A 56352-nucleotide genomic window follows, 5' to 3' on the forward strand; every position below is an offset into this window, starting at 1 on the left:
TCGGCCTTGAGGACCCGGCACGCCTGGGTGCCGGAGTAGTCGAACTCGGCGGCCTGGCCGATGACGATCGGGCCGGAGCCGATGACCAGGACGGACTGGATATCGGTGCGCTTAGGCACGCTGGCCCTCCATCAGGGAAACGAAGCGGTCGAACAGGTAGGCGGCGTCGTGCGGGCCGGCGGCCGCTTCGGGGTGGTACTGGACGGAGAAGGCCGGCTGGTCGAGCAGCTGCAGCCCCTCCACGACGTTGTCGTTCAGGCAGACGTGCGAGACCTCGACCCGGCCGAACGTGGTCTCGCTGACCTTGTCGAGCGGCGCGTCCACGGCGAAGCCGTGGTTGTGCGCGGTGACCTCGACCTTGCCGGTCGTGCGGTCCTGGACCGGCTGGTTGATGCCCCGGTGGCCGTACTTCAGCTTGTAGGTGCCGAAGCCGAGGGCGCGGCCGAGGATCTGGTTGCCGAAGCAGATGCCGAACAACGGCGTCTTGCGCTCCAGGACGGCCGTCATGAGGGCGACGGGGCCGTCGGCGGTGGCCGGGTCGCCGGGGCCGTTGGAGAAGAACACGCCGTCCGGGTCGACCGCGTAGACGTCCTCGACGGTCGCCGTCGCGGGCAGGACGTGCACCTCGATGCCGCGCTCGGCCATGCGGTGCGGGGTCATGCCCTTGATGCCGAGGTCGATCGCGGCGACGGTGAACCTCTTCCTCCCGGCCGCGGGGACGACGTAGGCCTCCTTGGTCGCGACCTCCTCGTACAGGCTCGCGCCCTTCATGTGCGGCTGCGCCCGCACGCGCGCGAGGAGGTCAGACTCGGCCGCGATCGCCTCGCCGGAGAAGACGCCGGCGCGCATCGAGCCGCGCTCGCGCAGGTGACGGGTCAGCGCCCGGGTGTCGATCCCGCAGATGCCGACCACGTCCTGCCGCTGCAGCTCCTCGTCCAGGGAGCGCTTGGCGCGCCAGCTGGACGGCACGCGCGCGGGGTCGCGCACGACATAGCCGGAGACCCAGATCCGGCCCGACTCGTCGTCCTCGTCGTTCCAGCCCGTGTTGCCGATCTGCGGCGCGGTCGCCACGACGATCTGGCGGTCGTACGACGGGTCGGTCAGGGTCTCCTGGTAGCCGGTCATACCGGTGGAGAACACGGCCTCGCCGAAGGTCTCCCCCACGGCCCCGTAGGCGCGGCCGCGGAAGATGCGGCCGTCCTCCAGGACGAGTACGGCGGGAACCCTGGCGGCTCCCCTGGTGGAGGTCGTCATCGCGCGCCTTCCGTGTCGTTGGTCATGTGGTTCAGGGTGTCGACCCACTCGGTGTGCTCGGCCACCTGGTCCGAGCGGAAGCCCGAGTCGATCAGCTTGTCGCCGAGTGCCCAGGTCACCACCAGCAGGCCGCCCTCGGGGAGGACCTTGCCGGCGATGGCCTTGTCCAGCCGGGCCCCGCGCAGTGCGGCGACGGGGACGAAGAAGTCGGACGCCCCGGGACGCTCGACCTCCAGCCCCGCCTCGGTCAGGGTCAGCTCGGCCCGGCTGCGGGTGCCCAGGCCGTGGGCCACGATGCGGTCCAGCCACTGCCCGGCGGTGGTGGAGCCGTGGTAACGGCCGCTCAGCCTCAGTTTCACCGGGCCGGTCTCCTCCGGCGCGCCGGGCGGCTCCGGAAGGTCGCTCTGGAGCGTGCCGCGCCACTTCCAGCCCTCGCGCATCAGCCAGTAGACGAGCGCGACGAACAGCAGGAGTCCGACGAGCCAGCCGATGCGGGCCGGCCAGTCGGTGACGTCGGCCGACCTCTTGGCCTCGGCCAGCAGGATTACAGGTGTCACGTGAGCTTCCCGTCGACGAGCGTGGCCTTGCCCCGCAGCCACGTGTGCGTCACACGGCCCGGCAGCTCACGCCCCTCGTAGGGGGTGTTGCGGCTGCGCGAGGCGAAGCCCGCGGGGTCCACCTGGCCACGGTATTCCGTGTCGACGAGGGTGAGGTTGGCGGGCTCACCAGCCGAGACGGGACGGCCGTGCCCGGTGGCCTGTCCGATCTGCGCGGGCTTGACGGACATCCGGTCGGCGACGCCGGCCCAGTCCAGCAGGCCCGTGTCGACCATGGTCTCCTGGACCACTGACAACGCGGTCTCCAGGCCGACCATGCCCATGGCGGCGGCGGCCCACTCGCAGTCCTTGTCCTCGTGCGGGTGCGGGGCGTGGTCGGTGGCGACGATGTCGATGGTGCCGTCGGCCAGGGCCTCGCGCAGGGCCATGACGTCGCGCTCGGTGCGCAGCGGCGGGTTGACCTTGTAGACGGGGTTGTAGGTGCGCACCAGTTCGTCGGTGAGGAGCAGGTGGTGCGGGGTGACCTCGGCGGTCACCTGGATGCCCCGGGACTTGGCCCAGCGGACGATCTCGACGCTGCCTGCGGTCGACAGGTGGCAGATGTGCACGCGGGAGCCGACGTGCTCGGCGAGCAGCACGTCCCGCGCGATGACCGACTCCTCGGCGACGGCCGGCCAGCCGCCGAGGCCCAGCTCGGCGGAGACGACGCCCTCGTTCATCTGGGCGCCCTCGGTCAGCCGCGGCTCCTGCGCGTGCTGGGCGACGACACCGCCGAAGGCCTTCACGTACTCCAGGGCGCGCCGCATGATCACGGCGTCGTCCACGCACTTGCCGTCGTCGGAGAAGACGGTGACCCCGGCGGCCGACTCGTGCATGGCGCCCAGTTCGGCGAGCTTCCTGCCCTCCAGGCCGACGGTGACGGCGCCGATGGGCTGGACGTCGCAGTAGCCGTGCTCCCGGCCGAGCCGGTAGACCTGCTCGACCACGCCGGCGGTGTCGGCGACCGGAAAGGTGTTGGCCATGGCGAAGACGGCCGTGTAGCCGCCGGACGCCGCCGCGCGCGTCCCGGTCAGCACGGTCTCGGAGTCCTCCCGGCCGGGCTCGCGCAGGTGGGTGTGCAGGTCGACCAGGCCCGGCAGCAGCACCTTGCCGGCGGCCTCGACGACCTCGGCTCCCTCGGCGCTCAGACCGGTCCCCACCTCGGCGATGGTCTCGCCGTCGATCAGCACGTCCTGCGGCTCGCCGCCGAGCACCTTCGCACCACGGATCAGGATCTTGCTCATGGGTCTCACTTCTCCTCGTCGGTGCGGGCGTGGGTGACGGCGGGCACGTTCTTCGAATCGAACACGGCGCCGCCGAGCAGCAGGTACAGGACGGCCATCCGGATGGAGACGCCGTTGGCGACCTGCTCGACGACCGTGCAGCGGTCGGAGTCGGCGACCTCGGCGGTGATCTCCATGCCGCGGACCATCGGGCCGGGGTGCATCACGATGGCGTGCCCGGGCATCTTCGCCATGCGGTCGCCGTCGAGGCCGTAGCGCCGCGAGTACTCGCGCTCGGTCGGGAAGAAGGCGGCGTTCATGCGCTCGCGCTGGACGCGGAGCATCATCACCGCGTCGGCCTTCGGCAGGGCGCTGTCGAGGTCGTACGACACGGCGCAGGGCCACGTCTCGACGCCGACCGGCACCAGGGTGGGCGGGGCGACCAGGGTGACCTCGGCGCCGAGGGTGTGCAGCAGGTCGACGTTGGAGCGGGCGACCCGGCTGTGCAGGACGTCGCCGACGACGGTGATGCGCTTGCCGGACAGGTCCTTGCCGAGGCCGGCGTCGCGGCCGATCAGCCGGCGGCGCATGGTGAAGGCGTCCAGCAGGGCCTGGGTGGGGTGCTGGTGGGTGCCGTCGCCGGCGTTGATGACGGCCGCGTCGATCCAGCCGGAGTTGGCGAGACGGTAGGGGGCTCCGGAGGCGCTGTGCCGGATGACGACGGCGTCGACGCCCATGGCCTCCAGGGTCTGGGCGGTGTCCTTCAGGGACTCGCCCTTGGAGACGCTGGAGCCCTTGGCGGAGAAGTTGATCACGTCGGCGGACAGGCGCTTCTCGGCGGCTTCGAAGGAGATGCGCGTGCGCGTGGAGTCCTCGAAGAACAGGTTGACGACGGTACGGCCGCGCAGGGTCGGCAGTTTCTTGATCGGCCGGTCGGCGACCCGGGCCATCTCCTCGGCGGTGTCGAGGATCAGGACGGCGTCGTCGCGGGTGAGGTCGGCGGCCGAGATGAGATGACGCTGCATCTGTCAGGCTCCGTAAGGCAGTTAAATCGGGAGAATCGGGGCAGACGGGCGCGTGCGCGGGTACGCCGAAGCGGACCCTCGCGCCTGACGTGCTACTGGCCGGTCGGCTTCACACCGAGCAGCACGGTGTCGCGACCGTCCTCCTCGGCGAGCTGGACCTTGACCGTCTCCCGCAACGACGTGGGGAGGTTCTTGCCGACGTAGTCGGCGCGGATCGGCAGCTCACGGTGGCCCCGGTCGACCAGGACCGCGAGCTGCACCGCGCGCGGGCGCCCGATGTCGTTCAGGGCGTCGAGGGCGGCGCGGATGGTGCGGCCGGAGAAGAGCACGTCGTCGACGAGGACCACCAGCTTGCCGTCGACGCCGTCGCCGGGGATCTCGGTGCGGGCCAGCGCGCGCGGCGGGTGCATGCGCAGGTCGTCGCGGTACATGGTGATGTCGAGCGAGCCGACGGGGACGGCGCGCTCGGTGATCTGCCGGAGCTTGACGGCGAGCCGCTGGGCGAGGAAGACGCCACGGGTGGGAATGCCGAGGAGGACCACGTCGTCGGCGCCCTTGGCGCGCTCGACGATCTCGTGGGCGATGCGGGTCAGCACCCGCGCGATGTCGGGGCCTTCGAGAACGGGCCGCGCATCGGATGCCTGCGCGATGGCGGGCGAGTCATGCTTGTCCATACGAAACGGACCTCCTTCTCCGCCTCACGGGACGGACCTTAAAGGACGTCGGATTTGCGCCATCCACCGTAGCAGGTCATCGGGAGAGCCTCACCCACCCCCTCCTTCACCCGCTCGGCCCAATCGACCGCCACTACCACGGAAGAGTCGGTGTGGACCATTCGGCTTGACGCAGAAGAGTCACGCTGCGTAACCTCACAGTGAGTTACCAGCCGCGCGGTGGGCAACCCAGCCGACCGCGTCGACACAGTGTCCGGGGAGCTATATGTCCAGCGAATACGCCAAACAGCTCGGGGCCAAGCTCCGGGCCATCCGCACCCAGCAGGGCCTTTCCCTCCACGGTGTCGAGGAGAAGTCCCAGGGTCGCTGGAAGGCCGTGGTGGTCGGGTCCTACGAGCGTGGCGACCGTGCGGTGACCGTGCAGCGGCTCGCCGAGCTGGCCGATTTCTATGGTGTTCCGGTGCAGGAGCTCCTGCCGGGCACGACGCCGGGCGGCGCCGCCGAGCCCCCGCCGAAGCTGGTCCTGGACCTGGAGCGGCTGGCCACCGTGCCGGCCGAGAAGGCGGGCCCGCTCCAGCGCTACGCGGCGACGATCCAGTCCCAGCGTGGTGACTACAACGGCAAGGTGCTCTCCATCCGCCAGGACGACCTGCGCACACTCGCCGTCATCTACGACCAGTCGCCCTCGGTCCTGACCGAGCAGCTGATCAGCTGGGGCGTGCTGGACGCGGACGCCCGTCGCGCCGTGGCCACCCACGAAGAGGGCTGAGCCGCTTCACACCTGCGCAGAAACGTGCCGTCGGGGTGGCCGGAACCGCATGGTTCCGGCCACCCCGACGGCCTCTCCACGGCGCGGCTTTGGTGCTCCCGGCCCGCCCGGTCCGTCCGCCCGTGAGGGGAGGCGGGGGTCCGCTCCGGAGCTGACGTCAGGCACCGTGCGCGCGCCCTAGTGCCCCGGCAGGCAACGTTTGCCCGTCAAGGAGCGGCGTCCGGTGCGTGCTGTCGGCGTGCCGGCCGGAAGTCCTCGTACTGGGCGTGCTTGGGCTTTCGGCCGGTGCCGCGAGTGGGGGCACCTCCCGCGCAGCGGGGGAGCGTGCCGGGCGTCGCGACGGGGCGAACGTTGCCTGCCCGGGCACTAGCGTCCTCGCATGAACAGAGTCCGACGCACGGCCGCGACCGCCGCGCTCACGCTCCTGCTGCCGCTGCCCCTCACCCCGACAGCCTTCGCCGCCGCGGAACCCGCCGCCCACACCACCCCCGCCGTCCGGCTCGCGCTCCCGCGTCCCACCGGCCCGTACGCGGTCGGCCGCACGGTGTTGCACCTGGTCGACAAGCACCGCACGGACCCGTGGGTGCCGTCGGCGGGCGCCCGCCAGCTGATGGTGTCGATGTAGGCACCGGCACGGGAAGCCCGGCCCCCTACATGACCGTGGCGGAGGCCCGGTTGCTGGCGGCCAAGGCTCCTGGCCGTTCCATCCCGCCGCAGGTGCTCAGCTCGACCCGTACCTGGGCGCGTACGGACGCCCGCCCGGTCTCCGGCAGACATCCCCTGGTGGTGCTCTCCCCCGGCCTCGACCTCCAGCGCTCCAGCCTGACCGGTCTCGCCGAGGACCTGGCCGGCCGCGGCTACGTGGTCGCGCTGGTCGACCACACCTATGAGGCGCTCGGCGTCACCTTCCCCGACGGCCGCACGCTCGCCTGCGCCATCTGCGACCGCCGGGACATCACCCCCGAGGCGGTGGGCGAGAGCAGGGTCAGGGATCTGACCTTCGTCATCGATCAGCTGACGTCCCGGCACCCTGCCTGGCGCTACGCGCGTCTGATCGACCCCCCGGCGCATCGGTATGGCCGGCCGACTCCTGGCTGATCCGGAAGGCGGCCAGGTCGATCTCGGGCGGGCAGCGGTCGCCGCCGTCCCCGCCACTCGACCTCGACCGCGAGTCCTGCCTCGGCGGCCCTCTCGACCAGCCGACCGACGCCCTCCAGGCCCTCCGCCGGGGCTTCGGCACCGGTCTGACGGAGCGAGACGAGCATCCGCCGCAGCCCGGCCAGGGCCTCCCGGCTGGTGCTCTCGATGGCGGCGAGCGACTGCCGCACCCGTTCGGGCTGGGTGCCGAGCACGAGACCGGCCGCCCCGGACTGGATGGCGATCACGCCGATGCCGTGGGCGACCATGTCGTGCAGCTCCCGCGCGATGCGCAGGCGTTCCTCCGTCACCGCCCGGGCGGCGGCATGGTCGCGCAGGGCCTGGCCGTACAGGCGCTGCCGGCGCACCGAGTCACCGACACCATCCACGGGACGGCGACGGTCGCCACCATGCCCAGAACGGTGCCGGCGGCGTCGCCCAGCGTGTCGCCCCGGTGGTCGCCCGCCGCCCACTGGGCGACCCCCAGGGCGACGGTGACGCCGACCGCCGGCACGGAGGTCCGGTGGGTCCGGCCTGCCGCGAGGCAGCCGGCCAGGCAGGCCATGGCCAGGAACAGCGGCCAGGTGTGCTCGCCGAGCGCGAACGTCAGGACCGACTCGGCGGCGACGCAGGCGGACACGGCCACCGGCCGACGCCGGGCCCAGCCGACGGGGAGCGCCAGCAGGACGGCCATGGCCCCGCGGAGCCAGAGACCCTGGACAAGGGCGCCGCGCTGCCCGTGCAATGCGATCTGGTAGGCCGTCGACGCGAACAGCAGCAGCGCGAACAGGGCGGCGGCGCACCAGCACAGCGCCGTCCACACCCCGGAGGGCAGCCGTCTCAGCCACGGAGCACGCGGCAGTGCTTGATCCACCGGTGGATGGTAGCCAGCTCCTGCCCCGCCGGACGTCCGCCCGGAGGACTACCCCCGGCAGCGGACCGGCGCCGAGCACGACGCCGGAGGGCCGCAGCGCAACAAGCGTGTGCTGCGGCCCTCCGGCGTCGACGTACCGTGCGCTACGCCTCGTCCCGGCGCAGGGACGGCTTCAGCTCCTTCAGGCGGCCCAGCAGGCCGTTCACGAACGAGGGCGACTCGTCCGTGGAGAACTCCTTCGCGAGCTGCACCATCTCGTCCAGGACGACGGCGTCCGGGGTCTCGTCGACCCAGATCAGCTCGTACGCGCCCAGCCGCAGGATGTTGCGGTCCACCACCGGCATGCGGTCGAGCGTCCAGCCGACCGCGTACTGGGCGATCAGCTCGTCGATGCGCTTGGCGTGGACCGCGTAGCCCTCGACGAGCTGCATCGTGTACTCGCTGACCGGCGGCTGCCGGGTGTCGGACCGGGAGTGCCGGACCCAGTCGGCGAGGACCGTCAGGACGTCGGCGCCACGCTGGTCGCCCTCGAAGAGGATCTGGAAGGCGCGCTTGCGGGCCGTGTTGCGGGCAGCCACGGTTAGCTGTTCACCCGGCCGAGGTAGTCGCTCGTGCGGGTGTCGACCTTGATCTTCTCACCGGTGGTGATGAAGAGCGGGACCTGGATCTGGTGGCCGGTCTCCAGGGTGGCGGGCTTGGTGCCGCCGGTGGAGCGGTCGCCCTGGACGCCCGGCTCGGTCTCGGCGACGGTCAGCTCGACGGCGGCCGGCAGCTCGACGAAGAGCACCTCGCCCTCGTGACGGGCGACGGTGGCCTCGAAGCCCTCGATCAGGAAGTTCGCGGCGTCGCCGACGGTCTTCCGGTCGATGTGCAGCTGGTCGTACGTCTCCATGTCCATGAAGACGAAGTAGTCGCCGTCCATGTACGAGAACTGCATGTCGCTCTTGTCGACAGTGGCCGTCTCGACCTTGACGCCGGCGTTGAAGGTCTTGTCGACGACCTTGCCGGACAGCACGTTCTTGAGCTTGGTGCGCACGAAGGCCGGGCCCTTGCCGGGCTTGACGTGCTGGAACTCGACGACGGACCAGAGCTGGCCGCCTTCCAGCTTGAGCACCAGGCCGTTCTTGAGGTCGTTCGTGGAAGCCACGGTTGCGGAATCTCCTGGACTGACGTACGACCCCGGGTCACGCGCTACAGCGCGAGCAGCTCCTTGGTCGTGATGGTGAGTAGCTCGGGTCCGCCGTCCGCCTCGGGGCGTACGACGAGCGTGTCATCGATCCGGACACCGCCCCGGCCCGGGAGGTGGACCCCCGGTTCGACGGTGACCGGCACGCAAGCGTCCAGTTTACCCATGGCCGCGGGGGCCAGCTGCGGGTCCTCGTCGATTTCGAGTCCGACGCCGTGTCCGGTCAGCGGCGGCAGCGCCTCCGCATAGCCGGCCGAGTCCAGGACCTGGCGCGCCGCGCGGTCCACGTCGCGGTAGCCGGCGCCGGGCGCCAGGGCCTCGCGTCCGGCGCGCTGGGCGGCGAAGACGAGGTCGTACAGCTCGACCTGCCAGTCGGCGGGCGACGTGCCGATCACGAAGGTACGGCCGATCTCGCAGCGGTAGCCGCGGTAGGTCGCGCCCAGGCACACGGAGAGGAAGTCGCCCTCCTCCACCCGCCGGTCGGTGGGGCGGTGACCGCGCCGGCCGGAGTTGGGGCCGGTGGCCACGGAGGTGGGGAAGGCCGGTCCGTCGGCGCCGTGGTCGACCAGGCGCCGCTCCAGCTCCAGCGCGAGGTGCCGCTCGGTGCGGCCGACGAGGATCGACTCCAGCAGCTCGCCGAGGGCCTGGTCGGCGATCTCGGCGCCGATGCGCAGGCAGGAGATCTCCTCCTCGTCCTTGACGACCCTGAGCTGCTCGACGGCCCCGCCGACGTCGGTGAGGCGCAGCGCGGGGGCGGCACCGGCGATGGCCCGGTGCCGGGCCACCGTGAGGTGATGCTCCTCGACGGCGAGGGAGTCGGCGTCCTGCGCCGCGGCCAGCTCCGCCGCCGCGACCGCCGTGTCGGCGCGGGCGGCCGCACCGGTCCCGGCGGCGCTGCGCGGCACGTACAGGCGCAGGTTCTCGTCGGGCCGGCCCTCGTAGGGACGGTCGTCGGGCGGGCCGGCGCAGACGAGGAGGTCCTCGCGTCTGCCGAGCAGCAGGGCGGAGCCCCGCGGGGCGGCGGCGGCGAGATAGCGCACGTTCGCCGGGCGGGTGACGAGCGCTGCCGCGGTGCCGGCCGCGGTGAAGTGGTCTCTCAACCGGGATCGGCGGTTCGCGTACACCTCTGACATGAGACGAGCGTAGGAGTTCTGGGACGATTGTGCTGATTTGTGGGGGCCGAGTGGGGTTGTCCTTCCCTGGTTACCAGCTCGGGGGGCTTGCAATCGCCCGTGCCAGGACTTCGTCCAGAACCCTCGCCGTGCCGGGGACGTCCAGCTGGGAGTTGTCGATGATCGGCAGGCCCGAGCCGTACCAGCCGGCCATGCGGCCGTGGATCCGGGCCACCTCCTCGTCGGTGAGGCGGCGGTTGCCGGAGCGTTCGGCGTTGCGTTCCAGGACGATGTCCAGGCCCGGCAGGAGGACGACCGGGAGCAGGCCGGGGCCCACGTGGCGCTTCCAGCCGCCGAGGCCCACGACCGGGCGGTCCGGGAAGACGGCGTCGTCCAGGATGCAGGAGATGCCGTTGGCGAGGAAGTTGCGGGCGGCGAAACCGCAGGTGCGGCGGGCGAGGCGGTACTGGGCCTCGGAGTTGTCGTTCCAGCCGGACTGGGGGTCGGCGAAGCCGGAGCGGACCCATTCGCGGACGTCGTCCAGGCTGATGTGCGCGGTGGGCACCCTGCGGTGGTCCGCCCAGTACTTCGCGACGCTGGTCTTGCCCGCGCCCGCCGGCCCGATCAGCAGGACGGCCAGGGTGGTGGTCGTCGGATCGGGCAGTGCGGCCGGGGCCGGGGGCGCCGTGGGCACGCCGACCGGACCGCCGGGCGGCAGGGCCACGTGGCCGGTGGTGTCGGGAGCCGGGGGCGCGGGCTGCGGCCCGGGGGGCTGCGCGACCGGCGGCTGTGGGGCGGGGGGCTGGGCGGGGGCCGGGGGGACGGGGCCGGCCGGGGCCGGGAAGCCCGGCGCGGGAGGCACGGGGACGGGCCCGTGGGCGGCTCCCGAGTGCGGGCCCGGGTGGTGGTGTGCGGCCGACGCCCAGCCGGCGTGCGGCAGCTGCCCCGGCTGGTGGGGCGGCGGCAGCGGAGACCCCACTGCGTGCTGCATCCGTTGCCACTCCGTCTCGTACAGGCAAATGGTGCTGGTAGCGGGGGTGCGCCCCCGTTCTCCACCGAACGGTACCGTCCCCGGCCGTCGTTCGGTGAAACGGCCGGGGGCGGCCCGAAGTGCCCAATGCGCCAAGGAAGTCGAGGCGGGGAAACGGACGGACGGAACAGTCGGGACTTAACTCCCGACCTCGCCGTACGCGGCGAGCAGGACGGCCGGGTCCGGGCCCTCCATGACGGTCGGCTTGGCCAGGCCGTCGAGGACGATGAAGCGCAGGAGGTCGCCGCGGGACTTCTTGTCGACCTTCATCGTCTCCAGGAGCTTCGGCCACTGGTCGTAGCGGTAGTGCAGCGGAAGGCCGACCGCCTCCAGGATCGTACGGTGCCGGTCCGCCGTCGCGTCGTCCAACCGGCCCGCCAGGCGCCCCAGTTCGGCGGCGAAGTGCATGCCGACGGCGACCGCGGCGCCGTGCCGCCACGTGTAGCGCTCGTTCTTCTCGATGGCGTGGCCGAGGGTGTGGCCGTAGTTGAGGATCTCCCGCAGGCCCGCTTCCTTCAGGTCCGAGGAGACGACCTCGGCCTTCACCCGGATCGCGCGCTCGATCAGCTCGGCCGTGTGCGGGCCCGCCGGGCTCCGGGCGCTCTCGGGGTCGGACTCGATCAGATCCAGGATCACCGGGTCCGCGATGAAGCCGGCCTTGATGACCTCCGCGAGCCCGGAGACGTAGTCGTGGACGCCGAGGGAGTCCAGCGCGGCGAGGTCGCACAGCACGCCGGCCGGCGGGTGGAAGGCGCCGACGAGGTTCTTGCCCTCGGCGGTGTTGATGCCGGTCTTGCCGCCGACCGCAGCGTCCACCATGGCGAGCACGGTGGTCGGGACGGCGATCCAGCGCACCCCGCGCAGCCAGGTCGCGGCCACGAATCCGGCGAGGTCCGTGGTCGCGCCGCCGCCCACGCCGACGATCACGTCGGTGCGGGTGAAGTTCGACTGGCCGAGCGCCTTCCAGCAGTAGGCGGCGACCTCGGCGGTCTTCGCCTCCTCCGCGTTCGGCACCTGGATGGCGATGACCTCGAAGCCCTGCCCGGCCAGGTCGGCGCGGAGCGCGTCGCCGGTCTCGGCCAGCGCCTCCGGGTGGATCACCGCGACCCGCTTCGCCTTCGGACCGACCAAGGCGCCCAGCTCACCGAGGAGTTGACGGCCGACCAGCACCTCGTAGGGCTCGGTGCCCGCCGTGCCGGCGACCTGGATCCGGGTGACTGCCTCGCTCATGCCTTCTTCAACTCCAGTGCTTCCAGGGCCGCTTGCGTGACCTCTTCGGGGGTACGCCCGTCCGTCGCCACGACGGCCGAGGCCACCTCCTCGTACAGGTGCCGCCGGGCCTCCATCAGCTCGCGCCACTGCTTGCGGGGGTTGACCGCGAGCAGCGGTCGGGCCGCGTTCAGCCCGGTCCGCTTGACGGCCTCGTCCACGTTCATCGAGAGGTAGACCACCCGGTGCCCGGCGAGCAGCGCGCGGGTGTCCGCGTCGAGGATCGCGCCGCCGCCGAGGGCGAGGACGCCCTCGTGCTCGGCGAGCGCGGCGGCGACCGCCCGCTTCTCGATCGCCCGGAAGGCGGGCTCGCCCTCGTCGACGAAGATCTCGGCGATGGCGCGGCCCTCGGCGGCGACGATGTCGTCGTCGGTGTCCCGGTAGCCCAGGCCGAGGTGCCCGGCCAGCAGCTGTCCGACGGTGGACTTGCCCACGCCCATCGGGCCGACCAGCACGATCGCAGGCACGGTGCTCACCGGATGCGCAGGTTGTCGAGGTACGAGCGCACGTTGCGGCGGGTCTCGGCCACGCTGTCGCCGCCGAACTTCTCCGCGACCGCGTCGGCCAGGACCAGTGCGACCATGGCCTCGGCGACGATGCCGGCGGCCGGCACCGCGGAGACGTCGGAGCGCTGGTGGTGCGCCTGGGCCGGCTCGCCGGTGGTCACGTCGACCGTCTTCAGGGCCCGCGGCACGGTCGCGATCGGCTTCATCGCGGCACGCACCCGCAGCAGCTCGCCGGTGCTCAGACCGCCCTCGGTGCCGCCGGACCGGCCGGAGACCCGCCGGATGCCCTCGTCGGTGCGCACGATCTCGTCGTGCGCCAGGGACCCCGGCACCCGCGCCAGCTCGAAGCCGTCGCCGATCTCCACGCCCTTGATCGCCTGGATGCCCATGAGCGCGCCCGCGAGCCGGGCGTCCAGCTTGCGGTCCCAGTGCACGTGCGAGCCGAGGCCCACCGGGACGTCGTAGGCCAGGATCTCGACCACACCGCCGAGAGTGTCGCCGTCCTTGTGGGCCTGGTCGATCTCGGCGACCATCGCCTTCGACGCGTCCGCGTCCAGGCAGCGCACCGGGTCGGCGTCCAGCTTCTCGACGTCGGCCGGCGTCGGGTAGAGGCCCTGCGGCGCCTTGGCGGCGGCCAGCTCGACCACGTGCGAGACGATCTCGATGCCCGTCGTCTCCTTCAGGTACGACCGGGCCACCGCGCCGAGCGCCACGCGGGCGGCGGTCTCGCGGGCGGAGGCGCGCTCCAGGATCGGGCGAGCCTCGTCGAAGCCGTACTTCTGCATGCCGGCGAGGTCGGCGTGGCCGGGCCGGGGCCGGGTCAGCGGGGCGTTGCGGGCGAGGCCGTCGAGGATCTCGGGGTCGACCGGGTCGGCCGCCATGACCTGCTCCCACTTGGGCCACTCGGTGTTGCCCACCATGATCGCGACGGGGGAACCGAGGGTCAGGCCGTGCCGGACGCCGCCCAGGAAGGTGACCTCGTCCCGCTCGAACTTCATGCGCGCACCGCGGCCGTAACCGAGCCGCCGCCGCGCGAGGTGGTCCGCCACCATCTCCGTGGTGATCGGCACGCCGGCGGGAAGGCCCTCCAGCGTCGCGACAAGTGCGGGACCGTGGGACTCCCCCGCGGTCAGCCAACGCAGCCTGCTCAACGGTCTGCTCCTCAGTGCTCGCGCCCGGTACTGCCCTGCGTACGCGCGTCCTCGCGTACGGCGACGGCGTCACCGGGTGCGCGACCCCGGTACGCCACCTTACGATCCTCCCACGTCCGGGGCGGTTGTCCGGCCGCCGGTCCAGCAGGCGGACGCGACCAGGCGGCTCGCGGCGGCCCGCGGTGCGGTCAGCGGGCGGCGAGCGCCTTCTCGCCGGCGCGGCGCATGGCCACCAGGGGTGCCGGGCGACGGCCGGTGATCTGTTCGACCTGGAGGACGGCCTGGTGGACCAGCAGGTCGAGACCGCTGACCACGGCGCCGCCTGCCATGGACCAGCGGGCCGCCAGCTCGGTGGGCCAGGGGTCGTAGAGCACGTCGAAGAGGGTGGCGGGGCGCTCGGGCACAGCGGCGGCCAGGGCGTCGGTGGTCCCGGCGGGCGTGGTGGCGACCACCAGGGGGGCGCGCAGCGCCTGCCCGGCGCCGGCCCAGTCGACCGTGCGGACGTCCACGTCGAGCCGTGCGCCCCACTGCCGCATCTCGGCGGCGCGGGCCTCGCTGCGGACGTAGACGGTGATCTCGCCGGTGCAGATCCGGGCGAGGGCGGCGAGGGCGGAGGAGGCGGTGGCGCCGGCGCCGAGGATGGCGGCGGAGCCGACCTGTTCGATGCCGTGCTCGCGCAGGGCGGCCACCATGCCCGGGATGTCGGTGTTGTCGCCGAGGCGGCGGCCGTCCTCGGTGAAGACGACCGTGTTGACGGCGTCGACCGAGGCGGCCGTCTCGCTGATCTCGTCCAGCAGCGGGATGACGGCACGCTTGAGCGGCATGGTCAGGGACAGCCCCGCCCACTGCGGCCCGAGTCCGTCGAGGAAACGGGGCAGGCCGGCCTCGTCGACCTCGAAGCGCTCGTACGACCAGTCGGTGAGCCCGAGGTCGTCGTACGCCGCCCGGTGCAGCACCGGGGAGAGCGAGTGGGCGATGGGCTTGCCGAGAACGGCCGCCCGGCGGGCGTCAGTTGCCCGATGTGGCATTGAACTTTTCCTTGAGCTGCTTGAATTCGGCGTAGGTCTTGGCGAATTCGGTGTTGTTCTGACCGTCGGTCGCCACGAAGTAGATCCAGCCGTCGTGCGTCGGATTCAACGCCGCCATGATCGCGTCCTCGCCGGGGTTTCCGATCGGACCGGGCGGCAGGCCCTTGTGGGTGTAGGTGTTGTACGGGTTGTGGTTCCCGTTGATCTCCTTCTCGGAGATGTGGATGTTGCTGGTGCCCTTGAGGTAGTTGTACGTCGAGTCGAACTGGAGCAGCTGGTTCGTCTCGGTGTTGCTGGGCTTGAGACGGTTGTAGACCACCTCCGCCATCTTGCGGAAGTCGTCGTGCGTCTTGCCCTCCGCCTGCACCAGGCTCGCGACGGTGACCAGCTCGAAGGCGTTGTTCAGGCCCAGGGACTGGGCCTTCTCGGTGAGGCCGTAGGCGTCGTACTTGGACTTCGCCTGGGCGACCATCTGCTTCAGGATGCTGTCCGGCTTCATGCCCTTGGCGGCCGGATAGGTGCCCGGGTAGAGGAATCCCTCCAGCGGGTCCTTGATGTCGGCGGCGTACTGCGTGTTCTGCGCCCAGGCCGGCAGGCCGAGAGCCTTGTATTCCTGCTGGGCGGTCTTCTGGGTGGTGCCGGCGGCGAGTTCGAGTTTCTTGTCGATCGCCTGGTAGACGCCCACGTTGCGCTCGCCGGGAGTCACCACGACATTGTTCTGGCTCTTGGGGTCCAGCATCATTTGCACGGCACTGGCGGCGGACATCTCCTTCTTCAGGAGGTACGCGCCGGCCTGGATGCTGTTGCCGCCCTTTATGTCGTTCTGCGCGTGCACGAAGGCCTCGGCGCTCTTGACGACGCCGGCCTCCTTCAGACGGTTGCCGATGTCCCAGCCGCCCGCGCCCTTGGGGATCTCGACGACGACCGTCTCTCCGGTGCCGTCGCCCGTGTAGTCCGGGGCCGGGGCGAAACGGTTCTGGTAGAAGGTGTAGCCGAAGTAGCCGACTCCGCCGAGGCCGCCGCCGAAGACCAGGACGACCACCATGCAGGCGCAGCCGGTGCGCCGCTTCTTGGCCTTGACGGGCTTCTTGCCCTTGCCCTTGCCGCGCCGGCCCGGCCGGTCGGCGAGTTCGTGCTCCTCGTCGTCGTCATCGTCGCCGCCCCCGGTGAAGAAGGGGTGCTGCTCCTCCTCGTCGGGCGCGGACTGCGGCTCCGGCTCCGGTTCGGCACGCCTGCGGCCGGGCGGCTCGGGCGGCGGGTAGGCGTCCTCGGTGCCGTAGAAGTCGGGCTGCTCCCCGCCGTAGGCGACGGGGTGCTGGCCGTAGGGGTCGCCGGGGTCGGCCGGGTACGGGATCTGGCCGTGGGTGCCGGCCGCGTCCCAGCCGCCCTGCTGGTGGTACTGCTGCTGGGGGTGGCCGGCGTGCTGGGGGTGGCCGTGCTCGTCATAGTAGGGGTACTGCTCATGGCCGTATCCGGACTGCTGCCCCTGGCCCCAGTCGTCGTAACTCGGCTGCTGCTGCGGCTGCTGCGGGTAGTGCTGCGGCTGGCCGCCGTAGGACTGCGGGCCGCCGTGCGGCTGCTGTCCTTCCCATCCGCCGTCCCCGTACAACGGGTCCTGCGGATGCCACGGTTCGGGGCCTTGGCCCCGGCCATACTCAGTCATCGATCCCCTAGAGCCGCGAGGCCGAGCGGCCACGCGGCCGGTGGGCCGGCGTCCGTTCCGCCTCTCTTGCTGTGTCCCGGTTGTTCGAACACCGGCACATCGCGCGGAACGTTACCGTATCGCGATCAGATGACCACTTCGACGCCCTCGCCGGGTGCTTTACCTGACACCCGTTCGGATTCCAGGGCCTGCTGCAGGATGATGACGGCGGCGGCCTGGTCGATGACCGAGCGTCCCTTCTTCGACTTCACCCCCGAGGCGCGCAGTCCCTGGCTGGCCGTCACGGTCGTCATCCGCTCGTCCACGAGGCGGACCGGCACCGGTGCGATGCCCTTGGCCAGTTCCTGGGCGAAGGCACGGACCTTGACGGCGGCCGGGCCCTCGCCCCCCGCGAGGGAGCGAGGGAGTCCGACGACGACCTCGATCGGTTCGTACTCCTCCACCAGGTGTCGCAGCCGACGGTGGGCGGCGGGGATGTCCCGGCCGGGGACCGTCTCCACCGGGGTGGCGAGGATTCCGTCGGGGTCGCACGAGGCGACCCCGATCCGGGCGTCCCCGACGTCGATCGCAAGTCGACGTCCTCTGCGCATTTCCGACCGTTTCCTTACTTCGCCGTCGGTTTCGCCGTCACTTGGCGGTGTCGGCGACGAGACGCTCGACGGCCTCGACGGCCTCGCCGACGGCGGCCGGGTTCTGACCGCCGCCCTGGGCGACGTCCGGCTTGCCACCACCGCCGCCGCCGAGGGTCTTGGCGGCGGTGCGGACCAGGTCACCGGCCTTGAGGCCGCGCTCGCGGGCGGCCTCGTTGGTGGCGATCACCGTGAGCGGCTTGCCGTTGTTGACCGTGAAGAGGGCCACGACCGCGGCCCGTCCGCCCTGGATGCGGCCACGCACGTCGAGGACCAGCTTGCGCAGGTCGTCCGGCGTGGTGCCGTCCGGGACCTGACCGGTGACGACGGCCACACCGCGCACGTCCTTGGCGGACTCGGCGAGACCGGCGGCGGCCTGCAGCACCTTCTCGGCGCGGAACTTCTCGATCTCCTTCTCGGCGTCCTTCAGCTTGCCGAGCATCGAGGAGACCTTCTCCGGCAGCTCCTCCGGGCGGCCCTTGAGCAGCTCGGTCAGCTGGTTGACGACCGTGTGCTCCCGGGCCAGGAAGTGGTAGGCGTCCACGCCGACCAGGGCCTCGATACGGCGCACGCCCGAGCCGATGGAGGACTCGCCGAGCAGCTTCACCAGGCCCAGCTGGGCGGTGTTGTGCACGTGGGTGCCGCCGCACAGCTCCTTGGAGAAGTCGCCGATGGTCACGACGCGGACCCGCTCGCCGTACTTCTCGCCGAACTCGGCGATGGCGCCCTGCTTCTTGGCGTCGTCGATGCCCATGACCTCGGCGCGCACCTCGAGATCGCGGGCGAGCACCTCGTTGATCTTCTGCTCGACGTCGGACATCACGGCCGTGGGCACGGCGGACGGGGAGCCGAAGTCGAAGCGGAAACGGCCGGGCTGGTTCTCGGAACCGGCCTGGGCGGCCGTCGGACCGAGGGCGTCGCGCAGGGCCTGGTGGGTCAGGTGCGTGGCCGAGTGGGCGCGGGCGATGGCCTTGCGGCGGCGGGCGTCGATCGAGGCGTGGGCCTTGTCGCCGATGGTCACCTCGCCGACCTGGACGACGCCCTTGTGGACGTACACCCCAGGGACCGGCTTCTGGCAGTCGCGGACCTCGATGACGGCACCGGAGTCGACCTTGATCCGGCCGGTGTCGCCGATCTGGCCGCCGCCCTCGGCGTAGAACGGGGTACGGTCGAGGACGATCTCGACCTCGTCGCCCTCGGTGGCGGCCGGCGAGGAGATGCCGTCGACCAGGATGCCGACGATCGTGGACTCGCCCTCGGTGGAGGTGTACCCGATGAAGTCGGTCTCGCCGGCGTTGTCGGCGATCTCCCGGTAGGCGCCCATGTCGGCGTGCCCGGTCTTCTTGGCCTGGGCGTCGGCCTTGGCGCGCTCCCGCTGCTCCTTCATCAGGCGGCGGAAGCCTTCCTCGTCCACGGAAAGGCCCTGTTCGGCGGCCATTTCGAGGGTGAGGTCGATCGGGAAGCCCCAGGTGTCGTGGAGCAGGAAGGCCTTCTCACCGGAGAGGACCACGCCGCCGGACTGCTTGGTCTCGGTGACGGCGGTGTCGAGGATGTTGGTGCCGGCCTTCAGCGTCTTGAGGAAGGCGTTCTCCTCGGCGAGGGCGACCTTCTCGATGCGCTCGCGGTCGGTGATCAGCTCGGGGTACTGCCGGCCCATCATGCCGATCACGGTGTCGATCAGGTCCTTGACGACCGGACCGGTGGCGCCGAGCAGGCGCATGTTGCGGATGGCGCGGCGCATGATGCGGCGCAGGACGTAGCCGCGGCCCTCGTTGCCGGGGGTGACGCCGTCGCCGATGAGCATCACGGACGTGCGCATGTGGTCGGTGACCACGCGCAGGGAGACGTCCGAGTCGTGGGCGTCGCCGTAGGCCACGCCGGTCAGCTCGGTGGCCTTGTCGATGACGGCCATGGAGGTGTCGATCTCGTACATGTTCTGCACGCCCTGCAGAATCATGGCGAGCCGCTCCAGGCCGAGGCCCGTGTCGATGTTCTTGCTCGGCAGTTCCCCGAGGATCTCGAAGTTGTCCTTGCCGATGCCCTCGCCGCGCTCGTACTGCATGAAGACGAGGTTCCAGATCTCCACGTACCGCTCGTCGTTGACGGCGGGGCCGCCCTCGACGCCGAACTCGGGGCCGCGGTCGTAGTTGATCTCGGAGCAGGGGCCGCACGGGCCGGGCACGCCCATGGACCAGTAGTTGTCCTTCATGCCGAGGCGCTGGATGCGCTCCTTCGGCACGCCGACGACCTCGTGCCAGATGCGCTCGGCCTCGTCGTCGTCCTGGTAGACGGTGATCCACAGGCGCTCCGGCTCCAGGCCGTAACCACCCTTGTCCTGGGGCGTGGTGAGCAGCTCCCAGGCGTAGGTGATGGCGCCTTCCTTGAAGTAGTCGCCGAAGGAGAAGTTGCCGCACATCTGGAAGAACGTGCCGTGGCGCGTGGTCTTGCCGACCTCTTCGATGTCGGGTGTGCGCACGCACTTCTGCACGCTGGTGGCGCGCGGGAACGGCGGCTTGACCTCGCCCAGGAAGTAGGGCTTGAAGGGCACCATGCCGGCGGGGACGAGGAGCAGAGTCGGGTCGTCCGCGATGAGCGACGCCGAAGGCACGACGGTGTGCCCGCGCTCCTCGAAGAAGCTCAGCCAGCGGCGGCGGATCTCAGCCGACTCCATCAGTGGTCCTCATTCCGGTTGTACGAGTGCTTCGACTGCGAAGAAATCACGGTTTCGATGTGCTTCGGTGTGCTGCGGTCGGTGCTCCGGTTCGTCTCGATGGCGGCGAACCGGCGGGGTGCGGGGAGTTCGGGGTTCTCGTGGATCCCCAGGGCCTCCTCCAGCTCGGCCTCCCGTGCGGCCATGTTGTCGCGGACGTCGAGCGCGAAGCCCACCGCGCGGTCCTTCAGGCGCTGACCGGTCTCCACGGCCTTGTTCGCCGCGCTGACGGCGAGGCTCTCGGGGGTCAGCTGCTTCAGCTTGCGGTTGACCTTGGTGGTCGCCCACACACCGGCGGCGACGCCCGTGGTGAACCAGAACGTACGGCGGAACATCGCTCGGTCTCTGTCCTTACTTCCGCTTGCGTCGCGCGGCGGGGACCGTGCGGCCCACGATCACCGTACGCCGGGGCGCCTTCGCGGGCACGTCCTCCTTGCGGCCGCCCAGCGCCCGGCGCACGCCGTAGCCGAAGGCCGCCACCTTCACCAGTGGGCCGCCGAAGGTGGAGGCGACGGTGGTGGACAGCGCGGAGGCGTTCGACGTGACCTCCTGGACGTCCGAGGCGATCGCGTCGACGCGGTCGATCTGGGTCTGCGCGGAGCGCACCGCCTGGGAGGCGTCGGCGAGCAGCGGGACGGCCTGGTCGGTCACGTCCGCCACGAGCTTGGTGGTCGCCTTGAGCGTCTGGGCCAGCCTCGCGAGAGCCACCGCGAGGAAGGAGACCAGGATCGCCCAGAAGACGGCCACCAGGATCCCGGCCACCTCTCCACCGGACACTGTGCGCACCCGCTCCCTGAAACGTGCCTGAGCATCGAAAAAGTCGTGTGCCGAGCCTATCGCGCCGTGGCCGGGGCTCCGTACCGGATTACCCGGCGGCGGGGACGGAGTTGCGGGAAGCGATTGTACGCACTGAACACACTTCAGTACGCTCCGTGTCCCATGCGACGTCCTCAGCGCCCGGTCCCTTTCCCGCACGGCGATCCGCCCCTGGAACTGACGTCCTTCGTCGGGCGCTCGGCCGAGCTGGCCGCGCTCGCGGCGGCGCTCGGCGAGGCGCGGCTGGTGACCGTGACCGGGCTCGGCGGGGTCGGGAAGTCCCGGCTCGCCGCGCGGGCCGCCGCGAGGTGGGGGCCCGGGTCCGCGCGGGTGGAGCTGGCGGCGGTGCGCGATCCGAAGATCGTGGAGTACGCGGTGGTGGAGGCGCTCGGCCTGACCGACCACACCACCCGGCTGCCGCGGGAGACGCTGCTGGAGCAACTCGCGGGCCGCCCGGTGCTGCTGGTGCTGGACGGGTTCGAGCACCTCGTCGAGGCCTGTGCCGAACTGACGGCGGAGCTGCTGCGCCGGCTGCCGGAGCTGAGCGTGCTGGCGGTGGGCCGGCGCCCGCTGGGGCTGGCGGGCGAGCGGCTCTTCCCGCTGGCGCCGCTCGGCGAGGACGACGCGGTGGCGCTGTTCACCGACCGGGCGCGGGAGCAGGGGCTGGCGGTGTCCGACGGGCCCGACGTGCGCGAGCTGTGCCGCCGGCTGGAGGGGATCCCGCTCGCCCTGGAGCTGGCCGCCGGGCGGACGCGGGCGCTGTCCCCGGCGCAGCTGGTGCGACGGCTGGACGACCGGTTCCGGCTGCTGGTCGCGGGCGCCCGGGGCGACGCCGCGCGCCCGGTGCCCGGCGGGCCGCCCGCCCGGCACCAGACGCTGCGCACGGCGATCGGCTGGAGCCACGAGCTGTGCACGCCGGCCGAACGGCTGCTGTGGGCGCGGCTGTCGGTGTTCGCGCAGACCTTCGACCTGGAGGCGGCCGAGTACGTGTGCAGCGGGGACGGACTGCCCGCCGAGGAGGTCCTCGACGTGCTCGCGGAGCTGCTGGCCCAGTCCGTCGTCACCCGCGAGGACACCCCGGCCGGCCCGCGCTACCGGATGCTGGACACCGTGCGTGCCTACGGCGCCGACTGGTTGGAGGCGGCCGGGGACGCGGGCCGGCTGCGCAGGCGGCACCGGGACTGGTACCTGGGCCTGGCGACCTGGTGCGAGCTGGACTGGTTCTCGCCCCGCCAGCACGAGATCGCCGAGCGGGTCGAGGCCGAGCTGCCGAACCTGCGGGCCGCGCTGGAGTTCTCGCTGGCCGAACAGGAGGAGGCGCACCTCGGACAGTGCCTGGCCGGGTCGCTGTGGTTCTGCTGGGTCGGCTGCGGGCGGCTCGCGGAGGGGCGGCGCTGGCTGGAGCGCAGCGTGGAGCTGGAGACGGAGTACGAGCAGTCCCGGCTGAAGGCGCTGTGGGTGCTCGGCTACGTGGCGATCCTGCAGGGTGACACCGTGCCGGCGCTGGCGGCGCTGCGCGAGTGCCGGGAGCAGGCGGAGCGTGCGGCGGACGCGACGGCGGTGGCGTACGCCGAGCACCGCACCGGTTGTCTCGCCCTGGTCAGCGACGACATGGCGCGCGCAGAAACGCTGCTGCGCTCGGCGCTGGAGCGCTACCAGGAGATCGGCGAGCTGAACAGCAATGTCCTGATGGGTCAGGTCGAGCTGGCGATGACCCGGGCCTTCCAGGGAGACCTGCCGGACGCGGTGCGTCTGTGCGAGGACGCGTGGCAGGTGTGCGAGGACCACGGGGAGCGCTGGGCGCGGTCGTACGCGCTGTACGTGCTGGCGTACGCGGCCTGGCAGGACGGCGCGTACGCCCGCGCGCGGGAGCTGCTGTCGGACTGCCTCGGCCATGCGCACGCCTTTCGCGATCTGCTCGCGGAGGTGCTGTCCCTGGAACTGCTGGCGCTGGTCACGGCGGCCGAGGGCGACGCGGCGGAGGCTGCGCTGCTCCAGGGCGCGGCGGCGCGGCTGTGGCCGTCGGTGGGGCTGCCGCTGTTCGGCTCGGCCTACTACAACGCCCCGCACGAGCGCTGCGAGGCGCTGGCCCGGCAGACGCTCGGGGACGCGCGGTACGAGCAGCGCGTGCGGGAAGGGCGCCGGCTGGAGCGCGCGCAGGCCGTGGCCCGGGCACTGGGGCCTGCGCGGTCACGGCCGCTGGACAGGCTGCCGGCTCCGCGGGGGCCGGTGGCGCAGGACGGCGGCGGCGAAGACGGCAGGACCGGGAACCGCGCGGAGGCCGCCGACTCCACGCGTAGCTGACGCGCCCCGGGGGAACGCCGGGGCGCACACGCGAACCCGCCGCCTCGCCCGCCCGGCTGGACCGGGTGGGGAGACGGCGGGCTGAGGTGGTACGCCGGGGCTGGGGTCAGCGGGCGTAGTACTCGACGACGAGCTGCTCGTCGCAGATCACCGGGATCTCCTTGCGGTTCGGCTCGCGGTCCAGGCGGAACGCCAGGGCCTTGAGGTTCACCTGGAGGTAGCGCGGGGTCTCGCCCTCGGGGGCGAAGCCACCCTCACGGGCGATCGTGAAGAGCGTCTTCTCCTTGGAGCGGTCGCGGACCTGCACGACGTCGTCCGGACGGACACGGAAGGACGGCTTGTCGACCTTCTGACCGTTGACCTGGATGTGGCCGTGGACGACCATCTGACGGGCCTGGTAGATGGTGCGGGCGATGCCCGAACGCAGGACCAGGGCGTCGAGGCGGCGCTCCAGCTCGATGATCAGGGCCTCACCGGTCTTGCCCTGGACCTTGGAGGCACGCTCGTAGGCGCGGACGAGCTGGCGCTCGGACACGTCGTACTGCGCGCGCAGACGCTGCTTCTCCAGCAGACGGACCTTGTAGTCCGAGTTCTGCTTGCGGCCGCGGCCGTGCTCACCCGGCGGGTAGGGGCGGGCCTCGAAGTACTTGACGGCCTTCGGGGTCAGCGCGATGCCGAGGGCACGCGACTTCTTGACCTTGGGGCGGGACTGGTTCGCCACTGTCTTTCGTCTCTTTCGTAGTGTTCGGCTCGTCAGGGTTGAGGGAGGTCGCATCCGCAGCCGGGAAAACCCGCCGGACCCCGGGGGGACCTGCCGGGCAGCCGCTTCCCTGGTCTGGGCACATACGTGCAGCACGCGAGTGGCCCACCGACCCGTCCCGGGAATCCGAGGGGTGGTGGGCTGCCCGCGACACCGATCGACGGTGCGCGACGCTCCTGGAGCCGGTCCGCGCGGGACCGGGTCTCCGGCTGGCTGTCCCGCTCTGACAGCGCGGGACTCAGCACTTCGGGGCAGTCTACAGGGTGCTCAGGAGCGCTTGCGACCGAGGTGCTTCCTGGTCCACTCGACCGCGTCGGCGTAGCGGGCCTCGGCGCCGTGCCGGCTCGGGGTGTAGTACTCGCGGTCCTTCAGCGCGTCCGGCGCGTACTGCTGCTCGGCGATGCCCTCGGGCAGGTCGTGGGGGTACACGTAGCCCTGGGCGTGGCCGAGCTTGGCCGCGCCCTTGTAGTGCCCGTCGCGCAGATGCGGCGGGACCGGGCCGGCCAGGCCCCCCCGGACGTCCTCCAGAGCGGCGCCGATCGCGGTGGTCGCCGCGTTCGACTTGGGGGCGAGGGCGAGGGCGATGGTGGCGTGGCTGAGGGTGAGGGCCGCCTCGGGGAAGCCGATCATGGCGACGGCCTGGGCGGCGGCGACCGCGATCGGCAGGGCGTTGGGGTCGGCCAGGCCGATGTCCTCGCTCGCGGAGATCATCAGGCGGCGGGCGATGAAGCGGGGGTCCTCGCCGGCCTCGATCATGCGGGCCAGGTAGTGCAGGGCGGCGTCGACGTCCGAGCCCCGGATGGACTTGATCAGGGCGCTGGCGACGTCGTAGTGCTGGTCGCCGTCGCGGTCGTACTTCACGGCGGCCCGGTCGACCGTCTGCTCCAGGGTCTGGAGGCTGATCTCGCGCTCGCCCTTGTCCAGCGCGGCGCCGGCGGCGGCCTCCAGGGCGGTCAGGGCACGGCGGGCGTCGCCGCCGGCGATGCGCAGCAGGTGCTCCGCGGTGTCGTCGGGCAGGCCGACGGCGTCCTTCAGGCCGCGCTCGTCGCTCAGGGCGCGCTGCAGCAGGCCCCGGATGTCGTGGTCCGTGAGCGGTTCGAGGGTGAGCAGGAGGGAGCGGGAGAGCAGGGGGGAGATCACCGAGAAGTACGGGTTCTCCGTCGTGGCCGCGATCAGCGTCACCCAGCGGTTCTCGACGGCGGGGAGCAGAGAGTCCTGCTGGGCCTTGCTGAAGCGGTGGATCTCGTCCAGGAAGAGGACGGTTTCCTTGCCGAAGCCGCCGGTGGCGCGGCGGGCGCCGTCGATGACCGCGCGGACCTCCTTGACGCCCGCGGTGATGGCGGACAGCTCCACGAACCGCTTGTTCGTCGCCTTGGAGACGACGTAGGCGAGCGTCGTCTTGCCGGTACCGGGCGGGCCCCAGAGGATCACCGAGGAGGGTCCGGCGGGGCCGCCGGAGCCCTCGCCGACCAGCCGGCGCAAGGGTGAGCCGGGCTTCAGCAGATGCTGCTGGCCCACGACCTCGTCGAGGGTGCGCGGGCGCATGCGCACTGCCAAGGGGCTGCCTGCCGGGTCCTTCTCCTGGCGTTCGTCTGCTGCGGCGGTGAAGAGGTCGGGTTCCACGCTGAAACCCTAAGACACCGCACTGACAACGCGGCCCCGTGCGTGGGTCAGGCCCAGAGCTGGCTGCCCCAGCGGGTGAGGATCAGCATCGCGATGACGCCGCAGTGGGTGACCGGGATGACCCAGGTGAACTCGGCGAGGAACCGCTTCAGCCAGCCCGGCGCCGGCAGGAAGCCGCTGCGGACGTTGGCCGAGGTCACGTACCAGAACATGGTGATCGTGGCGACCCAGGCCAGCGAGCACCACAGGCACAGGGCGTTGATCCGGTACAGGGACTGGAACTGCAGCCAGGTGACGAAGCAGACACCGAAGAGCGTGCCGAAGTTGAAGGTGAGCCAGTACCAGCGCGGGAAGCGGGCGCGGACCAGCAGGCTCATGCCGACACAGACGACGATGCCGTAGCAGACCAGGCCGAGCCAGGGGTTCGGGAAGCCGAAGGCCGCCGCCTGCTTGCTCTCCATGACGCTGCCGCAGGACACGATCGGGTTGACGCTGCAGCCCGGTGTGAACGTCTTCCCCGCGATCTTCGCTTCGAGGATCTTGTTCTTGTCGAGCGTGATGACCCAGGACGCCAGCAGTCCGGCCGCGCCGGTGATCATCAGCATGAGAGCGAAGGCGCGGCTGCCGCCCACCACGCGCGGGGCGTCGGCGGCACGCTCGGGACCGGGCTCCGTGGAGACGTCTTTCACTGTCGTCTTGCTCATCTCACGCCGATTCCGTCACTTGAGAATTGGACCATCTTCGGGCACGGGCCATTGTGCCGCACGCGCGCGTGTGTGCACCGTTCGATGGACATAAAGAGGCAGGCACGTTGGTCACGGACCGTTCCGTTCCGGCCGAGGCTCGGGGGCATGACAGCACACGCGAACGAACGGGCGATGGGCCTCGGGGCTGCGCAAGCGGTACGGGGGGCATGACCGCGCTCGACGGTCTCGATCTCGGCATTCAGCGCGGTGAGGGTGTTCGGCCTGCTCGGACCCGATGGCGCGGGCAAGAGCACCACGGTGGAGATCCGCCAGGGCGACCGGACCCGGGGCGGGGCCGACGTGTCCGTCCTCGGCACGGCCCCGGCGGCAGGTACGCGCGCGTGGCGATCCCGGGGGGAAACGTCTGGCAGGACGAATCGACGCCCGCCGAGTTGACGGTCCGCGAGAGCGTACGCACTTCGCCCGCTACTACCCGCGGCCCCGCGACCCGGGCGAGGTCATCGGCCTCGTCGGCCTGGACGCGAAGGCGGACAGCCGGATCAAGGGCCTGTCCGGTGGCCGGCGGCGGCGCCTGGACGTGGCGCTCGGCGTGATGATCGGCGGCCCGGGAGCTGCCGCTGGTGGCCGACCGCTGCCCGAACGCGGCGACCGGCCGGCAGCCCGCGCGGCGGCGGCCGCACACCGGACAGAGGAGCGCGATGCGGTACGGCTTGCCGGGGCAGTGAGGAGGGCGCCGGGAGGCCCGGCGCCCTGTGCGCGCAATCGCGGACTAGCCGAGGCGGGACCGCAGTTCCGTCAGGACGTCGGTCACCGGGATCGCCGTCTGCTCGCCGGACTCCATGTCCTTGAGCTGGACGACGCCGTCGGCGAGGTCGCGCTCGCCGGCCACCAGGGCGTAGCGGGCGCCACTGCGGTTGGCGTTCTTCATGGCGCCCTTCAGCCCCTTGCCGCCGTACGCGAAGTCCGCCGCGATGCCGGCCTTGCGCAGCTCGGTGACCTTGGCGAACAGCAGGCGGCGGGCCTCGTCGCCGAGCGGGACGGCGTAGACCGACGTGGTGGACGGCAGGTCCAGTTCGACGCCCTCCGCCTCCAGGGCGAGGACCGTGCGGTCGACGCCGAGGGCCCAGCCGACCGAGGGCAGCGCCGGGCCGCCGATCATCTCGGACAGGCCGTCGTAGCGGCCGCCGCCGCCCACCGCGGACTGCGAGCCCAGACCGTCGTGCACGAACTCGAAGGTGGTCCGGGTGTAGTAGTCCAGGCCGCGCACCAGCTTCGGGTCGTCCTCGAAGGCCACGCCCGCCGCGGTCAGCAGCTCGCGGACCTCCTCGTGGTAGGCCTTGCAGCCGTCGCACAGGTAGTCCCGCAGCAGCGGCGCGCCCGTGAGCTGCTTCTGCACCGACTCGCGCTTGTCGTCCAGGACGCGCAGCGGATTGATCTGCGCGCGGCGCATGGTGTCCTCGTCGAGGTCGAGGTCGCGCAGGAAGTCCTGGAGCGCGGCCCGGTACACCGGCCGGCACTCCTTGTCGCCCAGGCTGTTGAGCAGGATGCGGAAGTCGCGCAGGCCCAGCGAGCGGTACGCCTGGTGGGCCAGGATGATCAGCTCGGCGTCGACCGCCGGGTCCTCCACACCGAGCGCCTCCGCGCCGACCTGGGAGAAGTGCCGGTAGCGGCCCTTCTGCGGGCGCTCGTAGCGGTAGTACGAGCCGGAGTACCAGAGCTTGACCGGGAGGTTGCCCGACTTGTGCAGGTTGGCCTCCAGGGCCGCGCGCAGCACGGAGGCCGTGCCCTCGGGGCGCAGGGCGAGCTTGTCGCCGCCCTTGGTCTCGAAGGCGTACATCTCCTTGGTGACGATGTCGGTGGACTCCCCGACACCGCGCGCGAACAGCTCGACGTTCTCGAAGCCGGGCGTCTCGATGTAGCCGTACCCCGAGTCGCGCAGCGGAGCGGCGATCGCCTCGCGCACCGCGAGGTACTTGGCGGAGTCCGGTGGGATCAGGTCGTAGGTGCCCTTGGGGGCCTGGAAGGTACTCACGGAAAGCTCTCTCGTCACATTCCTCGTCGGGGAGCGGCGTCCACGTCCGCTCCCTGGCCGACGGCCACCTGCCGCAGATACGGGTTGGCGGCGCGCTCCTGGCCGATGGTCGTCTGGGGGCCGTGGCCGGACAGCACCACGGTGGAGTCGTCGAGCGGCAGGCACACGCGGGCCAGCGACTCGAGCATGTCCGCCATGGACCCGCCCGGCAGGTCGGTACGTCCGATGGAGCCGGCGAACAGCAGATCCCCGGAGAAGAACACCGCCGGGATGTCGGCGGTCTCGGGCATCCGGAAGGTCACCGACCCCTTGGTATGGCCCGGCGCGTGCGCGACGGAGAACTGCAGGCCGGCCAGGTCGAGGGTGGTGCCGTTCGTCAGCTCCCGGACGTCGTCCGGCTCCCCCACGGTCAGCTCGCCCATGAGCGGCGCGCCGATGGAGCGGCCGAGCGCCTTCTCGGGGTCGCTCATCATGTACCGGTCCTCGGGGTGGATCCACGCGGGCACGTCGTGCGCGCCGCAGACCGGGACGACCGACGCCACGTGGTCGATGTGGCCGTGGGTGAGGACGACGGCGACAGGCTTGAGCCGATGCTTCTTCAGTGCTTCCTCGACGCCTTCGGCGGCCTGGTGGCCGGGGTCGATGATCACGCACTCCTCTCCGGGGGCGGGGGCGACGAGGTAGCAGTTCGTCCCCCAGGCCCCGGCGGGGAACCCGGCAATGAGCACGATCGTCCTTCGGTGTGTCGACGGGGATGGTCACAAGCTGTGGTCCAGAGCCTACCGGCGCTGCCGTTTCCTCAGCGAACCCATATACGGTACGGGGCTACACGCAACGGTCGGCTCACGAGCACGCACGCGTACCGGTCGACACACGACACGCATGAGGAGAGAACCCGGTGGTCAGCCAGGAGCAGCGGCGGCGTCAGCTCGCCCGGGAGAAGTTCTTGCGGCAGCAGCAGCGGCGTACCCAGGCACGGCGCAAGGCCCGCCTGCGCAACTCCGTGATCGCGTCGGTACTGGGCGTGATCGTCATCGGCAGTGTGGCGCTGTACACGACCGATGTGCTGAAGGGCAGCGACGACAAGAAGAAGACGAACGCAGCCGCCGACGTCACGCCGAGCGCGTCGCCGACCAAGGCCGCGGACCCGTGCGCCAAGCCGGCCACGGGCGCGGTGAAGAAGCTGAGCTGGAAGAAGGAGCCGGCGATGACGATCGACACGTCGGCGAACTACACGATGAAGCTGGCGACGACGTGCGGTGACATCGGCATCGCGCTGAAGACGGCGGCGGCCCCGCACACGGTGAACTCGTTCGACTTCCTGGCCGGCCAGGGCTTCTTCGACCACACCAAGTGCCACCGCCTGACCACCAACGGCATCTACGTGCTCCAGTGCGGCGACCCGCAGGGCACCGGCATGGGCGGTCCCGGCTACACGCTCCCGGACGAGAACCTGAAGGACGAGAGCCTGAAGAGCAACACGTACCCGGCGGGCACGGTGGCGATGGCCAACACCGGCCAGAAGCACACCGGCGGCAGCCAGTTCTTCCTCGTCTACAAGGACAGCCCGCTGCCGCCCAGCTACACCCCGTTCGGCACGATCGACGCGGCCGGCATGAAGGTGCTGCAGAAGATCGCCGCGGCGGGCGAGAGCACGGGGCAGGGCGACGGGGCCCCGAACGCCACCGTGGTGATCAACAAGGCGACGGTGTCGAAGTCCTGACGCCGTCGTGAACACCGAGACCGCCAGCTGCGGAATTTCGGTCGCGCTGGATGCGGACAGGCCACCCGCCGGTCGCCTATGTTGGCCGTGACGAAACTGTGGACGATGCCCGGGGTGCGCGACACCCCGGAGGCATCATGTGGATGGAGGCGCTGTGAGCAGCGACCCGTGGGGCCGCGTCGACGAGACGGGGACCGTGTACGTGCGTACGGCCGACGGCGAGCAGGTCGTCGGATCCTGGGCGGCCGGCTCCCCTGAGGAGGCGCTCGCCTACTTCGAACGCAAGTACGAGGGCCTGGTTGTCGAGATCGGCCTCCTTGAGAAGCGAGTGCAGACCACCGACCTGTCGGCGAAGGACGCCCAGGCCGCGATCGACCACCTGCGCGAGCAGGTGGACGCGCACCACGCGGTCGGTGATCTCGACGCGCTGCGGGGGCGGCTGGACAAGCTCGTGGAGACCGTCGAGGCGCGCCGCGAGGAGCGCAAGCAGCAGCGGGCCAAGCAGTCCGACGAGGCCCGCAAGGCCAAGGAGGACCTGGTCACCGAGGCCGAGCGGCTGGCGCAGTCCGACCAGTGGCGGGCCGCCGGTGAGCGGCTGCGGGCGCTGGTGGACACCTGGAAGGGTCTGCCGCGGCTGGACCGCAAGTCCGACGACGAGCTGTGGCATCGCTTCTCGCACGCGCGCTCGGCGTTCTCCAAGCGGCGCAAGGCGCACTTCGCGCAGCTGGACGCGCAGCGCGAGGAGGCCCGCCAGACCAAGGAGCGGCTGGTCGCCGAGGCCGAGGCGCTGTCCGGTTCGACGGACTGGGGTCCGACGGCGGCCCGCTACCGCGAGCTGATGGCGGAGTGGAAGGCCGCGGGCCGCGCCCAGCGCGAGCACGAGGACGACCTGTGGAACCGCTTCCGCGGCGCCCAGGACGTGTTCTTCGCCGCCCGCAGTTCGGTGTTCGCCGAGCGGGACGCGGAGCAGACGGAGAACCTGAAGCTGAAGGAGGAGCTGGCCGAGGAGGCCGAGAAGCTCCTGCCGATCGGCGACCTGAAGGCCACGCGGGCCGCCTTCCGCTCGATCAACGAGCGCTGGGAGGCCATCGGCCACGTCCCGCGCGACGCCCGCCCGAAGGTCGAGGGCCGGATGCACGCGGTGGAGCGGGCGATCCAGGACGCCGAGGAGGCCGAGTGGCGCCGGACGAACCCCGAGGCACGCGCGCGTGCCGAGGGCCTGACCGGCCAGCTCCAGGCCGCCGTTGACAAGCTGACGGCGCAGATCGAGCAGGCGCGCGGTCAGGGCAACAACGCGAAGGCCGAGAAGCTGGAGCGTGAGCTGGAGGGCCGCCAGGCGCTGCTGGACCAGGCTCTGAAGGGCCTGCAGGAGTTCGGCGGCTGACCCCCACCCACCCACATGTGGAAGGGCCCCGTACGCGCGTACGGGGCCCTTCCACATGCCTGCTCACGAACGCGAGCGTCCCGACGTCACGCGGTACACGTCGTAGACGCCCTCGACGCCCCGTACGGCCTTCAGGACGTGGCCGAGGTGCTTGGGGTCGCCCATCTCGAAGGTGAACCGGGAGGTGGCCACGCGGTCGCGGGAGGTCTGGACGGCCGCGGAGAGGATGTTGACGTGCTGGTCGGACAGGACGCGCGTGACGTCCGACAGCAGCCGGGAGCGGTCCAGGGCCTCGACCTGGATGGCCACCAGGAAGACCGAGGACTGGGTGGGCGCCCACTCGACGTCGAGGATGCGCTCCGGCTCACGGGACAGTGACTCGACGTTCACGCAGTCGCTGCGGTGCACCGACACCCCGCTGCCGCGCGTGACGAAGCCGATGATCGGGTCGCCGGGCACCGGCGTACAGCAGCGGGCCAGCTTCACCCAGACGTCCTCGACGCCCTTGACGACGACACCCGGGTCGGCGCTGGAGCGGCGCTTGCGGCCGCGGCTGCGGGAGGGCGGGACCGTCTCGTCGATCTCCTCGGTGGCCGCCTCCTCGCCGCCGAGGGCCTGGACGAGCTTCTGGACGATGTTCTGCGCGGAGACATGGCCCTCGCCGATCGCCGCGTACAGCGCGGAGATGTCCGAGTAGCGCATCTCGTGCGCGAGGGTGACGAGGGAGTCGCCGGTGAGGATGCGCTGGATCGGCAGGTTCTGCTTGCGCATGGCCCGCACGATGGCGTCCTTGCCCTGCTCGATCGCCTCGTCGCGGCGCTCCTTGGAGAACCAGGCCCGGATCTTGTTGCGGGCGCGCGGCGACTTGACGAAACCGAGCCAGTCGCGGGACGGTCCGGCGCCGGGCGCCTTGGAGGTGAAGACCTCCACCAGGTCGCCGTTGTCCAGGGTGGACTCGAGCGGTACGAGCCGGCCGTTGACCCGTGCCCCTATGGTGCGGTGGCCGACCTCCGTGTGGACGGCGTACGCGAAGTCCACGGGGGTGGCACCCGCCGGGAGCGCTATGACGTCGCCCTTCGGGGTGAAGACGAAGACCTCGTTGCGGGACAGGTCGAAGCGCAGGGACTCCAGGAACTCGCCCGGGTCCTCGGTCTCCTTCTGCCAGTCCAGCAGCTGGCGCAGCCACGCCATGTCGTTGATGGCGTCCTTGTCCTTCGCGGACGTCCTGGGCGCGTCGGTGCGGACCTTGGAGGCGCCGGCGACGGCCTCCTGCTTGTACTTCCAGTGCGCGGCGATGCCGTACTCGGCGCGGCGGTGCATGTCGAAGGTGCGGATCTGCAGCTCGACCGGCTTGCCGTTGGGCCCGATGACCGTCGTGTGCAGCGACTGGTACATGTTGAACTTGGGCATCGCGATGTAGTCCTTGAACCGGCCGGGGACCGGGTTCCATCGCGCGTGCACGGTGCCGAGGGCGGCGTAGCAGTCGCGGACGGTGTCCACGAGGACGCGGATGCCCACCAGGTCGTAGATCTCCGCGAAGTCACGGCCGCGCACGATCATCTTCTGGTAGACGCTGTAGTAGTGCTTCGGGCGGCCGGTGACGGTCGCCTTGATGCGGGCGGCGCGCAGGTCGGACTGGACCTCGTCGGTCACTATCGCGAGGTACTCGTCCCGCTTGGGTGCCCGCTCGGCGACGAGCCGCACGATCTCGTCGTACATCTTGGGGTAGAGGATCGCGAAGGCGAGGTCCTCCAGCTCCCACTTGATGGTGTTCATGCCGAGGCGGTGGGCGAGCGGAGCGTAGATCTCCAGGGTCTCGCGCGCCTTCTTCTCCTGCTTCTCGCGCTTGAGATAGCGCATGGTGCGCATGTTGTGCAGGCGGTCGGCGAGCTTGATGACCAGGACGCGCGGGTCCTTGGCCATGGCGACGACCATCTTGCGCACGGTCTCGGCCTGCGCGGCCTCGCCGAACTTGACCTTGTCCAGCTTGGTGACGCCGTCGACGAGCAGCGCGACCACGTCGCCGAAGTCGCGGCGCAGGTCCTCCAGGCCGTACTCGGTGTCCTCGACGGTGTCGTGCAGCAGGCCGGCCATCAGCGTGGCCGGGTCCATGCCCAGCTCGGCGAGGATGGTGGTGACGGCGAGCGGGTGCGTGATGTACGGGTCGCCGCTCTTGCGCTTCTGGCCGCGGTGCCAGCGCTCGGCGACCTGGTAGGCGCGCTCGATCTGGCGCAGCGTGGCGTTCTCGATCTTGGGGTCGTTGCTGCGCACTATCCGCAGCAGGGGCTCCAGGACCGGGTTGTAGGGGTTGGCCCGCTGTACGCCGAGGCGGGCCAGGCGGGCGCGGACGCGGTTGGAGGAGCCGGTGCGCGTGGGCTGGACGGCGGGCTGACGCACCACGGGGGGCTGCGCCGGGCGCGCCGGGTCGACGGTGGGGGCGGGCTTGGGGCGGGAGGCCTCGGCAGCCTTCTCGACGGGCGCGGACTGGGCGTGCTCGATCGGCCCGCGGGTGTCGTTCTTCGCGTCGGACGCGTTCGGCGCGGGCTTGGCCGCGGGCGCCGAGGCGGGCTCGGGCTTGGCGGCGGTCAGTGGCTGGGCCTCGTCTGGCAAGAGGACTCCTCGTGCGCGATCCGGGTCCCCCGGTCAGGCTCCGGAAACCCCATGGTAGCGATCCCGCGGCTGCTCATCGCCTTCAGCCTGCTGTGAGGACCGTCAGCTGGTGAAACACGGGAGGCGTCCGCGGGATTCCGGGAGCTGGAGTCCGGGTGGCCGGGCGGCGTGCGCGAGGTGTCCCGGGGTGGTCGTCGCGACGGCCCGCAGATACGTGACGGCCGCCCCGGCGCGGTGCCGGGGCGGCCGTACGACGACGCGGGCGGGCCGGTCAGACCTGGAGCAGCGCCTCCAGCGGGGCGCCGGCCAGGGCCGGCTCCAGGCGGGCGCGGGCGTCGAGGAAGCCCAGCTCCATGAGGACCGCCAGGCCCGCGACCTGGGCGCCGGCGCGCTGGATCAGGTGGATCGCGGCCTCGGCCGTGCCGCCCGTGGCGAGGACGTCGTCCACGATCAGGACGCGGTCACCGGAGGTCAGGTCCTCGGCGTGGACCTCGATCTCGGCGGAGCCGTACTCCAGGTCGTAGGCCTGGCGCAGGGTGGCGCCGGGCAGCTTGCCGGCCTTGCGCACCGGGACGAAGCCGAGGCCCGCGCGGACGGCGACCGGGGCGCCGAGGATGAAGCCGCGGGCCTCCAGGCCGACGACCTTGGTCGCGCCGGTGTTGGCGGCGATCTCGGCGAGCGCGTCGGTGAGCGCCGTGAACGCGGCCGGGTCCGCGAGGAGCGGGGTGATGTCCTTGAACATCACGCCCGGCTCGGGGTAGTCGGCGACGTCGCGGATACGGCTGAGCAGCAGCTCCTGGATGTCGGTCATCGGCGCTTCCCGGAGGTTCGGCCGCGGCCCCGGTTGCGGGGCGCCGGCTGGTTGCGGGGGCCCACGACGGCGGCGGCGGTGTCGTCGGAGTCGTCGTCACCGGCGGCACGGCCGCCCACGAGGTCCTCCTCGGCGGCGGCCTGGGCGCGCTTGGCCAGGACCCGCTTGGTGAGGGCCTTCATCGCAGGCTCGCGCTCCTTGAGGTCCGCGACGAGCGGCGTGGCGATGAAGATCGAGGAGTAGGCGCCGGCGGCGAGGCCGACGAACAGCGACAGCGAGATGTCGTTCAGCGTGCCGGCGCCGAGGAAGCCGCCGCCGATGAAGAGCAGGCCGGCCACCGGCAGCAGGGCGACGACGGTGGTGTTGATGGAGCGGACCAGCGTGCCGTTGATCGACTGGTTGGCGATGTCGCTGTAGGTGAAGCGGGTCTGCTTGGTGATGTCCTTCGTCTGCTCCTTGAGGCTGTCGAAGACGACGACCGTGTCGTAGAGCGAGTAACCGAGGATGGTCAGCAGACCGATGACCGTGCCGGGGGTGACCTCGAAGCCGACGAGGGCGTAGATGCCGGTCGTGATGGTGATGTCGTGGATCAGCGCGACGAGGGCCGCGACCGCCATGCGCCATTCGAAGGCGATGGCCAGATAGATCACGACGAGCACCATGAAGATCGCCAGGCCTTCCCAGGCCTTGGTGGCGATCTGCTGGCCCCAGCTCGGGCCGACCAGGTCGGCGGCGAGCTTCTCGGGGTTGAGGTTCAGGTCCTTGGCCAGTTCCTGCTTGATCTTGTCGGACTGGCCGGTGTCGATGCCGGCGATCTGGATGCGCAGGCTGCCGTTGCCGAGCTTCTGCACGATCGCCTCGTGGCCGGAGGCGTCCTTGGCGTAGTTCTCCGCCTGGGTCACCGAGGTGCTCATCTTGGTCGGCGTGGTGAACACCGCGCCGCCCTTGAACTCGATGCCCATGTTCAGCCCGCGCACCGCCAGGCCGACGATGGCCGTGATGGTGATCAGGATGGAGACGCCGTACCAGATCTTGCGCTTGCCGACGAAGTCGTACGAGATCTCGCCGCGGTGCAGTCGAGCGCCGAGGTTGCCGAGTTTCGACATCGCTCAGGCCTCCTTCGGGTCGACAGAGCCGGTGGCGGGACCGGCGGGACGGCGGGTGCGGCGCAGCGGCGGCTTGGCGCCCAGGCCCTTGGGGTCGAGGCCGGACCACTTGTGGCCGCTCGCGAAGAACTTACGGCGGGCGAGCAGCGTCATCAGCGGCTTGGTGAACAGGAAGACGACCACCACGTCGAGCACGGTGGTCAGGCCGAGCGTGAACGCGAAGCCCTGGACCTTGCCGACGGTCACGATGAACAGCACGGCGGCGGCGAGGAACGACACGAAGTCGGAGACGAGGATGGTGCGCCGGGCGCGCGGCCAGGCCCGCTCGACGGCGGGGCGCAGCGAGCGGCCCTCGCGGATCTCGTCCCGGATGCGTTCGAAGTAGACGATGAACGAGTCGGCGGTGATACCGATGGCGACGATGGCGCCGCAGACGGCCGGCAGGTTCAGCGCGAAGCCGATGGCCGGGCCCAGCAGCGACATGATCACGTAGGTGAGGATCGCGGAGACCAGCAGCGAGGCCATCGCGACGAGCGACAGACCCCGGTAGTAGACCACCAGGTAGAGCACGACCAGCGCGAGGCCGATGGCGCCGGCGAGCAGACCGGCGTGCAGCTGCTCACCACCGAGCGCGGCGGTGACCGTCGTGACCGACTGCTCCTGGAAGGACAGCGGCAGGGCGCCGTACGACAGCATGTTCGCGAGGCTCTGGGCGTCCTGCTGGGTGAAGCTGCCGGAGATCTCCGCCTGGCCGCCGGTGATGGCCTGGCTCACGTACGGGCTGGAGACGACCTCACCGTCGAGGACGATGCCGAACTCGTTCTGCGGCTGCTGGTTCTTGGCCAGCTGGCCGGTGATGTTCGCGAACTTCTTGGCGCCGCTGGAGCTGAAGGTCATCTGGACCTGCCAGCCGGAGGCGCCCTGGGTGTCGAAGACGGCCTGCGCCTTCTTCACCTCGGTGCCGTCGACGGCGGCCGGGCCGAGCACGTACTTGTACCAGGCGCCGCGGATCTGCCCGCAGGCCACGGTGGACTCGCCGGGCTTGGCGGCCCCGCCGACCTTGGCCCGCTGGCCGGGCTTGGTGCAGTCCAGGGCGGCGTACTGGGCCTGGAGCCTGGCGGCGTCCGAGGCGGCGCCGGAGGCGGAGGCCGAGGGAGTGGCCTTCGGCGTGGGGCTGCCGGAGGCGGAGGTGCTCGGCGAGGGAGTGGAGCCGGCCTTCAGCGCGTCGGTGACGGCACGGCCCTGGGAGGTCGCCGAGGACGAGGGGGAGGCGGAGGAGGAGCCGGAGGAGGCCTTCGCCTTGGAGGAAGCGCTCGCGGAGGGGCTGGCGCCGGCGCCCGGCTTCTTCGAGGCGCCGCTGGACGAGGCGCTCGGCGACGGGCTCGGCGTGGCGGTGCCGCTGGGCTCGCTGGCGAGGACCGGGCGGAAGTACAGCTTGGCGGTCGTACCGACCTGCGCTTGCGCTTCCTTCGAGTTGGTGCCCTTGGGGATGTTGACGATGATGTTGTCGGTCCCCTGGGTCTGCACCTCCGCCTCGGAGACGCCGAGGCCGTTGACACGGCGGTTCATGATGTCGACCGCGGTGTCCATGTTGGCCTTGTTGATCGCGGACCCCTGGTCGGCCTTCGCCTTGAGCGTGATGCTCGTGCCACCGGCGAGGTCGATGCCGAGACGCGGAGTGGTGTTCCCGGACAGGAACATGCCTCCGGTGAGCGCCACGATGGCGATCAGGATGAGGGCCAGCGAGCGCCCTGGCTTGCTCTGGGCGCTCGCGCTCCGGCCCCTCTTAGGTGCTGCCACCTTCTCGTACTCCCTCTCGGGCCGCCCCGCGCCGGATCGGCGCGGTCGGCCATGACATGGTGTCGGGCTCCCGTGAAACAGGCACGCCCGGTGGTGCGCGGGGCGTGATTATGCCCCGCGGCGCGCCACCGGGGCGTGACTACTTCGCGTCGGAGTCGCCGTCGGACTTCTTCGGCTCGTCCTCGGCCTTGGCTACGGCGGCCTCGACCGCGTCGGTGCCGTCCTCGGCAGCATCCTTCTTACCGAGATCGACGGCCTTGTCGTCGGAGGCGGCGGCAGCGGGCGAGTCGGACTCGTCGGTCTCGGTGAGGGAGGACGCGTCGTCCGGGACGATGCCGGCGTCGGACTTCAGGTCGTGCTCGATGCCGTGGACGATGCGGTTGTACTCGTCGTCGCCGAGGACGGCGCCGATCGCGTTCTTGGCGAAGAGCAGCTCGACACCGGGGCCGGCGTCGAGGAGGACCGTCTCCTCGCCCACCTCCTTGACCGTCGCGTACATCCCCCCGATCGTGCGGACACCGGAGCCGGGCTGCATCTCGTTCCGCATCTGGTTGGCCTGCTGCTGCTTCTTCTTGGCCGAGCGTGTCATCAGGAACATGGCCGCGATGAGCACGATGAAGGGGAGAAGGGTAAAGGCATTCACGGGACGGAATTTCCTTCGCGCGACCGCGACGGGGAGCGGCCTTTGACGGGGGTGTGGGTCGGCGCCGCCCGCAAGGGCGGCATCGGCGGAGTCTAAGCGAGTCCGCGCGCATGGAACAACGCTCAGCATGGCACCTGGGTTCCTGCTGGGGCCAGTGCTCTCGTCGCCACCGCGCCGTCACCGAGCCGTCGCGGCGCCCGCGCGGCGCCGTCAGCTCCCGAACAGGTTCTGCTGTCCGTTTCCCCCGGCCGGCCCGCGCGGCGGGGTCAGGCCGAGGTGCGCCCAGGCGGCGGGTGTGGCGACCCGGCCACGCGGCGTGCGGGCGAGCAGGCCCTCGCGGACGAGGAACGGTTCGGCGACCTCCTCGACGGTCTCCCGCTCCTCCCCCACGGCGACCGCGAGCGTGGACAGCCCGACCGGGCCGCCGCCGAACAGCTTCAGCAGGGCCTCCAGCACGGCGCGGTCCAGCCGGTCCAGGCCGCGGGCGTCGACCTCGTACACGGCGAGGGCGGCCGCGGCGATCTCGCGGGTGATGACGCCGTCCGCCTTGACCTGGGCGTAGTCACGGACGCGACGCAGCAGGCGGTTGGCGATGCGGGGCGTGCCGCGGGACCGGCCGGCGATCTCGGCGGCGCCGTCCGGCTCGATCTCGACGTCCAGCAGGTGCGCCGAACGGTGGACGACGCGCTCCAGCTCGTGCGGCTCGTAGAACTCCATGTGCGCCGTGAAGCCGAAGCGGTCGCGCAGCGGCGGCGGCAGCAGGCCCGCGCGCGTGGTGGCGCCCACCAGGGTGAACGGGGGCAGTTCGAGGGGGATGGCGGTGGCGCCGGGGCCCTTGCCGACGATGACGTCGACGCGGAAGTCCTCCATCGCCATGTACAGCATCTCCTCGGCGGGCCGGGACATCCGGTGGATCTCGTCGAGGAAGAGGACCTCGCCCTCCTGGAGCGAGGAGAGGATCGCGGCGAGGTCGCCGGCGTGCTGGATGGCGGGGCCCGAGGTGATGCGGATGGGTGCGCCCATCTCGGCCGCGATGATCATCGACAGGGTGGTCTTGCCGAGGCCGGGGGCGCCGGAGAGCAGCACGTGGTCGGCGGTGGCGCCCCGCGCGCGTGCGGCGCGCAGCACGAGGTCGAGCTGTTCGCGGACCTTCTCCTGGCCGATGAACTCGTCGAGGTCCTTGGGGCGCAGCGCGGCCTCGACGGCCTGGTCCTCCCCGTCGGCGGCAGAGCCCACCAGCCGCTCCGGGGCGGGGGTGTCGGGGGTGTCGTCCCAGTTCATGTACTCTGCCTCGATCGTCGTGGGTCAGCGTCGTGCGGTCAGCGGGCGCGGTTGAGGGTCTGCAGGGCGGCCTTCAGCAGGACGCCGACCTGGGGCGTGCCGCCGGCGGCCTCGGCCTGGGGGGCCACGGCGGTGACGGCCTCGTCGGCCTCGCGGGTGGCGTAGCCGAGCCCGATGAGGGCCGCGTGCAGCTGGTCGCGCCAGCCCTGGGTGACCGGCGCGCCGATCGCGGGGGCCGTGCCGACGGGCTCGCCGAGGCGGTCCTTCAGCTCCAGCAGCAGCTTCTGCGCACCCTTCTTGCCGATGCCGGGGACGGCGGTCAGGGCCTTCTCGTCCGCCGTCGCGACGGCGCGGCGCAGCGCGTCCGGGGTGTGCACGGCGAGCATCGCCTGGGCCAGGCGCGGGCCGACGCCGCTCGCGGTCTGCAGCAGCTCGAAGACCTGGCGCTCGTCGTCGTCGGCGAAGCCGTACAGGGTCAGCGAGTCCTCGCGGACCACCAGGGAGGTGTGCAGTTTGGCGGGCCGGCCGACGCGGAGCGTGGACAGCGTGTTCGGCGTGCACTGCACGGCCATGCCGACCCCGCCGACCTCGACGACCGCGGCGTCGGGGGCGAGCGCGGCGACCGTGCCGCTGACGAAGGCGATCATGCCGTACGGCCTTTCGTTGCCTGGGCGTTCGTTGCGTGAGTTCTCGTTGCGTGCGGGGAGTGGCGGGCGACCGCCTGCTGGAGCCGGTTCTGGGCGGGGGCGCGCCAGATGTGGCAGATGGCGAGCGCCAGGGCGTCGGCGGCGTCGGCCGGCTTCGGTGGCGCGGCGAGCCGGAGCAGCCGGGTCACCATGGCGCCGACCTGCGCCTTGTCGGCCCGGCCGCTGCCGGTGACGGCGGCCTTGACCTCGCTCGGGGTGTGCAGGGCGACGGGGATGCCGCGGCGGGCGGCGCACACCATGGCGACGGCGCTGGCCTGGGCGGTGCCCATCACCGTACGCACGTTGTGCTGGCTGAAGACGCGCTCGACGGCGACGAACTCCGGCCGGTGCTCGTCCAGCCACTGCTCGATGCCCTGCTCGACGGCGAGGAGGCGGTGGCCGAGATCGGCGTCCACGGGCGTGCGGACGACTCCGACCCCGAGCATCGTGAGCGGCCGGCCCGCGACCCCCTCGACGACGCCGACACCGCACCGGGTCAGCCCGGGGTCCACCCCCAGTACGCGCACCGTGCCCCTCCCTCCGATCGCCTCGATCACGTGTTTGTGCAGGCTATCGGGTCCCACTGACAATGACGGCGGGCCGGTGGGACGTGTCCCACCGGCCCGCCGGAAACCCGCTGAACCCGCGGGGCGTTACGCGTCGACCTTCTCCATGATCTCGTCGCTCACGTCGAAGTTCGCGAAGACGTTCTGCACGTCGTCGCTGTCCTCCAGCGCGTCGATGAGCTTGAAGATCTTCCGGGCGCCCTCCTCGTCCAGCTGGACCTGCATGGTCGGGACGAAGTTGGCCTCGGCGGAGTCGTAGTCGATGCCGGCCTCCTGCAGAGCGCTGCGGACCGCGACCAGGTCGGTGGCCTCGCTGAGCACCTCGAAGGACTCGCCGAGGTCGTTGACCTCCTCGGCGCCCGCGTCCAGGACCGCGCCGAGGACGTCGTCCTCGGTCAGCTCGCCCTTGGGGACGATCACGACGCCCTTGCGGTTGAAGAGGTACGACACCGAGCCCGGGTCGGCCATGGAGCCGCCGTTGCGGGTCATGGCGACGCGGACGTCGGAGGCGGCGCGGTTGCGGTTGTCGGTGAGGCACTCGATGAGCACCGCGACACCGTTCGGGCCGTAGCCCTCGTACATGATCGTCTCGTAGTCGGCGCCGCCGGCTTCGAGACCGCCGCCGCGCTTGATCGCGGAGTCGATGTTCTTGTTCGGCACCGACTGCTTCTTGGCCTTCTGAACGGCGTCGTAGAGCGTCGGGTTACCGTCGAGGTCGACGCCGCCCATACGTGCGGCGACTTCGATGTTCTTGATCAGCTTCGCGAAGAGCTTGCCGCGCTTGGCGTCGATCACGGCCTTCTTGTGCTTCGTCGTAGCCCATTTAGAGTGGCCGGACATCTGCCTGTCTCCTTCGCGTAACCATCCACATAACGAACGCCAGAGATCCTACAAGGACTCCGCGGCCCGGTTCGCGCGCACCATGTCCACGAACAGGCCGTGCACGCGGTGGTCGCCCGTCAGTTCGGGATGGAACGACGTGGCGAGCGCGTTGCCCTGGCGGACGGCGACGATGTGGCCGCCGTGCTCGGCGAGCACCTCGGCGCCCGCGCCCACGGACTCGACCCAGGGGGCGCGGATGAAGACGCCCTCCACGGGATCACCGGGGATGCCCTTCATGTCGAGCGCGGCCTCGAAGGACTCGTTCTGGCGCCCGAAGGCGTTGCGGCGCACGATCATGTCGATGCCGCCGACGGTCTCCTGGCCCGAGCGCGGGTCGAGGATCTTGTCGGCCAGCATGATCATGCCCGCGCAGGTGCCGTAGACGGGCATGCCGTCCCGCACGCGCGCCCGGAGCGGCTCCATCACGCCGAAGAGGACGGCCAGCTTGGAGATGGTGGTCGACTCGCCGCCGGGCAGGACGAGACCGTCGACCTCGGCGAGTTCCTCGGGGCGCCGCACCGGCCTGGCCACGGCGTCGGCCGCGGCCAGGGCGATGAGGTGCTCCCGTACGTCGCCCTGCAGGGCCAGGACGCCTATGACGGGTGCGTCAGTCATGTGTTTCGCGCAGTCCTCTGGGGGGTGGGATTACCAGCCGCGGTTCGCGTAGCGCTCGGACTCGGGGAGGATGTCGCAGTTGATGCCGACCATGGCCTCGCCGAGGTTGCGGGACGCGTCCGCGATGATCTTCGGGTCGTCGTAGAAGGTGGTGGCCTTGACGATGGCCGCGGCACGCTTGGCCGGGTCGCCGGACTTGAAGATGCCGGAGCCTACGAAGACGCCCTCGGCACCGAGCTGGCGCATCAGGGCCGCGTCGGCCGGGGTGGCCACGCCGCCGGCGGAGAACAGCACGACCGGGAGCTTGCCCAGCTCGGCGACCTCCTTGACCAGCTCGTAGGGGGCGCGCAGCTCCTTGGCGGCGGCGTACAGCTCGTGGTTGTCCAGGCCACGCAGGCGGGCGATGTCGCCCTTGATCTGGCGCAGGTGGCGGACGGCCTCGACGACGTTGCCGGTGCCGGCCTCGCCCTTGGAGCGGATCATCGCCGCGCCCTCGGCGATCCGGCGCAGGGCCTCGCCCAGGTTGGTGGCACCGCACACGAACGGGGTGGTGAAGGACCACTTGTCGGAGTGGTTGACCTCGTCGGCCGGGGTGAGGACCTCGGACTCGTCGATGTAGTCGACGCCGAGGGACTGCAGCACCTGGGCCTCGACGAAGTGGCCGATGCGGGACTTGGCCATGACCGGGATGGAGACGGCGTCGATGATGCCCTCGATCATGTCCGGGTCGGACATGCGGGCCACGCCGCCGTCCTTGCGGATGTCCGCGGGGACCCGCTCCAGGGCCATGACGGCGACGGCGCCCGCGTCCTCGGCGATCTTCGCCTGCTCCGGCGTGACGACGTCCATGATCACGCCGCCCTTGAGCTGCTCGGCCATGCCACGCTTCACGCGCGCGGTGCCGGTCTCGGGAGCCTGGTTCTCGATGGTGGACACGGGTGACCTCACTGAAGGGAAAGAGGGTTTCTGCCTCACCGAGGAAACGCGAGTGGACCAGGCCACAGCAAGGGCCAATGGAAAGCCGGTGGATCATTTTCGTCCGCCTGGGGTTCAGGCGGCCCGCTCCACCAGGGCCGCGGGCGGCTCGTCGTCCATCTCGAAGGCCAGCGGGAACGGGGCGTGGCCGGCGAGCCGGAACCAGCGGACCTTGCGGTGTTCGCGGAGCCTGCGGGCGGCCCCCACGGCGTCGTTGTGGAACCGGCGGGCCATCGGCACCCTGCGGACCGCCTCGGCCAGCTCGTGGGCGGCCTCCTCGCCCCCTGGGGCCTCGCGTACGGCCTCCACCTGGGCGGGGTCCCCGAAGACCGCGCGCAGGGCCTGGCTCAGTTCGCTCTCCGCGACCTCCCGCTGCTCCTCCTCGGCCTGCCGCGCCGCGTGCGCGGCCTCGTACAGCACGATCGAGGCGGCCGGGTCCAGCACGCCCGAGGTGGCCAGTTCCTGGGTCACGGAGGCCCGCCGCAGCAACTGCGCGTCCAGCGCGGCCCGCGCGGCGTCCATCCGCACGTGCAGCCGGTCCAGGCGCCCGGCCGTCCAGCTGAGGTACACGCCGACGGCGACGAGGACGACGAGGATCCAGATGAGGGTTGCGGTCACGCGGGAAGGCTATCGGCTGCCACCCCACGCGCCTCACGGCAAGCCCCCGCCCCGGCGGTCGCCCTGCCCGCACGTCCGGCCCGGCGCCGTGTCACGCCCGTGAGCGGCGTCAGCCGGAACCGCCACCGCGCACACCGCGCCCCGGCCGCCGCCCGGAACGGCCGCCCCCGCGCGGGGCCGCCTGCTCAGTCGCGGGCCAGCCCGAAGCGCGCTCGCAGGCCGGTGGTCCGTTCGTCGGCCGCGACCGCCGCCGCACCGGCCGTGACCGTCTCGTAGACGGACAGGATGTCCGCGCCGACCGTCGACCAGTCGAAGCGCCGGACGTGGGCGCTGCCGCGCTCGCGCAGGGCGGCGCGGCGGGCGGGGTCCGCGAGGAGCCGTACGGCCGCCTCGGCGAGGGCGTCGGCGTCCTCGCCCGCGAAGACCTCGCCGGCCTCGCCCTGGTCGAGGACCTGCACGAAGGCGTCCAGGTCGGAGGCGAGCACGGGGGCGCCCGCCGACATCGCCTCGACCAGGATGATGCCGAAGCTCTCGCCGCCCGTGTTGGGCGCGACGTACAGGTCGACGCTGCGCAGCAAACGGGCCTTGTCCTCGTCGCTGATCATGCCGAGGAACTCCACGCGCGCGTGCAGCTCTTGGGGGAGGTCCGCCACGGCCGCCTCCTCGTCACCCCGCCCGGCGACCAGGAGGCGCGTCTGCGGGCGGGCCGCGAGGATCTTCGGCAGGGCCTTCATCAGCACGGGCAGGCCCTTGCGGGGCTCGTCGATACGGCCGATGAAGCCGATCGTGTCGCCCTGCCACTCCGGCTTCGGCTCGGCCCCGGCGAAGAAGTCCACGTCCACGCCGTTGGGGATGACCACCGCGTCCCCGCCGAGGTGCTCGACCAGCGTGCGCCGGGCGTACTCGCTGACCGCGATCCGCGCGCTGATCTTCTCCAGCGCGGCCTGGAGGATGGCGTACGCGGCGATCATCGCGCGCGAGCGGGGGTTGGAGGTGTGGAAGGTCGCGACGATCGGGCCCTGGGCGGCCCAGCAGGTCAGCAGGCCCAGCGAGGGCGAGGTCGGCTCGTGGATGTGGACCACGTCGAAGCGGCCCTCGTGCAGCCAGCGCCGTACCCGCGCGGCGGACAGGAAGCCGAAGTTGAGCCGGGCCACCGAGCCGTTGTACGGCACCGGGACGGCGCGGCCGGCGGAGACGACGTACGGCGGCAGCGGGGTGTCGTCGTCGGCCGGGGCGAGGACGGAGACCTCGTGGCCGAGGCGGAGGAAGTAGGCGGCGAGGTCGCGGATGTGGAACTGGACGCCGCCGGGCACGTCCCAGGAGTACGGGCAGACGATCCCGATTCTCACGAGGGTCCCTTCGCGGGGTCGAGGTCGGCGAGCCACAGGCGCTGGAGCATGTGCCAGTCCTCCGGATGGTCGGCGATCCCGGTGGCGAAGGCGTCGGCCAGCGCCTGTGTCATCACAGACGTCCTCTCCGCGCGCGTGCCTGTCCCGGGTACCTCCACCGGGGGATGCACCTGTCCCCGCATGACGGGCGAGTCGTCGTACCAGAGGGTGACGGGCAGCAGCAGCGCGCCGGTCTGCTGGGCGAGCAGGGCGGGGCCCGCGGGCATCCTGGTGCGCTCGCCGAAGAAGTCGACCTCGACGCCGGACGACGACAGGTCGCGGTCGGCCACCAGGCAGACCAGGCCGCCGTCGCGCAGCCGCCGGGCCAGGGTGCCGAAGGCGGAGCCGCCGCTGTGCGGCAGGACCTCCATGCCGAGGCCCTCGCGGTAGGCGACGAAGCGGTCGTAGAGGGTCTCGGGCTTCAACCGCTCGGCGACCGTGGTGAACGGCGTCCGCAGCTCGGTGGTGACCCAGGCGCCGGCCAGGTCCCAGTTGGCCATGTGCGGCAGGGCGAGGATCACGCCCTGACCGGAGGCGAGGCCGTCGGTCAGGTGGTGGACGTCCTTCGGGTCGAAGCCCGTCCTCACCCGCTCGGCGCTCCAGGCCGGCAGCCGGAAGGACTCCATCCAGTAGCGCAGGTACGAGCGCATGCCCGCGCGGGACAGCTCGGCGAGCCGCTCGGGACCGGCGCCGGGCACCACGCGCGCGTAGTTCGACTCCAGGCGCAGGACCCCCTTGCCGCGCTGCTTCCAGGCGAGGTCGGCGATGGTGCGGCCGAGGCGCGCCGCCGCGGGTTCGGGGAGCTTCTTGACGGTGCTCCAGCCGAGGCCGTAGAGCGCGTCGGTGAGCCGGTCCGCGGTGCTCACTTCGCCGCCTCGGTCCCCTGGGACGCGTTCTGCCCGGCGGCGGCCGCCTCCGCCTCGGCGGACTCGCGGCGCACGGTGACGACCCGCTGGACGAGCGTGACGAGGCTGCCGGCGGCGACGATCCACAGGGCGATCGGCAGCAGCCACTGGACGCCCGGGATGCCGAACTTGTGCATGCCCGCGAAACCGGCCGCGACCAGTGAGATCACCAGGCGCTCGGCGCGCTCGACCAGCCCGTTGACGGCGACCGGCAGGCCGATCGACTCGCCGCGCGCCTTGGTGTACGACACCACCTGGCCGCTGGCCAGGCAGAAGATCGACACCGCGCACAGCATGTTGTCGTTCCCCTGGCCCGCGTACCAGAGCGCGAAGCCGCCGAAGATGGCGCCGTCGGCGACCCGGTCGAGGGTGGAGTCCAGGAAGGCGCCCCAGCGGCTGGAGCGGCCGAGCTGGCGGGCCATGTTGCCGTCGACCAGGTCGGAGAAGACGAACAGGGTGATGACGACCGTGCCCCAGAAGAACTCGCCCCGGGGGTAGAAGACCAGCGCGCCCGCCACCACACCGGCGGTGCCGATGAGCGTGACCGTGTCGGGGCTCACCCCCCGCCGGATGAGAAACGCGGCGAACGGTGTGAGGACACGCGTGAAGAATGCACGCGCGTACTTGTTCAGCATGGCCTTCCCGACGGTCGGTGTCGCGCCGTGGCCCTGGCGGCCTCCGGCTGGCCCATCGTAGCCACGCGCGTGCGTGCGTGGCGGGCGGGCACCCGCAGCCCGTCCGGCGAACCGGCGTGCGCCGCCGTGCGCGGGGCGCGCGTGGCGCGATCGCGGTCCGCGGCCGTCCTTCGTATGGACGCCGCGTGACGGGAGTGGAAAGCTCGAATAACCGCGGGCGTCGCCGGAGCCGCCAGAGCACGCGGATCCCGCGTGTCCGCGCCCACACAGACCTCACCGTGCACGGGAGGCAGGATCATGGGCGACAAGACTCAGACACACCCCGGGGCCGCCGGCAGGGCTCTTGAGGCCGACCAGCCCGCGTCCGTACGGAACGTGGTGCTGGTCGGCCACTCCGGTTCGGGCAAGACCACGCTGGTGGAGGCTCTCGCGCTCACCGCGGGGGCGGTGAACCGGGCGGGCCGCGTCGAGGACGGCGCCACCGTCTCGGACTACGACGAGATCGAGCACCGGCAGCAGCGCTCCGTACAGCTCTCCCTGGTGCCGGTCGAATGGAACGGCATCAAGATCAACCTCCTCGACACCCCCGGGTACGCCGACTTCGTCGGGGAGCTGCGGGCCGGTCTGCGCGCGGCGGACGCGGCCCTCTTCGTCGTCTCGGCCTCGGACGGGGTGGACGGCTCGACCCGGATGGTCTGGGAGGAGTGCGCGGCCGTCGGCATGCCCCGGGCGATCGTGGTCACGCATCTGGAGGCCGCGCGCGCGGACTTCGAGGAGATGACCCGGACCTGCGCGGAGGCCTTCGGCGGGGACGACCCCGACGCGGTGCTCCCGCTGTACCTGCCGCTGCGCGGACCGGAGGGCCCCGACGGGCACGCGCCCGTGACCGGGCTGGTCGGGCTGCTGACGCAGAAGCTGTTCGACTACTCGACCGGGGAGCGCAAGGAGTCCGAGCCCGGCGCGGACCAGCTGCCGGACATCGAGGAGGCCCGCAACCGGCTCATCGAGGGCATCATCGCCGAGAGCGAGGACGAGACCCTCATGGACCGCTATCTCGGCGGTGAGCAGGTGGACGTCAAGACCCTGATCGAGGACCTGGAGCGGGCCGTCGCCCGCGGCTCGTTCTACCCGGTCCTGGCGGCCGCCCCGGCCGCCGAGGGCGCCCGGCAGGGGCTCGGCACGGTCGAGCTGCTGGAGCTGGTCACCGGCGGCTTCCCGACGCCCTTCGAGCACCCGCTGCCCGAGGTCACCTCGATCGACGGCGAGCCGCGCGGGCTGAAGCCCTGCGACACCTGCGGCCCGCTGGTCGCCGAGGTCGTCAAGACCTCCTCCGACCCCTACGTCGGCCGGGTCTCCCTCGTCCGCGTCTTCTCCGGCACACTACGCCCCGACCAGACGGTGCACGTCTCCGGGCACGGGCTGGCCGACCGCGGTCACGAGGACCACGACGTCGACGAGAAGGTCGGCGCCCTCACCATGGCCTTCGGCAAGCAGCAGCGCCCGGTGACACACGCCGTCGCCGGCGACCTGGTGTGCGTGGCCAAGCTCGGCCGCGCCGAGACCGGGGACACGCTCTCCGCGAAGGACGACCCGCTGCTGATGGAGCCGTGGCGGATGCCCGACCCGCTGCTGCCACTGGCCATCCAGGCGCACAGCAAGGCGGACGAGGACAAGCTCTCGCAGGGCCTGGCCCGGCTGGTCGCCGAGGACCCGACGATGCGCCTGGAGCAGAACCAGGACACCCACCAGGTGGTCCTGTGGTGCCTGGGCGAGGCGCACGCGGACGTCGCCCTGGAGCGGCTGCGCAGCCGCTACGGCGTCCAGGTCGACGTCGTCCCGCACAGGGTCTCCCTGAGGGAGACGTTCGCGGGCAGGGCGAGCGGACGCGGCCGGCATGTGAAGCAGTCCGGCGGGCACGGGCAGTACGCGATCTGCGAGATCGAGGTGGAGCCGCTGCCGGGCGGCTCGGGCATCGAGTTCGTGGATAAGGTGGTCGGCGGCGCCGTACCGCGCCAGTTCATCCCGTCCGTCGAGAAGGGCGTACGGGCGCAGGCGGCCAAGGGCGTCGCCGCGGGATACCCGCTGGTGGACGTGCGGATCACCCTGCTGGACGGCAAGGCGCACTCGGTGGACTCCTCCGACGCCGCCTTCCAGACGGCGGGCGCGCTGGCGCTGCGGGAGGCCGCGGCCGACGCGAAGATCCACCTGCTGGAGCCGGTGGCCGAGGTGTCCGTGCTGGTCGGCGACGACTACGTGGGCGCGGTGATGAGCGACCTGTCGAGCCGGCGTGGCCGGGTGCTCGGCACCGAACAGGTCGGCACCGGGCGGACCCTGATCCGGGCCGAGGTGCCCGAGTTCGAGATCGGCCGGTACGCCGTCGACCTGCGCTCGCTGTCCCACGGCACGGCCCGCTTCGACCGCAGCTACGCCCGGCACGAGCCGATGCCGCCGCAGATCGCCGAGCGCATCCGCGAACAGGCGGACGAGATGGCGTAGTTCACCGGCGCACACCGTTCGGGCGGGCGGCTTCGGCCGTCCGCCCCCGCGCTGTCAGTGGCTGAGGATACGCTGATGACCTGATCAACAGGTGTGCGGAGTACGGAAGTCGGGAAGGCCGCAGAAGCGGGACGGCGGCAAGTGGGGGCGGGAATGAGCTTCGAGGACTTCTTCGGGCCACAGGTGCCGAGGCCGGGCGGCGATGCGCAGGCCCCGACCCTGGCCCTGGCCTCGGCGGCGTACCGGGACACCCCGATGGAGGAGATCAAGAAGGCCGACAACGAATGGCACCGGTCGACGGTCAACGAGCACCGCAGGTGGGCGAAGATCTTCCGGCCGAACTTCGGTGAGGCCTACTCCCAGGCGGTGATCGACCGCATGCTGGGTGTCGACCGCAAGCCGCTCATCCAGTCCTTCGGCTGCGAGCCCCAGGTGGTCGTCGAGCACTGCCTCGCGGCCAACCGCATCCGCCGGGAGCGGGACACCAGGCTGACCGCCCTCATGGTGCTGTGCGGGCTGCTCTTCCTGCCCGGCCTGCTGGTCTGGCTGCTGGTCTTCCAGCTGCGGGCGACCATGCTGAAGAACGGCGACAAGCGGGTCTCGGGGCTCGGCACCGTCCTGCTCGCCGCCGTCGGCATCCTCGCGGTGCTGTTCCTGGTCCGCACCCCCTTCACCGGCTTCTGGCAGTGGTACGCGCGCGGCTGCGTCGTGGTCCCCGTGGCCGGCTGGTTCCTGGCCAAGCGGATCTGCGAGCGCACGGCGAGGGACCTGCGCGAGCGCTGGGGCGAGCTGCTCTCCGGCGGCAGCGTCGGCGCGAAGGTGCCCGAAGCGGTGCCCACCAGCCCCGACCAGGCCGCGGCCGAGCAGCTGCGCCAGTCCCTGGCGCGGCTCAGCGCCGAGCAGCAGTCCAACTCCGTCTTCTACGCCGGTCCCCGGGGCATCCTCGGCATGGGCACCCGCTGGGGCGCCTGGCACATGGCGGAGGAGCTGGTCCCCCTCGACCCGGTCAAGGGCATCCACGAGTTCCGCAGCTGGACGGTCGTCCGGGCCATCCACGAGGAGCTGAGCGTGCTGCACCGGCAGCACCTGAAGACCGGCGGCTTCCCCGAGCCGCAGGTACGGCACTGGATCGTCACGCATGTGGGCGAGGGCGCCACGTCGGTGTCCCGGCCCGAGGGGACGGACGTCGAGGCGTACCAGGTCAAGCCGAAGGCCGTCGAGGACATCTGCAACAACCAGCAGTTCGACAGCGGCGACCGGCACTACCTCGGCGTGCAGTGGCCGCATCTGTGGAGCGGCGACCTCATCCTCACCATGATGATCACGGTGACCGTGCTGAAGGAGACCCTGCGCATCGAGGTCACCGGACACGCCCTCGGCCCGGTCAACGGCCTGTTCCGCGGCAAGCCCGAGGATCCCGTCAAGAAGGTCGCGAAGACCGTCAAGTTCTGGGAGACACGGACCGTCAGGCTTCCGCTGGTCACCACCGACGAGGTGGTCCGGCTCGCCGCGCGCGCCGCCCTGGGCTGGTATCCGCCGCTGCTGAAGTGGCTCGGCGGCTCCATCGGCCTGCCCGAGCCCTTCGGTCTGCGGCACGCCTGGGCCGACCAGCCCTGGCGGCACCGCTTCATGGCCGACGACGCGCTCCGCGCGGCCACCCCGATCCTCCGCGCGGTGCACCGGGCCGCGCTCCGGGTGCTCAGGGAGCACGACGTCGACGTCGAGAAGTTCAGCTCCCGCGCGTCCGCCCTCAGCGGCTCGGTGCAGGACGCTTCGCCGAAGAAGGCCGACACCTACGACGCGTAGGGTCTGGGGGCACCGCCCCCAGACCTCGCTTGATCACGCCGGCCAGGCCTCCGCCAGCATCTTCCTGGTGTCGGCCAGCAGCTGCGGCAGCACCTTGGTGTGGCCCACCACCGGCATGAAGTTCGTGTCGCCGCCCCAGCGGGGGACGATGTGCTGGTGGAGGTGGGCGGCGATGCCGGCGCCCGCGACGGTGCCCTGGTTCATGCCGATGTTGAAACCGTGCGCGCCGGACGCGATGCGCAGCGCCGTCATCGCCTGCTTGGTCAGCTCGGCCAGCTCGGCGGTCTCCGGCCCGGTCAGCTCGGTGTAGTCGGCGACGTGCCGGTACGGCACGGTCATCAGATGGCCGCCGTTGTACGGGTAGAGGTTGAGCACCGCGTACACGTGCTCGCCACGCCGGACGACCAGGCCGTCCTCGTCGGACATGGCCGGGATCGAGCAGAAGGGACAGCCGTCGTCGGCCCCGGGGCCGGTCGGCTTGTTCTCGCCCTGGATGTACGCCATCCGGTGGGGCGTCCACAGGCGCTGGAACGCGTCCTGCGTCCCCACTCCGATCTGCTGTTCCGGCTCAGTCGTCATGCCATGCAGCATATGGCGTCCAGGTACGGCACAAGGCAAGGCCCCCGGCGGGATCGGTTCGCCGGGGGCCGTGCGGAACGCCTGCTCAGACCTGGGCCCGCTCGGCCACGATCTTCGCGATCTTCGCGATGGCCTCGTCGAACGGGATGCCGTTCTCCTGCGAGCCGTCGCGGTAGCGGAAGGACACCGAGCCGCCCGACATGTCCTCGTCGCCCGCGATGACCATGAAGGGCACCTTCTGCTTCTGGGCGTTGCGGATCTTCTTCTGCATCCGGTCCGAGGAGGAGTCCACCTCGACGCGCAGCCCCTGCTTGCGGGCCGCCGCCGCGAACTTCTCCAGGTACTCGACGTGGGCGTCGCCGATCGGGATGCCGAGTGCCTGGACGGGGGCCAGCCAGGCCGGGAAGGCGCCCGCGTAGTGCTCCAGGAGCACCGCGAAGAAGCGCTCGATCGAGCCGAAGAGGGCGCGGTGGATCATCACCGGGCGCTGCTTGGAGCCGTCCGGGCCCGTGTACTCCAGGTTGAAGCGCTCGGGCAGGTTGAAGTCGAGCTGGATGGTCGACATCTGCCAGGTCCGGCCGATCGCGTCCTTGGCCTGGACGGAGATCTTCGGGCCGTAGAAGGCGGCGCCGCCCGGGTCGGGGACGAGGGGCAGGCCCTGCTTCTCGGCGACCTGGCGCAGGGTCTCGGTCGCCTCCTCCCAGACCTCGTCGGAGCCGACGAACTTCTCCGGGTCCTTGGTGGACAGTTCCAGGTAGAAGTCGGTCAGGCCGTAGTCGCGCAGCAGGCCGAGGACGAAGGTGAGCGTCTTGTCCAGTTCCTCGGACATCTGCTCACGGGTGCAGTAGATGTGCGCGTCGTCCTGCGTGAAGCCGCGGGCACGGGTGAGGCCGTGCACGACGCCCGACTTCTCGTACCGGTACACGGTCCCGAACTCGAAGAGACGCAGCGGCAGTTCACGGTAGGAGCGGCCGCGCGCGTCGAAGATCAGGTTGTGCATCGGGCAGTTCATGGGCTTGAGGTAGTAGTCCACGCCCTCGTCGAGCTGCATGGGCGGGTACATGCCCTCGGCGTACCAGTCCAGGTGCCCGGACGTCTCGAAGAGCTTCCCCTTCGTCGCGTGCGGGGTGTAGACGAACTCGTAGCCCTCTTCCTCGTGGCGGCGCCGCGAGTAGTCCTCCATGACCCGGCGGATGATGCCGCCCTTGGGGTGGAAGACCGCGAGGCCGGAGCCGATCTGCTCCGGGATGGAGAACAGGTCCAGCTCGGTGCCGAGCTTGCGGTGGTCGCGCTTCTCGGCCTCGGCGAGGAAGTCCAGGTACGCCTTCAGTTCGTCCTTGGACGGCCAGGCGGTGCCGTAGATGCGCTGGAGCATCGGGTTCTTCTCGCTGCCGCGCCAGTAGGCGGCCGCGTTGCGCATCAGCTTGAACGCCGGGATGAGGCGGGTCGAGGGCAGGTGCGGACCGCGGCAGAGGTCCTTCCAGCACAGCTCGCCGGTCTTGGCGTCCAGGTTGTCGTAGATCGTCAGCTCGCCGGCGCCGACCTCGACGTCCGCGCCGTCGTCGGAGGAGGCCGCCCCCTTGAGGCCGATCAGCTCCAGCTTGTACGGCTCGTTCGCCAGCTCCTCGCGAGCGGCCTCGTCGGTGACGACGCGGCGGGCGAAGCGCTGCCCGCGCTTCTGGATCTCCTGCATCTTCTTCTCGATGGCCTTGAGATCCTCGGGCGTGAACGGCTTCTCCACGTCGAAGTCGTAGTAGAAGCCGTCCTTGACGGGCGGGCCGATGCCCAGCTTGGCCTCGGGGAAGATCTCCTGCACGGCCTGCGCCATGACGTGCGCGGTGGAGTGGCGCAGGATGTTCAGACCGTCCTCGGAGGAGATCTCGACGCCCTCGACGGTCTCGCCGTCCTTGACCTCGTAGGCGAGGTCCTTCAGCTCGCCCCCGACCCGTGCGGCGATGATCGAGCGCTCGCCCGCGAAGAGGTCGGCGGCCGTAGTGCCCGTCGTCACCACGCGTTCTTCCCGCTCGGAATCGCGTTGGATGATCACACGGACGTCTGACACCGGTCTCTCCTGACTGAAGGTGGGTGCGGCGCCATACCAGGAGCGCGCGCACAGGCGATCGTACCGACCCGACGGCACCGACCGCTAAACGGTCACCCTCAGTCCCCGTCCCCGTACTCTCCCGGCTCCCCGTCGCCGCACGCCTCCCCGAAGCAGTCGAGGTTCTCCTGCAGAGCCTTCATCAGCCGGTCCCGCTCGGCCTCGTCGACCTGGACCGGTACGACCCCGCGGGCGCCGGTCAGCCGGCGGAAGCCGCCCCGGCGCTCCAGCCGGCCGTGCACGCGCACCGGGAGGCCGACGAGGTGGGCGTGGCCCGCGATGCGGTAGTCCTCCTCGCCCAGGGTGACGCGGACGTGCGCGACCTCGGCGCCGGCGAGGACGCGCAGCCGTACGGTGCCCTCGCCGCCGGGGCCGGAGCGGCGCATGCGGACCACGGCGCCGGTGATCCCGACCGGCACGGAGGGTTCCTCGCGCAGATAGCGGGCGGCGGCCTCGCGCAGCACGGGCAGGTCGCCGGGAGAGAACTCGACGGGTTCGGCGGAGGGGGCACAGCCCTCGGGGACGCCGGCGCCCGGCGCCCAGGCGACGGCGATGCGGGCGCCCTCGGTGCCGCGGACGAGCGCGGCCAGCGCCTCGGTCAGCTCGCGGCTGACCCCGGCCTCGACGGCGCCGTCGAAGGCGTCCATGCCGCCGGTGGCCCGCTGGTAGTCGATGGCCTCGCGGGCGGCGAACAGGGCCTGGTGGAGGCGGACGGCGAGCGGGCGGCCGGTGGGCACGGGCGCGAAGGCGGTGACGGCGCGCCCCTCGGCGGCGGGTCCGACGAGGACGTGTTCGAGCAGGGCGGCGGCCGCGCGGCGGTGGCGGGCGCCGTGGTAGCCGGCACGCGCGCGTGTGGCGAGCGCGGCGGCGAGCAGCATCTGCCGTGCCGCGCCGCGCAGTTGCTCCTCCGCGCTCCAGGGCGCGGCGCCGCCGGGCCCGCCCGGGGTGTCGCGCCACCAGCGGATCTCGTCGCTGGGCACGGCGAGCGAGATCAGCACCTCGCGCGCGCCGGGCGTCTCGCTGCGCGCGAGGGCGTCGAGGGCCTCGCCGAGCAGGTCGTCGCTGTCGGGGAAGGCGCGGCTCTCCGGCACCAGCAGGCTGGTCGCCCCGCCGCCCGGCCCCGGCGGGGTCCAGCGGCCGTAGCGCCCGGGGGCTCCGCCGCGCCGCTGCCAGCCGTGCCGGCGCAGCAGGGCGCCGAGCACGGCCGGGTCGACCCGGGCGGGGTCGGGCGGCTGCTGCCGGGCGGGGTCGTCGGGATGCGGCCGGACCTGGCGCGGCAGTTCCTCGTACGGACGGCTCCTCATGGCCTGCCTCCCGTCCCGACCCGCGTCATGATCTCGCACAGCGCCCGGTCGTCGAAGATGCGCGAGGTCGGGATCCGCACGGTGGTCCGGTGCCGCCCGGTGACCGGGTGGCCGGCGAGGTTGACCCAGTAGCAGCAGTGCCTCAGGTCGAGCCGGTCGTGGCTGGCGCGCAGCCAGTCGTCCTGGGAGCGCGGGACCAGCATGACGACCAGGATCTTGTGCACCGAGACGGGTGTGCGGGCGAGCTTGCGCAGATGGTCGTTGTCGAGGGTGAAGGAGAAGAAGCGCCCCGGCGGACTGGGCGCGACCTGGTACGTGGCCTTCAGCTGCACCTTGATGGTGACCTCGTCGTCCACGGTGTGGCCGGGCGCGCTGTGGCTGACGTGCCAGTCGATGCCGTTGTCCGGGAAGGGCTGGGACAGCGAGCATCCCGCGGCCGCGGCGACCGCGTGCAGATAGCCGACCTGCAGTGTCTCCATGCAGGCCGTGGTGGCGAGCGTGCCGCGGACGGTGCCCGGGCGATCGGGCAGCAGCCCGCCCCGCTCGGGCTGCGCTATGGCCATGACCAACAGCCTTCCAGGCAATGGGTGTCTCCGCTGCGGGCCGCTGAACTGCAAAGACCCGTACTCCTGTTGTCTCCTCGCGGCGTACGGCGCAAACGGCCCGGGTATCACCAAACGGGCAGAAGACGGAACGTCACCTGCCGTGGGTGAACGAGGAGTTGGGTTCAGATGACGACCTGGTACGAGGGGCCGCTGGCCGCCTTCGACACGGAGACGACGGGTGTGGACGTCGAGACCGACCGGATCGTGTCGGCCGCAGTCGTCGTCCAGGACGCACCGGGCACCCGGCCCCGGGTCTCCCGGTGGCTGGTCAACCCGGGAGTGCCCGTGCCGGAGGCGGCCACGGCGGTGCACGGGCTGACGGAGGAGCACCTGCAGCACAACGGCCGCTGGCCGGCCCCGGTGATGTACGAGATAGCCGAGCAGCTGGCGGAGCACGCGGCGATGGGCCGCCCCCTGGTGGTGATGAACGCGCCGTTCGATCTGACACTGCTGGACCGGGAGTTGCGCCGGCACCGGGCGTCCGCGCTGGACCGCTGGTTCGAGTCGGTGCCGCTGAGGGTGCTGGACCCGCGGGTGCTGGACAAGCACCTGGACCGGTACCGCAAGGGCCGCCGCACGCTGACCGACCTGTGCGAGCACTACGGCGTGGCGCTGGAGGGCGCGCACGACGCGGCGGCGGACGCGCTGGCCGCGCTGGACGTCGTACGGGCGGTAGGGCGCCGCTTCGCGACCCGGCTGGAGCGCCTGACCCCCGCCGAGCTGCACACGCTCCAGGCCAACTGGCACGCGGCGCA

General features: G+C 71.5%; 54 protein-coding genes and 1 pseudogene (1 of these 55 only partly in view). 10 read left to right on the forward strand and 45 right to left on the reverse strand.

Features of this window, described 5'->3' with window-relative positions:
- From ACZ60X_RS23340 to pyrR, 6 genes are all read right to left on the reverse strand, one after another.
- A partial coding sequence (locus tag ACZ60X_RS23340) for a carbamoyl phosphate synthase preATP-grasp domain-containing protein (RefSeq protein ID WP_469602379.1) occupies nucleotides 1-119 on the reverse strand: 119 nt, incomplete at its 3' end.
- Nucleotides 112-1254 carry a glutamine-hydrolyzing carbamoyl-phosphate synthase small subunit gene (gene carA / locus ACZ60X_RS23345; RefSeq protein ID WP_469601621.1) on the reverse strand — a complete coding sequence of 381 codons (1143 nt, stop codon included), beginning with the start codon at nucleotides 1252-1254 and terminating at the stop codon, nucleotides 112-114. The genes ACZ60X_RS23340 and carA, both read right to left, overlap by 8 nt.
- Nucleotides 1251-1811, reverse strand: a complete 561-nt coding sequence (locus ACZ60X_RS23350) for a PH-like domain-containing protein (RefSeq protein WP_469601624.1) — start codon at nucleotides 1809-1811, stop codon at nucleotides 1251-1253. Before ACZ60X_RS23350 ends, carA begins: the two co-directional genes overlap by 4 nt.
- On the reverse strand, nucleotides 1808-3094 hold the full coding sequence (locus ACZ60X_RS23355; RefSeq protein WP_469601627.1) for a dihydroorotase: 1287 nt from the start codon (nucleotides 3092-3094) through the stop codon (nucleotides 1808-1810). Before ACZ60X_RS23355 ends, ACZ60X_RS23350 begins: the two co-directional genes overlap by 4 nt.
- Nucleotides 3095-3099: 5 nt before the next feature.
- Entirely contained in the window at nucleotides 3100-4098 is a 999-nt protein-coding gene (locus ACZ60X_RS23360) for an aspartate carbamoyltransferase catalytic subunit (protein WP_469601629.1), read from the reverse strand.
- Nucleotides 4099-4190: 92 nt separating this feature from the next.
- Nucleotides 4191-4772, reverse strand: a complete 582-nt coding sequence (gene pyrR, locus ACZ60X_RS23365; protein ID WP_469601632.1) for a bifunctional pyr operon transcriptional regulator/uracil phosphoribosyltransferase PyrR — start codon at nucleotides 4770-4772, stop codon at nucleotides 4191-4193.
- Nucleotides 4773-5037: 265 nt separating this feature from the next.
- Between pyrR and bldD the strand changes: the two genes are divergently transcribed.
- The 3 genes from bldD (at nucleotide 5038) to ACZ60X_RS23380 (ending at nucleotide 6639) form a co-directional block, all read left to right on the forward strand.
- Complete coding sequence (bldD, locus tag ACZ60X_RS23370; protein WP_010046440.1) at nucleotides 5038-5541, forward strand: transcriptional regulator BldD; 504 nt, start codon at nucleotides 5038-5040, stop codon at nucleotides 5539-5541.
- A gap of 379 nt (nucleotides 5542-5920) precedes the next feature.
- Complete coding sequence (locus ACZ60X_RS23375; protein WP_469601635.1) at nucleotides 5921-6166, forward strand: hypothetical protein; 246 nt, start codon at nucleotides 5921-5923, stop codon at nucleotides 6164-6166.
- A 29-nt stretch (nucleotides 6167-6195) separates the two neighbouring features.
- On the forward strand, nucleotides 6196-6639 hold the full coding sequence (locus ACZ60X_RS23380) for an alpha/beta hydrolase (RefSeq protein ID WP_469601638.1): 444 nt from the start codon (nucleotides 6196-6198) through the stop codon (nucleotides 6637-6639).
- Here the strand turns inward: ACZ60X_RS23380 and ACZ60X_RS23385 are convergent.
- The 15 genes from ACZ60X_RS23385 to ACZ60X_RS23455 form a co-directional block, all read right to left on the reverse strand.
- Nucleotides 6582-7046, reverse strand: coding sequence for a sensor histidine kinase (locus ACZ60X_RS23385; protein WP_469601641.1), 465 nt, complete (start codon nucleotides 7044-7046; stop codon nucleotides 6582-6584). The genes ACZ60X_RS23380 and ACZ60X_RS23385 overlap by 58 nt on opposite strands.
- Nucleotides 6986-7552, reverse strand: coding sequence for a hypothetical protein (locus ACZ60X_RS23390; protein ID WP_469601644.1), 567 nt, complete (start codon nucleotides 7550-7552; stop codon nucleotides 6986-6988). The genes ACZ60X_RS23385 and ACZ60X_RS23390 overlap by 61 nt, the downstream gene beginning before the upstream one ends.
- A 143-nt stretch (nucleotides 7553-7695) precedes the next feature.
- Complete coding sequence (gene nusB / locus ACZ60X_RS23395; RefSeq protein ID WP_469601647.1) at nucleotides 7696-8130, reverse strand: transcription antitermination factor NusB; 435 nt, start codon at nucleotides 8128-8130, stop codon at nucleotides 7696-7698.
- Between the two features lie 2 nt (nucleotides 8131-8132).
- Nucleotides 8133-8699, reverse strand: a complete 567-nt coding sequence (gene efp, locus ACZ60X_RS23400) for an elongation factor P (protein ID WP_469601649.1) — start codon at nucleotides 8697-8699, stop codon at nucleotides 8133-8135.
- Nucleotides 8700-8743: 44 nt separating this feature from the next.
- Nucleotides 8744-9871, reverse strand: a complete 1128-nt coding sequence (locus ACZ60X_RS23405) for an aminopeptidase P family protein (protein ID WP_469601651.1) — start codon at nucleotides 9869-9871, stop codon at nucleotides 8744-8746.
- Nucleotides 9872-9941: 70 nt separating this feature from the next.
- Nucleotides 9942-10841: a Pro-rich N-terminal domain-containing protein gene (locus ACZ60X_RS23410; protein ID WP_469601653.1), complete on the reverse strand. Its 900-nt coding sequence runs from the start codon at nucleotides 10839-10841 to the stop codon at nucleotides 9942-9944.
- A 177-nt stretch (nucleotides 10842-11018) separates the two neighbouring features.
- On the reverse strand, nucleotides 11019-12110 hold the full coding sequence (aroB, locus tag ACZ60X_RS23415) for a 3-dehydroquinate synthase (RefSeq protein ID WP_469601655.1): 1092 nt from the start codon (nucleotides 12108-12110) through the stop codon (nucleotides 11019-11021).
- Complete coding sequence (locus ACZ60X_RS23420; RefSeq protein WP_469602382.1) at nucleotides 12107-12589, reverse strand: shikimate kinase; 483 nt, start codon at nucleotides 12587-12589, stop codon at nucleotides 12107-12109. The genes aroB and ACZ60X_RS23420 overlap by 4 nt, the downstream gene beginning before the upstream one ends.
- Nucleotides 12590-12621: 32 nt before the next feature.
- On the reverse strand, nucleotides 12622-13806 hold the full coding sequence (gene aroC, locus ACZ60X_RS23425) for a chorismate synthase (RefSeq protein ID WP_469601658.1): 1185 nt from the start codon (nucleotides 13804-13806) through the stop codon (nucleotides 12622-12624).
- A gap of 188 nt (nucleotides 13807-13994) precedes the next feature.
- Nucleotides 13995-14834: a shikimate dehydrogenase gene (locus ACZ60X_RS23430; RefSeq protein WP_469601661.1), complete on the reverse strand. Its 840-nt coding sequence runs from the start codon at nucleotides 14832-14834 to the stop codon at nucleotides 13995-13997.
- Nucleotides 14815-16497, reverse strand: a complete 1683-nt coding sequence (gene mltG / locus ACZ60X_RS23435; protein ID WP_469601663.1) for an endolytic transglycosylase MltG — start codon at nucleotides 16495-16497, stop codon at nucleotides 14815-14817. The genes ACZ60X_RS23430 and mltG overlap by 20 nt, the downstream gene beginning before the upstream one ends.
- A 125-nt stretch (nucleotides 16498-16622) precedes the next feature.
- On the reverse strand, nucleotides 16623-17087 hold the full coding sequence (ruvX, locus tag ACZ60X_RS23440; RefSeq protein WP_469601666.1) for a Holliday junction resolvase RuvX: 465 nt from the start codon (nucleotides 17085-17087) through the stop codon (nucleotides 16623-16625).
- Between the two features lie 37 nt (nucleotides 17088-17124).
- Entirely contained in the window at nucleotides 17125-19797 is a 2673-nt protein-coding gene (gene alaS / locus ACZ60X_RS23445) for an alanine--tRNA ligase (protein WP_469601669.1), read from the reverse strand.
- Nucleotides 19797-20171, reverse strand: coding sequence for a hypothetical protein (locus tag ACZ60X_RS23450; protein ID WP_469601671.1), 375 nt, complete (start codon nucleotides 20169-20171; stop codon nucleotides 19797-19799). The genes alaS and ACZ60X_RS23450 overlap by 1 nt, the downstream gene beginning before the upstream one ends.
- Nucleotides 20172-20187: 16 nt before the next feature.
- Entirely contained in the window at nucleotides 20188-20622 is a 435-nt protein-coding gene (locus ACZ60X_RS23455) for a DUF948 domain-containing protein (RefSeq protein ID WP_209438828.1), read from the reverse strand.
- A gap of 153 nt (nucleotides 20623-20775) precedes the next feature.
- Here ACZ60X_RS23455 and ACZ60X_RS23460 point away from each other — a divergent pair, with 153 nt between their 5' ends.
- On the forward strand, nucleotides 20776-22956 hold the full coding sequence (locus tag ACZ60X_RS23460; protein WP_469601674.1) for an ATP-binding protein: 2181 nt from the start codon (nucleotides 20776-20778) through the stop codon (nucleotides 22954-22956).
- A gap of 106 nt (nucleotides 22957-23062) precedes the next feature.
- On the opposite strand, the gene rpsD is transcribed toward ACZ60X_RS23460, so the two are convergent.
- The 3 genes from rpsD to ACZ60X_RS23475 form a co-directional block, all read right to left on the reverse strand.
- Nucleotides 23063-23677, reverse strand: a complete 615-nt coding sequence (gene rpsD, locus ACZ60X_RS23465) for a 30S ribosomal protein S4 (RefSeq protein WP_018570215.1) — start codon at nucleotides 23675-23677, stop codon at nucleotides 23063-23065.
- A gap of 306 nt (nucleotides 23678-23983) precedes the next feature.
- Complete coding sequence (locus ACZ60X_RS23470) at nucleotides 23984-25339, reverse strand: replication-associated recombination protein A (RefSeq protein ID WP_469601678.1); 1356 nt, start codon at nucleotides 25337-25339, stop codon at nucleotides 23984-23986.
- Between the two features lie 47 nt (nucleotides 25340-25386).
- Nucleotides 25387-26043, reverse strand: a complete 657-nt coding sequence (locus tag ACZ60X_RS23475) for a vitamin K epoxide reductase family protein (RefSeq protein WP_469601681.1) — start codon at nucleotides 26041-26043, stop codon at nucleotides 25387-25389.
- 147 nt (nucleotides 26044-26190) lie between these two features.
- On the opposite strand from ACZ60X_RS23475, the pseudogene ACZ60X_RS23480 reads away from it, so the two are divergent.
- Nucleotides 26191-26710 (forward strand): annotated as a pseudogene (locus tag ACZ60X_RS23480) (ATP-binding cassette domain-containing protein); the annotation flags it as partial.
- A gap of 105 nt (nucleotides 26711-26815) precedes the next feature.
- Here the strand turns inward: ACZ60X_RS23480 and hisS are convergent.
- Both hisS and ACZ60X_RS23490 read right to left on the reverse strand, forming a co-directional pair.
- Nucleotides 26816-28078 carry a histidine--tRNA ligase gene (gene hisS, locus ACZ60X_RS23485; protein ID WP_469601683.1) on the reverse strand — a complete coding sequence of 421 codons (1263 nt, stop codon included), beginning with the start codon at nucleotides 28076-28078 and terminating at the stop codon, nucleotides 26816-26818.
- Between the two features lie 14 nt (nucleotides 28079-28092).
- A complete protein-coding gene (locus ACZ60X_RS23490) occupies nucleotides 28093-28806 on the reverse strand; it encodes an MBL fold metallo-hydrolase (RefSeq protein ID WP_469601686.1) in 714 nt (237 codons plus the stop codon).
- Nucleotides 28807-28976: 170 nt separating this feature from the next.
- On the opposite strand from ACZ60X_RS23490, the gene ACZ60X_RS23495 reads away from it, so the two are divergent.
- The gene (locus ACZ60X_RS23495; protein ID WP_469601689.1) at nucleotides 28977-29801 is read left to right on the forward strand and encodes a peptidylprolyl isomerase; all 825 of its coding nucleotides are present in this window, start codon (nucleotides 28977-28979) and stop codon (nucleotides 29799-29801) included.
- A 154-nt stretch (nucleotides 29802-29955) separates the two neighbouring features.
- Nucleotides 29956-31185 carry a DUF349 domain-containing protein gene (locus ACZ60X_RS23500; RefSeq protein WP_469601692.1) on the forward strand — a complete coding sequence of 410 codons (1230 nt, stop codon included), beginning with the start codon at nucleotides 29956-29958 and terminating at the stop codon, nucleotides 31183-31185.
- A 63-nt stretch (nucleotides 31186-31248) separates the two neighbouring features.
- On the opposite strand, the gene ACZ60X_RS23505 is transcribed toward ACZ60X_RS23500, so the two are convergent.
- The 15 genes from ACZ60X_RS23505 to pgsA all read right to left on the reverse strand — a co-directional run bounded on the left by ACZ60X_RS23505 (nucleotide 31249) and on the right by pgsA (nucleotide 46706).
- Nucleotides 31249-33795 (reverse strand): RelA/SpoT family protein, encoded by a 2547-nt coding sequence (locus ACZ60X_RS23505; RefSeq protein WP_469601694.1) that lies wholly within the window; start codon nucleotides 33793-33795, stop codon nucleotides 31249-31251.
- 271 nt (nucleotides 33796-34066) lie between these two features.
- Nucleotides 34067-34606: an adenine phosphoribosyltransferase gene (locus ACZ60X_RS23510; protein WP_469601696.1), complete on the reverse strand. Its 540-nt coding sequence runs from the start codon at nucleotides 34604-34606 to the stop codon at nucleotides 34067-34069.
- Complete coding sequence (gene secF, locus ACZ60X_RS23515) at nucleotides 34603-35712, reverse strand: protein translocase subunit SecF (protein WP_469601698.1); 1110 nt, start codon at nucleotides 35710-35712, stop codon at nucleotides 34603-34605. The genes ACZ60X_RS23510 and secF overlap by 4 nt, the downstream gene beginning before the upstream one ends.
- Nucleotides 35713-35715: 3 nt before the next feature.
- Nucleotides 35716-37512 (reverse strand): protein translocase subunit SecD, encoded by a 1797-nt coding sequence (gene secD / locus ACZ60X_RS23520; protein ID WP_469601700.1) that lies wholly within the window; start codon nucleotides 37510-37512, stop codon nucleotides 35716-35718.
- A gap of 139 nt (nucleotides 37513-37651) precedes the next feature.
- Nucleotides 37652-38155, reverse strand: a complete 504-nt coding sequence (gene yajC, locus ACZ60X_RS23525) for a preprotein translocase subunit YajC (RefSeq protein ID WP_469601703.1) — start codon at nucleotides 38153-38155, stop codon at nucleotides 37652-37654.
- A gap of 210 nt (nucleotides 38156-38365) precedes the next feature.
- Nucleotides 38366-39436 carry a Holliday junction branch migration DNA helicase RuvB gene (gene ruvB / locus ACZ60X_RS23530; protein ID WP_469601705.1) on the reverse strand — a complete coding sequence of 357 codons (1071 nt, stop codon included), beginning with the start codon at nucleotides 39434-39436 and terminating at the stop codon, nucleotides 38366-38368.
- Between the two features lie 38 nt (nucleotides 39437-39474).
- Nucleotides 39475-40083, reverse strand: a complete 609-nt coding sequence (gene ruvA, locus ACZ60X_RS23535) for a Holliday junction branch migration protein RuvA (protein ID WP_469601707.1) — start codon at nucleotides 40081-40083, stop codon at nucleotides 39475-39477.
- Complete coding sequence (gene ruvC / locus ACZ60X_RS23540) at nucleotides 40080-40649, reverse strand: crossover junction endodeoxyribonuclease RuvC (protein WP_469601709.1); 570 nt, start codon at nucleotides 40647-40649, stop codon at nucleotides 40080-40082. The genes ruvA and ruvC overlap by 4 nt, the downstream gene beginning before the upstream one ends.
- Before the next feature lie 126 nt (nucleotides 40650-40775).
- Nucleotides 40776-41528, reverse strand: coding sequence for a YebC/PmpR family DNA-binding transcriptional regulator (locus ACZ60X_RS23545; protein ID WP_469601712.1), 753 nt, complete (start codon nucleotides 41526-41528; stop codon nucleotides 40776-40778).
- Between the two features lie 48 nt (nucleotides 41529-41576).
- Nucleotides 41577-42185 (reverse strand): pyridoxal 5'-phosphate synthase glutaminase subunit PdxT, encoded by a 609-nt coding sequence (pdxT, locus tag ACZ60X_RS23550; RefSeq protein ID WP_469601715.1) that lies wholly within the window; start codon nucleotides 42183-42185, stop codon nucleotides 41577-41579.
- Nucleotides 42186-42215: 30 nt separating this feature from the next.
- Nucleotides 42216-43121 carry a pyridoxal 5'-phosphate synthase lyase subunit PdxS gene (gene pdxS, locus ACZ60X_RS23555; protein ID WP_360744865.1) on the reverse strand — a complete coding sequence of 302 codons (906 nt, stop codon included), beginning with the start codon at nucleotides 43119-43121 and terminating at the stop codon, nucleotides 42216-42218.
- A 114-nt stretch (nucleotides 43122-43235) separates the two neighbouring features.
- A complete protein-coding gene (locus ACZ60X_RS23560; protein ID WP_469601718.1) occupies nucleotides 43236-43778 on the reverse strand; it encodes a LemA family protein in 543 nt (180 codons plus the stop codon).
- 185 nt (nucleotides 43779-43963) lie between these two features.
- A complete protein-coding gene (locus ACZ60X_RS23565; RefSeq protein ID WP_469601723.1) occupies nucleotides 43964-45127 on the reverse strand; it encodes a glycosyltransferase family 4 protein in 1164 nt (387 codons plus the stop codon).
- Entirely contained in the window at nucleotides 45124-46032 is a 909-nt protein-coding gene (locus ACZ60X_RS23570; RefSeq protein ID WP_469601726.1) for a phosphatidylinositol mannoside acyltransferase, read from the reverse strand. The genes ACZ60X_RS23565 and ACZ60X_RS23570 overlap by 4 nt, the downstream gene beginning before the upstream one ends.
- A complete protein-coding gene (pgsA, locus tag ACZ60X_RS23575; RefSeq protein WP_469601728.1) occupies nucleotides 46029-46706 on the reverse strand; it encodes a phosphatidylinositol phosphate synthase in 678 nt (225 codons plus the stop codon). The genes ACZ60X_RS23570 and pgsA overlap by 4 nt, the downstream gene beginning before the upstream one ends.
- A gap of 297 nt (nucleotides 46707-47003) precedes the next feature.
- Between pgsA and ACZ60X_RS23580 the strand changes: the two genes are divergently transcribed.
- Nucleotides 47004-49202: an elongation factor G-like protein EF-G2 gene (locus ACZ60X_RS23580; RefSeq protein WP_469601731.1), complete on the forward strand. Its 2199-nt coding sequence runs from the start codon at nucleotides 47004-47006 to the stop codon at nucleotides 49200-49202.
- Nucleotides 49203-49355: 153 nt separating this feature from the next.
- Nucleotides 49356-51008 carry a hypothetical protein gene (locus tag ACZ60X_RS23585; RefSeq protein ID WP_469601734.1) on the forward strand — a complete coding sequence of 551 codons (1653 nt, stop codon included), beginning with the start codon at nucleotides 49356-49358 and terminating at the stop codon, nucleotides 51006-51008.
- A gap of 33 nt (nucleotides 51009-51041) precedes the next feature.
- Here ACZ60X_RS23585 and ACZ60X_RS23590 read toward each other — a convergent pair whose 3' ends face one another.
- The 4 genes from ACZ60X_RS23590 to ACZ60X_RS23605 form a co-directional block, all read right to left on the reverse strand.
- Entirely contained in the window at nucleotides 51042-51599 is a 558-nt protein-coding gene (locus tag ACZ60X_RS23590; RefSeq protein ID WP_469601736.1) for an HIT family protein, read from the reverse strand.
- A gap of 73 nt (nucleotides 51600-51672) precedes the next feature.
- Entirely contained in the window at nucleotides 51673-53649 is a 1977-nt protein-coding gene (gene thrS / locus ACZ60X_RS23595; protein ID WP_469601738.1) for a threonine--tRNA ligase, read from the reverse strand.
- Between the two features lie 98 nt (nucleotides 53650-53747).
- Nucleotides 53748-54992 (reverse strand): hypothetical protein, encoded by a 1245-nt coding sequence (locus ACZ60X_RS23600; protein WP_469601741.1) that lies wholly within the window; start codon nucleotides 54990-54992, stop codon nucleotides 53748-53750.
- Nucleotides 54989-55555, reverse strand: a complete 567-nt coding sequence (locus ACZ60X_RS23605) for a DUF4365 domain-containing protein (RefSeq protein WP_469601744.1) — start codon at nucleotides 55553-55555, stop codon at nucleotides 54989-54991. The genes ACZ60X_RS23600 and ACZ60X_RS23605 overlap by 4 nt, the downstream gene beginning before the upstream one ends.
- Before the next feature lie 168 nt (nucleotides 55556-55723).
- Here ACZ60X_RS23605 and ACZ60X_RS23610 point away from each other — a divergent pair, with 168 nt between their 5' ends.
- A protein-coding gene (locus ACZ60X_RS23610) for an exonuclease domain-containing protein (RefSeq protein ID WP_469601746.1) crosses the window boundary here: on the forward strand, nucleotides 55724-56352 show its 5' portion. The gene runs 97 nt beyond the window's last position; the window shows 629 of its 726 coding nt (coding positions 1-629); it begins with the start codon at nucleotides 55724-55726; its stop codon lies off the right edge, out of view.

It is taken from the genome of Streptomyces sp. NPDC104106, from assembly GCF_055584345.1.

Bases quoted from the DNA above. Each gene is read 5' to 3' on its own strand.
- ACZ60X_RS23375 (WP_469601635.1), top strand. From the start codon at position 5,921: ATGAACAGAGTCCGACGCACGGCCGCGACCGCCGCGCTCACGCTCCTG.
- ACZ60X_RS23510 (WP_469601696.1), bottom strand. From the start codon at position 34,606: ATGACCGACATCCAGGAGCTGCTGCTCAGCCGTATCCGCGACGTCGCC.
- secF (WP_469601698.1), bottom strand. From the start codon at position 35,712: ATGTCGAAACTCGGCAACCTCGGCGCTCGACTGCACCGCGGCGAGATC.
- ACZ60X_RS23605 (WP_469601744.1), bottom strand. From the start codon at position 55,555: ATGGCCATAGCGCAGCCCGAGCGGGGCGGGCTGCTGCCCGATCGCCCG.
- alaS (WP_469601669.1), bottom strand. From the start codon at position 19,797: ATGGAGTCGGCTGAGATCCGCCGCCGCTGGCTGAGCTTCTTCGAGGAG.
- ruvX (WP_469601666.1), bottom strand. From the start codon at position 17,087: ATGCGCAGAGGACGTCGACTTGCGATCGACGTCGGGGACGCCCGGATC.
- ACZ60X_RS23420 (WP_469602382.1), bottom strand. From the start codon at position 12,589: ATGGGCGTGGGCAAGTCCACCGTCGGACAGCTGCTGGCCGGGCACCTC.
- aroB (WP_469601655.1), bottom strand. From the start codon at position 12,110: ATGAGCGAGGCAGTCACCCGGATCCAGGTCGCCGGCACGGCGGGCACC.
- ACZ60X_RS23545 (WP_469601712.1), bottom strand. From the start codon at position 41,528: ATGTCCGGCCACTCTAAATGGGCTACGACGAAGCACAAGAAGGCCGTG.
- ACZ60X_RS23585 (WP_469601734.1), top strand. From the start codon at position 49,356: ATGAGCTTCGAGGACTTCTTCGGGCCACAGGTGCCGAGGCCGGGCGGC.
- ACZ60X_RS23580 (WP_469601731.1), top strand. From the start codon at position 47,004: ATGGGCGACAAGACTCAGACACACCCCGGGGCCGCCGGCAGGGCTCTT.
- ACZ60X_RS23430 (WP_469601661.1), bottom strand. From the start codon at position 14,834: ATGCCACATCGGGCAACTGACGCCCGCCGGGCGGCCGTTCTCGGCAAG.
- mltG (WP_469601663.1), bottom strand. From the start codon at position 16,497: ATGACTGAGTATGGCCGGGGCCAAGGCCCCGAACCGTGGCATCCGCAG.
- ACZ60X_RS23410 (WP_469601653.1), bottom strand. From the start codon at position 10,841: ATGCAGCACGCAGTGGGGTCTCCGCTGCCGCCGCCCCACCAGCCGGGG.
- ACZ60X_RS23355 (WP_469601627.1), bottom strand. From the start codon at position 3,094: ATGAGCAAGATCCTGATCCGTGGTGCGAAGGTGCTCGGCGGCGAGCCG.
- ACZ60X_RS23450 (WP_469601671.1), bottom strand. From the start codon at position 20,171: ATGTTCCGCCGTACGTTCTGGTTCACCACGGGCGTCGCCGCCGGTGTG.
- ACZ60X_RS23360 (WP_469601629.1), bottom strand. From the start codon at position 4,098: ATGCAGCGTCATCTCATCTCGGCCGCCGACCTCACCCGCGACGACGCC.
- ACZ60X_RS23600 (WP_469601741.1), bottom strand. From the start codon at position 54,992: ATGAGGAGCCGTCCGTACGAGGAACTGCCGCGCCAGGTCCGGCCGCAT.
- ruvB (WP_469601705.1), bottom strand. From the start codon at position 39,436: ATGAACTGGGACGACACCCCCGACACCCCCGCCCCGGAGCGGCTGGTG.
- ACZ60X_RS23460 (WP_469601674.1), top strand. From the start codon at position 20,776: ATGCGACGTCCTCAGCGCCCGGTCCCTTTCCCGCACGGCGATCCGCCC.
- pdxT (WP_469601715.1), bottom strand. From the start codon at position 42,185: ATGACTGACGCACCCGTCATAGGCGTCCTGGCCCTGCAGGGCGACGTA.
- pgsA (WP_469601728.1), bottom strand. From the start codon at position 46,706: ATGCTGAACAAGTACGCGCGTGCATTCTTCACGCGTGTCCTCACACCG.
- ACZ60X_RS23590 (WP_469601736.1), bottom strand. From the start codon at position 51,599: ATGCTGCATGGCATGACGACTGAGCCGGAACAGCAGATCGGAGTGGGG.
- carA (WP_469601621.1), bottom strand. From the start codon at position 1,254: ATGACGACCTCCACCAGGGGAGCCGCCAGGGTTCCCGCCGTACTCGTC.
- ACZ60X_RS23405 (WP_469601651.1), bottom strand. From the start codon at position 9,871: ATGTCAGAGGTGTACGCGAACCGCCGATCCCGGTTGAGAGACCACTTC.
- ACZ60X_RS23475 (WP_469601681.1), bottom strand. From the start codon at position 26,043: ATGAGCAAGACGACAGTGAAAGACGTCTCCACGGAGCCCGGTCCCGAG.
- ruvA (WP_469601707.1), bottom strand. From the start codon at position 40,083: ATGATCGCCTTCGTCAGCGGCACGGTCGCCGCGCTCGCCCCCGACGCC.
- ACZ60X_RS23380 (WP_469601638.1), top strand. From the start codon at position 6,196: ATGACCGTGGCGGAGGCCCGGTTGCTGGCGGCCAAGGCTCCTGGCCGT.
- bldD (WP_010046440.1), top strand. From the start codon at position 5,038: ATGTCCAGCGAATACGCCAAACAGCTCGGGGCCAAGCTCCGGGCCATC.
- pyrR (WP_469601632.1), bottom strand. From the start codon at position 4,772: ATGGACAAGCATGACTCGCCCGCCATCGCGCAGGCATCCGATGCGCGG.